General features: G+C 72.0%; 53 protein-coding genes (2 of these 53 cut by a window edge). 23 read left to right on the top strand and 30 right to left on the bottom strand.

What is annotated here, in order from left to right; genetic code table 11:
* A protein-coding gene (locus GA0070621_RS19435; RefSeq protein WP_091197954.1) for a GntR family transcriptional regulator crosses the window boundary here: on the top strand, positions 1-247 show its 3' portion. 164 nt of this gene lie to the left of the window's left edge; 247 of the gene's 411 nt are visible here — the last part of the coding sequence; the start codon falls outside the window, past its left edge; the stop codon is at positions 245-247.
* A 23-nt stretch (positions 248-270) separates the two neighbouring features.
* Here the strand turns inward: GA0070621_RS19435 and GA0070621_RS19440 are convergent, their stop codons facing one another.
* The 6 genes from GA0070621_RS19440 to GA0070621_RS19465 all read right to left on the bottom strand — a co-directional run bounded on the left by GA0070621_RS19440 (position 271) and on the right by GA0070621_RS19465 (position 5003).
* Complete coding sequence (locus tag GA0070621_RS19440; RefSeq protein ID WP_091197956.1) at positions 271-798, bottom strand: GNAT family N-acetyltransferase; 528 nt, start codon at positions 796-798, stop codon at positions 271-273.
* A gap of 68 nt (positions 799-866) precedes the next feature.
* On the bottom strand, positions 867-1913 hold the full coding sequence (locus GA0070621_RS19445; protein ID WP_091197957.1) for a hypothetical protein: 1047 nt from the start codon (positions 1911-1913) through the stop codon (positions 867-869).
* Positions 1910-2407, bottom strand: a complete 498-nt coding sequence (locus GA0070621_RS19450) for a SigE family RNA polymerase sigma factor (RefSeq protein ID WP_091197959.1) — start codon at positions 2405-2407, stop codon at positions 1910-1912. Before GA0070621_RS19450 ends, GA0070621_RS19445 begins: the two co-directional genes overlap by 4 nt.
* A gap of 98 nt (positions 2408-2505) precedes the next feature.
* A complete protein-coding gene (ychF, locus tag GA0070621_RS19455) occupies positions 2506-3591 on the bottom strand; it encodes a redox-regulated ATPase YchF (RefSeq protein WP_091202632.1) in 1086 nt (361 codons plus the stop codon).
* Positions 3592-3677: 86 nt separating this feature from the next.
* On the bottom strand, positions 3678-4424 hold the full coding sequence (locus GA0070621_RS19460) for a Type 1 glutamine amidotransferase-like domain-containing protein (RefSeq protein WP_091197962.1): 747 nt from the start codon (positions 4422-4424) through the stop codon (positions 3678-3680).
* Positions 4425-4547: 123 nt separating this feature from the next.
* Entirely contained in the window at positions 4548-5003 is a 456-nt protein-coding gene (locus GA0070621_RS19465; protein WP_091197965.1) for a hypothetical protein, read from the bottom strand.
* A 175-nt stretch (positions 5004-5178) separates the two neighbouring features.
* Between GA0070621_RS19465 and GA0070621_RS19470 the strand changes: the two genes are divergently transcribed.
* From GA0070621_RS19470 to valS, 7 genes are all read left to right on the top strand, one after another.
* On the top strand, positions 5179-5685 hold the full coding sequence (locus tag GA0070621_RS19470) for a SigE family RNA polymerase sigma factor (protein WP_091197967.1): 507 nt from the start codon (positions 5179-5181) through the stop codon (positions 5683-5685).
* Positions 5682-6206 carry a hypothetical protein gene (locus tag GA0070621_RS29615; protein ID WP_157740021.1) on the top strand — a complete coding sequence of 175 codons (525 nt, stop codon included), beginning with the start codon at positions 5682-5684 and terminating at the stop codon, positions 6204-6206. The genes GA0070621_RS19470 and GA0070621_RS29615 overlap by 4 nt, the downstream gene beginning before the upstream one ends.
* Positions 6207-6435: 229 nt before the next feature.
* Entirely contained in the window at positions 6436-7923 is a 1488-nt protein-coding gene (locus GA0070621_RS19480) for a DNA-3-methyladenine glycosylase 2 family protein (protein WP_091197971.1), read from the top strand.
* On the top strand, positions 7920-8432 hold the full coding sequence (locus tag GA0070621_RS19485) for a methylated-DNA--[protein]-cysteine S-methyltransferase (protein ID WP_091197973.1): 513 nt from the start codon (positions 7920-7922) through the stop codon (positions 8430-8432). Before GA0070621_RS19480 ends, GA0070621_RS19485 begins: the two co-directional genes overlap by 4 nt.
* A gap of 37 nt (positions 8433-8469) precedes the next feature.
* A complete protein-coding gene (locus GA0070621_RS19490; protein WP_091197975.1) occupies positions 8470-10314 on the top strand; it encodes an ABC transporter ATP-binding protein in 1845 nt (614 codons plus the stop codon).
* Positions 10311-12203, top strand: a complete 1893-nt coding sequence (locus GA0070621_RS19495; protein WP_091197977.1) for an ABC transporter ATP-binding protein — start codon at positions 10311-10313, stop codon at positions 12201-12203. Before GA0070621_RS19490 ends, GA0070621_RS19495 begins: the two co-directional genes overlap by 4 nt.
* 59 nt (positions 12204-12262) lie before the next feature.
* The gene (gene valS / locus GA0070621_RS19500; RefSeq protein WP_091197980.1) at positions 12263-14830 is read left to right on the top strand and encodes a valine--tRNA ligase; all 2568 of its coding nucleotides are present in this window, start codon (positions 12263-12265) and stop codon (positions 14828-14830) included.
* A gap of 60 nt (positions 14831-14890) precedes the next feature.
* Here the strand turns inward: valS and GA0070621_RS19505 are convergent, their stop codons facing one another.
* From GA0070621_RS19505 to GA0070621_RS19520, 4 genes are all read right to left on the bottom strand, one after another.
* Positions 14891-15601 (bottom strand): ABC transporter permease subunit, encoded by a 711-nt coding sequence (locus GA0070621_RS19505; RefSeq protein ID WP_091197982.1) that lies wholly within the window; start codon positions 15599-15601, stop codon positions 14891-14893.
* Positions 15602-15668: 67 nt separating this feature from the next.
* The gene (locus GA0070621_RS19510) at positions 15669-16628 is read right to left on the bottom strand and encodes an ABC transporter ATP-binding protein (protein WP_091197984.1); all 960 of its coding nucleotides are present in this window, start codon (positions 16626-16628) and stop codon (positions 15669-15671) included.
* Entirely contained in the window at positions 16625-17506 is an 882-nt protein-coding gene (locus GA0070621_RS19515) for an ABC transporter permease (protein ID WP_091197985.1), read from the bottom strand. Before GA0070621_RS19515 ends, GA0070621_RS19510 begins: the two co-directional genes overlap by 4 nt.
* Positions 17499-18413 carry an ABC transporter ATP-binding protein gene (locus tag GA0070621_RS19520; protein ID WP_091197987.1) on the bottom strand — a complete coding sequence of 305 codons (915 nt, stop codon included), beginning with the start codon at positions 18411-18413 and terminating at the stop codon, positions 17499-17501. The genes GA0070621_RS19515 and GA0070621_RS19520 overlap by 8 nt, the downstream gene beginning before the upstream one ends.
* Positions 18414-18907: 494 nt before the next feature.
* On the opposite strand from GA0070621_RS19520, the gene cysC reads away from it, so the two are divergent.
* From cysC to galT, 3 genes are all read left to right on the top strand, one after another.
* Entirely contained in the window at positions 18908-20437 is a 1530-nt protein-coding gene (cysC, locus tag GA0070621_RS19525; RefSeq protein WP_091197988.1) for an adenylyl-sulfate kinase, read from the top strand.
* A gap of 146 nt (positions 20438-20583) precedes the next feature.
* Positions 20584-21372: a DeoR/GlpR family DNA-binding transcription regulator gene (locus tag GA0070621_RS19530; RefSeq protein ID WP_091197991.1), complete on the top strand. Its 789-nt coding sequence runs from the start codon at positions 20584-20586 to the stop codon at positions 21370-21372.
* Positions 21369-22445, top strand: a complete 1077-nt coding sequence (gene galT / locus GA0070621_RS19535) for a galactose-1-phosphate uridylyltransferase (protein ID WP_091197993.1) — start codon at positions 21369-21371, stop codon at positions 22443-22445. The genes GA0070621_RS19530 and galT overlap by 4 nt, the downstream gene beginning before the upstream one ends.
* Before the next feature lie 271 nt (positions 22446-22716).
* Here the strand turns inward: galT and GA0070621_RS19540 are convergent, their stop codons facing one another.
* Together GA0070621_RS19540 and GA0070621_RS19545 are read right to left on the bottom strand one after the other, a co-directional pair.
* On the bottom strand, positions 22717-23934 hold the full coding sequence (locus tag GA0070621_RS19540; RefSeq protein ID WP_091197996.1) for an NADP-dependent isocitrate dehydrogenase: 1218 nt from the start codon (positions 23932-23934) through the stop codon (positions 22717-22719).
* A gap of 170 nt (positions 23935-24104) precedes the next feature.
* The gene (locus GA0070621_RS19545; protein ID WP_091197999.1) at positions 24105-24503 is read right to left on the bottom strand and encodes a VOC family protein; all 399 of its coding nucleotides are present in this window, start codon (positions 24501-24503) and stop codon (positions 24105-24107) included.
* An 85-nt stretch (positions 24504-24588) separates the two neighbouring features.
* Here GA0070621_RS19545 and GA0070621_RS19550 point away from each other — a divergent pair, with 85 nt between their 5' ends.
* Positions 24589-25374, top strand: coding sequence for a TetR/AcrR family transcriptional regulator (locus GA0070621_RS19550; RefSeq protein ID WP_091198002.1), 786 nt, complete (start codon positions 24589-24591; stop codon positions 25372-25374).
* A 67-nt stretch (positions 25375-25441) separates the two neighbouring features.
* On the opposite strand, the gene mdh is transcribed toward GA0070621_RS19550, so the two are convergent.
* Both mdh and GA0070621_RS19560 read right to left on the bottom strand, forming a co-directional pair.
* Positions 25442-26392 carry a malate dehydrogenase gene (gene mdh, locus GA0070621_RS19555; protein ID WP_091198004.1) on the bottom strand — a complete coding sequence of 317 codons (951 nt, stop codon included), beginning with the start codon at positions 26390-26392 and terminating at the stop codon, positions 25442-25444.
* A gap of 103 nt (positions 26393-26495) precedes the next feature.
* Positions 26496-27359 (bottom strand): bifunctional methylenetetrahydrofolate dehydrogenase/methenyltetrahydrofolate cyclohydrolase, encoded by an 864-nt coding sequence (locus GA0070621_RS19560; protein ID WP_091198007.1) that lies wholly within the window; start codon positions 27357-27359, stop codon positions 26496-26498.
* Between the two features lie 416 nt (positions 27360-27775).
* Here GA0070621_RS19560 and GA0070621_RS19565 point away from each other — a divergent pair, with 416 nt between their 5' ends.
* From GA0070621_RS19565 to GA0070621_RS19585, 5 genes are all read left to right on the top strand, one after another.
* On the top strand, positions 27776-29377 hold the full coding sequence (locus GA0070621_RS19565; protein ID WP_091198010.1) for a peptide ABC transporter substrate-binding protein: 1602 nt from the start codon (positions 27776-27778) through the stop codon (positions 29375-29377).
* Between the two features lie 88 nt (positions 29378-29465).
* Entirely contained in the window at positions 29466-30404 is a 939-nt protein-coding gene (locus GA0070621_RS19570) for an ABC transporter permease (RefSeq protein ID WP_091198013.1), read from the top strand.
* Complete coding sequence (locus GA0070621_RS19575) at positions 30397-31302, top strand: ABC transporter permease (protein ID WP_091198015.1); 906 nt, start codon at positions 30397-30399, stop codon at positions 31300-31302. Before GA0070621_RS19570 ends, GA0070621_RS19575 begins: the two co-directional genes overlap by 8 nt.
* A gap of 5 nt (positions 31303-31307) precedes the next feature.
* The gene (locus GA0070621_RS19580) at positions 31308-32345 is read left to right on the top strand and encodes an ABC transporter ATP-binding protein (RefSeq protein WP_091198018.1); all 1038 of its coding nucleotides are present in this window, start codon (positions 31308-31310) and stop codon (positions 32343-32345) included.
* Complete coding sequence (locus tag GA0070621_RS19585; protein ID WP_091198021.1) at positions 32329-33357, top strand: ABC transporter ATP-binding protein; 1029 nt, start codon at positions 32329-32331, stop codon at positions 33355-33357. The genes GA0070621_RS19580 and GA0070621_RS19585 overlap by 17 nt, the downstream gene beginning before the upstream one ends.
* A gap of 438 nt (positions 33358-33795) precedes the next feature.
* Here the strand turns inward: GA0070621_RS19585 and GA0070621_RS19590 are convergent, their stop codons facing one another.
* From GA0070621_RS19590 to purN, 3 genes are all read right to left on the bottom strand, one after another.
* Complete coding sequence (locus GA0070621_RS19590) at positions 33796-34197, bottom strand: hypothetical protein (RefSeq protein ID WP_091198024.1); 402 nt, start codon at positions 34195-34197, stop codon at positions 33796-33798.
* 257 nt (positions 34198-34454) lie between these two features.
* Positions 34455-36026, bottom strand: coding sequence for a bifunctional phosphoribosylaminoimidazolecarboxamide formyltransferase/IMP cyclohydrolase (gene purH, locus GA0070621_RS19595; RefSeq protein ID WP_091198027.1), 1572 nt, complete (start codon positions 36024-36026; stop codon positions 34455-34457).
* Positions 36023-36643, bottom strand: coding sequence for a phosphoribosylglycinamide formyltransferase (purN, locus tag GA0070621_RS19600; protein ID WP_091198029.1), 621 nt, complete (start codon positions 36641-36643; stop codon positions 36023-36025). Before purN ends, purH begins: the two co-directional genes overlap by 4 nt.
* A 231-nt stretch (positions 36644-36874) precedes the next feature.
* Here purN and GA0070621_RS19605 point away from each other — a divergent pair, with 231 nt between their 5' ends.
* Complete coding sequence (locus tag GA0070621_RS19605) at positions 36875-37372, top strand: DUF4190 domain-containing protein (RefSeq protein WP_091202633.1); 498 nt, start codon at positions 36875-36877, stop codon at positions 37370-37372.
* A gap of 12 nt (positions 37373-37384) precedes the next feature.
* Here the strand turns inward: GA0070621_RS19605 and GA0070621_RS19610 are convergent, their stop codons facing one another.
* The gene (locus tag GA0070621_RS19610; protein ID WP_091198030.1) at positions 37385-38731 is read right to left on the bottom strand and encodes a cell division protein PerM; all 1347 of its coding nucleotides are present in this window, start codon (positions 38729-38731) and stop codon (positions 37385-37387) included.
* A 157-nt stretch (positions 38732-38888) separates the two neighbouring features.
* Between GA0070621_RS19610 and GA0070621_RS19615 the strand changes: the two genes are divergently transcribed.
* Positions 38889-39155: a hypothetical protein gene (locus tag GA0070621_RS19615; RefSeq protein WP_091198032.1), complete on the top strand. Its 267-nt coding sequence runs from the start codon at positions 38889-38891 to the stop codon at positions 39153-39155.
* A gap of 57 nt (positions 39156-39212) precedes the next feature.
* Here GA0070621_RS19615 and sucD read toward each other — a convergent pair whose 3' ends face one another.
* The 4 genes from sucD to GA0070621_RS19635 all read right to left on the bottom strand — a co-directional run bounded on the left by sucD (position 39213) and on the right by GA0070621_RS19635 (position 43239).
* Complete coding sequence (sucD, locus tag GA0070621_RS19620; RefSeq protein ID WP_091198034.1) at positions 39213-40100, bottom strand: succinate--CoA ligase subunit alpha; 888 nt, start codon at positions 40098-40100, stop codon at positions 39213-39215.
* Positions 40101-40102: 2 nt separating this feature from the next.
* Positions 40103-41281, bottom strand: a complete 1179-nt coding sequence (gene sucC / locus GA0070621_RS19625) for an ADP-forming succinate--CoA ligase subunit beta (RefSeq protein ID WP_091198036.1) — start codon at positions 41279-41281, stop codon at positions 40103-40105.
* A 179-nt stretch (positions 41282-41460) separates the two neighbouring features.
* Positions 41461-42306 (bottom strand): hypothetical protein, encoded by an 846-nt coding sequence (locus GA0070621_RS19630; protein ID WP_157740022.1) that lies wholly within the window; start codon positions 42304-42306, stop codon positions 41461-41463.
* Between the two features lie 528 nt (positions 42307-42834).
* Positions 42835-43239 carry a cobalamin B12-binding domain-containing protein gene (locus GA0070621_RS19635; protein WP_091198041.1) on the bottom strand — a complete coding sequence of 135 codons (405 nt, stop codon included), beginning with the start codon at positions 43237-43239 and terminating at the stop codon, positions 42835-42837.
* Between the two features lie 470 nt (positions 43240-43709).
* On the opposite strand from GA0070621_RS19635, the gene GA0070621_RS19640 reads away from it, so the two are divergent.
* On the top strand, positions 43710-44423 hold the full coding sequence (locus GA0070621_RS19640) for a M23 family metallopeptidase (protein ID WP_091198045.1): 714 nt from the start codon (positions 43710-43712) through the stop codon (positions 44421-44423).
* Between the two features lie 248 nt (positions 44424-44671).
* A complete protein-coding gene (locus GA0070621_RS19645; RefSeq protein WP_091198047.1) occupies positions 44672-45490 on the top strand; it encodes a M23 family metallopeptidase in 819 nt (272 codons plus the stop codon).
* A gap of 62 nt (positions 45491-45552) precedes the next feature.
* On the opposite strand, the gene pcrA is transcribed toward GA0070621_RS19645, so the two are convergent.
* Positions 45553-48054: a DNA helicase PcrA gene (gene pcrA, locus GA0070621_RS19650; protein ID WP_091198049.1), complete on the bottom strand. Its 2502-nt coding sequence runs from the start codon at positions 48052-48054 to the stop codon at positions 45553-45555.
* Between the two features lie 301 nt (positions 48055-48355).
* Between pcrA and GA0070621_RS19655 the strand changes: the two genes are divergently transcribed.
* A complete protein-coding gene (locus tag GA0070621_RS19655; protein WP_091198051.1) occupies positions 48356-48709 on the top strand; it encodes a chorismate mutase in 354 nt (117 codons plus the stop codon).
* Between the two features lie 139 nt (positions 48710-48848).
* On the opposite strand, the gene GA0070621_RS19660 is transcribed toward GA0070621_RS19655, so the two are convergent.
* The 5 genes from GA0070621_RS19660 to GA0070621_RS19680 all read right to left on the bottom strand — a co-directional run bounded on the left by GA0070621_RS19660 (position 48849) and on the right by GA0070621_RS19680 (position 54583).
* Positions 48849-49862 (bottom strand): ABC transporter ATP-binding protein, encoded by a 1014-nt coding sequence (locus GA0070621_RS19660; protein WP_091198054.1) that lies wholly within the window; start codon positions 49860-49862, stop codon positions 48849-48851.
* Positions 49855-50877, bottom strand: coding sequence for an ABC transporter ATP-binding protein (locus tag GA0070621_RS19665; RefSeq protein ID WP_091198056.1), 1023 nt, complete (start codon positions 50875-50877; stop codon positions 49855-49857). Before GA0070621_RS19665 ends, GA0070621_RS19660 begins: the two co-directional genes overlap by 8 nt.
* A 25-nt stretch (positions 50878-50902) precedes the next feature.
* Complete coding sequence (locus GA0070621_RS19670; protein WP_091198058.1) at positions 50903-51874, bottom strand: ABC transporter permease; 972 nt, start codon at positions 51872-51874, stop codon at positions 50903-50905.
* Positions 51867-52793, bottom strand: coding sequence for an ABC transporter permease (locus GA0070621_RS19675; protein ID WP_091198061.1), 927 nt, complete (start codon positions 52791-52793; stop codon positions 51867-51869). Before GA0070621_RS19675 ends, GA0070621_RS19670 begins: the two co-directional genes overlap by 8 nt.
* 146 nt (positions 52794-52939) lie before the next feature.
* A complete protein-coding gene (locus GA0070621_RS19680; protein WP_091198064.1) occupies positions 52940-54583 on the bottom strand; it encodes a peptide ABC transporter substrate-binding protein in 1644 nt (547 codons plus the stop codon).
* Between the two features lie 429 nt (positions 54584-55012).
* On the opposite strand from GA0070621_RS19680, the gene GA0070621_RS19685 reads away from it, so the two are divergent.
* Positions 55013-55747, top strand: coding sequence for a PIG-L deacetylase family protein (locus GA0070621_RS19685; protein ID WP_167667075.1), 735 nt, complete (start codon positions 55013-55015; stop codon positions 55745-55747).
* A 51-nt stretch (positions 55748-55798) separates the two neighbouring features.
* Here GA0070621_RS19685 and GA0070621_RS19690 read toward each other — a convergent pair whose 3' ends face one another.
* Together GA0070621_RS19690 and GA0070621_RS19695 are read right to left on the bottom strand one after the other, a co-directional pair.
* Positions 55799-56479 carry a response regulator gene (locus GA0070621_RS19690; RefSeq protein WP_091198066.1) on the bottom strand — a complete coding sequence of 227 codons (681 nt, stop codon included), beginning with the start codon at positions 56477-56479 and terminating at the stop codon, positions 55799-55801.
* 2 nt (positions 56480-56481) lie between these two features.
* On the bottom strand, positions 56482-57671 hold the 3' portion of the coding sequence (locus GA0070621_RS19695; RefSeq protein WP_091198069.1) for an ATP-binding protein. The gene runs 52 nt beyond the window's last position; the window shows 1190 of its 1242 coding nt (coding positions 53-1242); the start codon falls outside the window, past its right edge; it ends in the stop codon at positions 56482-56484.

Here is a 57671-nt window from a genome sequence, read left to right on the forward strand (position 1 = left end):
CGCAATGCTCCGGTCAGAAGGGTTGGTGACCACCAGCCGTGGCCACGGGACCCAAGTCCGCGAAACGCCGCAACGGCGTCAGGTCGAACTCGCCCCTGGCTCGTCAGTCATCGCACGGATGCCGAGCGGCGGTGAACGCCGGGCCTTGCAACTCGACGAGGGCGTACCGGTGCTGGAGGTCCACGATCCGGCGGGCGGGGTCGAGGTGCTGGCGGCCGACGAGGTCGAGCTGACCCGCCCAGCCTGAGGAGACACCTCAGAGCAGGAGGATCAGCCCGCCGACCAGGCGTCGTTCACCACTTGGAACAGGTCCATGTCCTGCCATTCGCCGGCGATGTTGAGGTACGCCGGCGCGAGGCCGATGGGCAGGAACCCGTTGCGCTTCAGCACGCGCCGCGACCTGACGTTGTGCAGCAACGTCTCCGCCTGTACCCGGTGCAGCCCCAACTCCTCGAAGGCCACCCGCACGATCTCCCGGACCGCCCGGGTCGCGAAGCCTCGGCCGTTGTGGCCGGCGCTCACCCAGTAGCCCAGGCTGCACGACTGGAACGGGCCCCGCACGATGCCGTTCAACGTGATGCGGCCGATCACGCTGCCGGAATCCAGAATGACGTGCGGCAACTTCGTTCCCTGGGCGTGCTGCGCAAGATCGGCCTCAAGGACGGCACGCTGGCCGTCCGCAGTGAAGTAGTCCTCGCCCCGGACCGGCTCCCAGGGTGCGAGGAAGTCGCGGTTGCGACGGAGCAACTCCGCCAGGACCGGCGCGTCATCGAGCGCGGCAAGCCGGGTGAGAGTCACGCGCCCATGCTCACACGAAGACGCTTGAGCTGCGGACCCGGGCCGCCGGTGCGGCACCACGCATGGCGCTACCCGCCCCCACCCGCTCGGTCCGGCGAGAAGACGACCTGCCAGGCGCCGGTGATGTGCTCGGGCACGATCTCGATCGCCGCCGAGTCGCCGGGGCGCAGGCCGAGGCCGAAGCGCTTCCAGTCACCGTCCTTGTCGCCGTACATCCCGCTACCGCTCATCGCGTAGTCCCACCACTCGCCTGTCGTGATCTCCACGCCGTTGACGCGCAGATGGAGGAGCCCGGGCGTCTGGGCGACCATGTCGATCCCGCGCATCGTCTGCCAGGTCAGGGTCCGTCGTACTGGGCGGGCCGGGTCGGCGGGGTCGGATCTGATGATGACGGCGTCCGGGCACAGCGCCTCGGTGCAGCCGGCGGGTAGCACCTCGGGCAGTGGATCGAGCGTTCCTGACGGCCGGGGTGGCAGCGGATAGCGGTCGAACGGGATCCGCTCACCGATCGCGAGTCCGAACGTGCCGGTGTCCGGGATCGGGATGTCATCGCCGCCCGTCTCGTCGGGCTGCCGTGCCCCGGTGATCGTCATGACAAAGGTGGCCGGCTTGCCAACCGAGACGTCCATCCCGCCCCAGCCTTGCGACCGGAAGGTACCGGTGGTGCAGCCTCCCGAGACAAAGCCATGGCCGTTGGCGGTCAGCGTTCCCTTGAGCGTGCCCTTCTCCCCCGTGCCGTCGCAGCGGCTGAAGACGACAAGATCGAGAGTGGTCGGCACGATCGTCAACTCGATGCGCCGCTGCGGCAGCGCGGCGGACTTCGCGGCCACGATGCGCGCTCCGTCGGCGTACTCCGGGAAGCCCTCGATCGTGCGTACCGGCGACGGGCTGTCCGCCGGGGTGGGGGTGACGTCGGGGCGCAGCCCGGGCACGACGGCGGCCGCCGCGACGCCGGCCACGGCGACGATCGCGCAGGCGGTCCAGGTCGCGACGCGTCGGCGGCGGCGGGCGACCACCTTGGCGCGTACGCCGTGCAGCCGCAGGTGGTGCACGACGTGCTCGACCGGGTCGCCGGAGCGCTCGTCGAACACCTGCTTGAGGTCTGTCAGGTTCATCGCGGCATCCCTTCCGGCGTCAGCGTCCCGTCGAGGCGGAGCTTGGCCACCGCCCGGCTGGCCTGGCTCTTGACCGTGCCGACCGAGCAGCCGAGGACCCCGGCGATCTCGACCTCGGAAAGGTCTTCGAAATAGCGCAGCACGAGCACGGCACGCTGCCGCCGGGGCAGCCGGCCCAGCGCCCGCCACAGGCGGTCCCGGTCGTCGAGACCGGCGTGCGGGTCGGCCTCGACGACCGTCTCGGGAAGGTCGGCCGTGGGCAGCTCACCCCGCCACCGACGCCGCCACGACGACGCGTACGCGTTGACGATGATCCGCCGCACGTACGGCTCCGGGTCACCGTCGATGCGCCGCCACGCCTCCCAGGCCCGCGCCAGCGCGGTCTGCAACAGGTCCTCGGCCGACACCCAGTCGCGGGTGAGCAGGAACGCGGTACGTAACAGCCGCGGTGATCGGGTGACGACGAAGTCGTCGAAGCCCTCCGGTGTGATCACGTGCCGCCCTCCTACCCAGTCGGTCACCAGGTAGTACCGGCCGTGACCCGGAAAGGTTGCCTCGCAGGCGGTTGGTCAGGCGAGCATCTTCGCCGGAGTCAGACGTTGAAGCGGAACTCCACGACGTCGCCGTCATGCATGACGTACTCCTTGCCCTCGATCCGGACCTTGCCGGCGGCCTTCGCCGCCGCCATCGATCCGGCCTCGACCAGGTCGGCGTAGGAGACCACCTCGGCCTTGATGAAGCCGCGCTGGAAGTCGCTGTGGATGACCCCTGCGGCCTCCGGCGCGGTCGCGCCGACCGGGACGGTCCAGGCCCGCGCCTCCTTGGGGCCCGCCGTCAGGTACGTCTGGAGCCCGAGGGTACGGAAGCCGACCCGGACGAGCTGGTCCAGGCCCGGCTCGGACTGCCCGATCGACTCCAGCAGCTCGCGGGCCTCCTCCTCGGGCAGGTCCACCAGCTCGGACTCGATCTTGGCGTCCATGAAGACCGCCTCGGCCGGGGCGACCAGGGCGCGCAGCTCGTCGAGGAACTCGGCGTTGCCCAGCTCGGCCTCGTCGACATTGAAGACGTAGAGGAACGGCTTGGTGGTGAGCAGGTGCAGCTCGCGCAGGTGCTCCAGCTCGATCTTGGCGGCGGCCGCGCCCGCGTACAGGGTGGTGCCGCTGTCCAGGACGTCGACGGCCTTCTTGGCGGCCTCGACGGCGGCGGCCCGGTCCTTGCGGAGCTTGGCCTCCTTCTCCAGCCGGGGCAGCGCCTTCTCCAGGGTCTGGAGGTCCGCCAGGATCAGCTCGGTGTTGATCGTCTCGATGTCGTCGGCCGGGGAGACCTTGCCGTCGACGTGCACCACGTTCGGGTCGGAGAAGGCGCGCACCACCTGGCAGATCGCCGTGGCGTCGCGGATGTTCGCCAGGAACGCGTTGCCCCGGCCCTGCCCCTTGGAGGCGCCCCGGACCAGGCCGGCGATGTCGACGAACGAGACCGGCGCCGGCAGCACCTTCTGCGAGGAGAAGATCTCGGCGAGCTTGTCCAGCCGCTCGTCGGGCAGCCCGACCACGCCGACGTTCGGCTCGATGGTGGCGAACGGGTAGTTCGCCGCGAGCACGTCGTTCTTGGTCAGCGCGTTGAACAGGGTGCTCTTGCCGACGTTGGGCAGGCCCACGATGCCGATGGTGAGACTCACGACGAGCCAGCTTACGCGGTTCACCGCGCGCCTTGGACAGGCAGCCCCGTCGCCGGCACCGAAAAGGGACCGCGGTCACCACCGGGTCAGCGGGACTGAGCGGTCAGCAGCCGGGGTTCGATCCGGGTCTCCCGCACGCTGCCGTCCGCCTCCCGGGTCACCTGGTACGCGGCGACGCCCTCCCGGTCGGCCACCGCCTCGGCCAGCGCGGTGCCCCGGTAGACCAGCCCCACCCCGTCGTCCGTGCAGTAGCTGGTCGGCAGCGTGCCGTCGCCGACCAGCCTGTGCATCAGCGGTCGGCGCTGCGCCTCGCCGTCGTAGTGCACGCCGTTGCCGTACGGGAGCCAGCCCAGCCCCTCGGTGAACGGCCGCAGGGTCGGGCCGTAGCTGTCGGTGGCGCCGCCCAGGTGCCAGCAGATCGACCCGGCCGAGACCCCGCCCAGCACCACGCCGGCCTGCCAGCACTCGTGCAGGATGTCCTGGAGGCCGTGCACCCGCCAGACCGCGCAGAGGTTGGCGACGCTGCCGCCGCCGACCCAGATGATGTCCTGGGCGAGCAGGTGGGCACGGACGTCCTCGACGTTGGGCATCGGGAACAGGGCCAGGTGGGACGGGCGGAACCGGGTGCCGGCGAACGCGCCGTAGAACACGGTGTACGAGGTGGGCTGGTCACCGACGGCCTGGTTCAGGTAGCAGATCCTCGGCGCGTCGCCGGCCTCCGCCAGCTCGGCCATCAGGTCGAAGACCGGCCCGGGTTGCGCGTCGTACGGGCCGCGGTGCCGGCTGGCGAAGCCGGTGCTGGCGGCGACGATGGTCGGTTCGCTGGCGGGCATGCTCGTCCTTCCGATGGGTGCTGGTCGAGATCATCCGGCGCTGCCGGGCGTCGGGCAGGATCATCCCGCACTGCCGAGCGTCGAGCGCGCCAAGCCTCATCAGCGAGAGAAAACGTGCACCGGTCAGCCGGCCAGCAGGCGCGGCCACTCCGGCGTCTCGTCGCGCCACTCGGGCAGCGTGCCCGGTGGCAACTCCGCCGCGGCGGCGAGCGGGAGGGTGAGCCGGTGCGCGGCGGCGGAGCCGGCCGCGTGGGACTGGTCGAGCAGCCAGCGCACCTCGTCGGCCGTCCAGCCCAGCCCGCCCCGGCCGGCGATCTCCCGTACCAGCCGCAGGCCGACCCGGGTGTCGTCGTCGTAGAAGCGCATGCACCAGTGGTGTGCCCACATGCCGAGCGCCCGCAACCCGGCCGCGTCGAGCGAACCCGCGAGCCGGCCGCAGGCGGTCTCGGCGAAGGCCCGCCCCGGGTCGTCGGCCCGGTCCCGCTCGATCGCGCCGTACGCGGCCGGCGCCACCACCCGCATCCGGTCGTAGAAGCCCTGCACCACCGCGCGGTCCAGCCGCACCTGCCCCGACCGCATCAGCGGGCACCTCGCCCGGCCACGCTCGCCATTCCCCCGCACCTTCTCCTGTGTTGGTGGCCGGACGGTACCGGCCACTACCGACACTTTCCGCGCCGGAATCCGTTGCCGCCCAAGGGATAGCGGGCCTGAGCTGGGGCGTCTGTATCGGTGGAAGAAAAACGCGGGAGGGTGCGTGGACGAGGACGACCGGGCCCGGCTGGCCGAGTTCGTGGCCGGCCGTACGCCGGCGCTGATGCGGGTCGCGTACCTGCTCACCGGCGACCGGCACGCCGCCGAGGACCTGTTCCAGTCGGCGCTGGCCAAAACCATCCCGAAGTGGCGGACGCTGCGGCACACCGACCCGGAGGGCTACCTGCGCACGGTGATGTACCGGGAGCAGGTGAGCTGGTGGCGTCGGCTGCGCCGGCGGCGGGAGACGGCGCTCACCGGCGACGGGCCGATCCAGCCGGATCCGAGCGGCGGCACCGACGTACGCCTGGCGATGCGGGCGGCGTTGCGGCGGCTGCCGCCGGCCCAGCGCACGGTGCTGGTGCTGCGTTACTACGAGGACCTGCCCGAGGCCCGGGTGGCCGAGGTCCTCGGTTGCACGATCGGCACCGTACGCAGCCGGACCCACCGGGCGGTGACCCGATTGCGCCAGCTCCTGCCGGACGTCGAACTTCTGGAGGTACGGCGGTGACCACCCCGTTCGAGAACCTCATCCGCGCCACCCTCTCCGACCTTGCCGAGGAGGCACCACCAGTGCAGGACCAGTTGACCCCGGCGGAACGCCGGGTCCGGAACCGACGGCGCACCACGATGGCGCTGAGCGCGGCGGGGACGATCGCCGCCGTCCTCGTGGCCACGCCGTTCGCGATCGCGTCGACCCGCTCGGACGCCCCGCGCCCGGCCGCGCCCAGCGCCCGGCCCACGCCGTCGCCCAGCGTGTCGTTCGACCCCAGCGCTCGGCCCAGCCCCCGGGAGAGTTACCGCTCTCCGGTCCCGATCGCCTCATCCACCGTCCCCGGCCGCCTGCCGGACGGGCGCCTGCCCATGCCGGCGGCTTCCCCCAGCCCGTCCCCGGAGACGGCCTCACCCAGCCCGCGCATGCCGGGGGCCTCACCCAGCCCGCGCATGCCGGGGGCCTCACCCAGCCCGTCCTCGCCGCCGGTCTCACCCAGCCCCGCCGTGCCGTCGCCCCAGCCCAGCCCGCAGCGCTGACGCCCACACCTGTCGGGGCCGGGCGCAGCCAACGGGGCCTGCGCCCGGCCCGGCCGGTCACCATTCGCCCGTGCCGGTGGGGCCGCTTCACGCGAGGACGGCCCACCGGGCGTGAAATGGCCGCTCTTTCCGCGAATCCGCAGCGATCTCGGCGAGGACGGAAGCAGGCGTACGGCCAGGTCCGAATCCCGCCAGCCGAGGGCTGGACCTGCGAGGCAGTATCGATGGCGTGGAGTTGGACTTCGAGCGGTGCTACCGCGCTGTCGACAGCCGTGACCAGCGTTTCGACGGCTGGTTCTACACCGGCGTGACGTCGACCGGGATCTACTGCCGGCCGTCCTGCCCGGCGATGACGCCGAAGCGGCAGAACGTCCGGTTCTTCCCGTCCGCCGCCGCCGCGCAGGGCGCCGGCCTACGGGCCTGTCGCCGCTGCCGCCCCGACGCCGCCCCGGGCTCGCCCCAGTGGGACGTCCGGGCGGACGTGGTCGGGCGGGCGATGCGGCTGATCGCCGACGGGGTCGTCGACCGGGACGGCGTACCGGGGTTGGCGGCCCGGCTCGGCTACACCGAGCGGCACCTGCACCGGATGCTCCGCGCCGAACTGGGCGCCGGGCCGCTCGCGCTGGCCCGGGCCCAGCGCGCCCAGTCCGCCCGGATCCTCATCGAGACCACCGGGCTCGGCCTGGCCGAGGTCGCGTTCGCCGCCGGCTTCGGCAGCGTCCGGCAGTTCAACGACACGGTCCGCGAGGTGTACGGGGCGACGCCGTCCGAGCTGCGGGTCACCCGGGGCCGGCAGCCCGTGGCCGGCGGGGCGGGCACCATCACGTTGCGGCTGGCGTACCGGCCGCCGTTGCACGCGGTGGCGCTGCTGGACTTCCTCGCCCTGCGGGCCCTGCCCGGCGTCGAGGAGGTACGCGACGGGACGTACCGCCGGGGGTTGCGGCTGCCGCACGGCCCCGGCACGGTCGCGCTGACGCCGGCCGACGGGCACGTGGTCGCCACGCTGCGCCTGGCCGACATGCGCGACCTGGCGCCCGCGGTGGCCCGCTGCCGGCGCCTGCTCGACCTGGACGCCGACCCGCTCGCGGTCGACGCCGCCCTGGCCCAGGACCCCGCCCTCGCCCCGGCGGTCCGGGCCGAACCGGGCGTCCGCCTCCCGCACGCCGTCGACGGCTTCGAAATGGCCGTCCGCGCCATCACCACCCAGCAGATCTCCCTCCGATCCGCCCGCACCACCCTCACCCACCTGTTGTCGGCCGTCCAGCAGCTCCGCTTTGATCAAGAAGGTCCCGTCGAGGAGACGGCCCCCGCCGGAGGCGAACTTCTTGATCAACACGAACTGGGGGCGTTTCCGGGGGCGGAGGAGGTGGCCTCGGTTCCGGATGACGGGTTTCGGATGCCGGGGGCGCGGCGGGAGACGATCCGGGCGGTGGCGCGGGCCGTCGCGGACGGCTCGCTCGACCTCGAACCGGGTGGGGATCGGGAGGAGGCGGTACGGCGGCTGACCGCGCTGCCCGGGATCGGGCCGTGGACCGCCGGCTACGTGGCCATGCGGGCCCTCGGCGACCCCGACGTCTTCCTCCCCACCGACCTGGGCGTACGCCGGGGCGCCGCCGCGCTCGGCCGGCCCGACGACCCGAAGACCCTTGACGCGTACGCGGACCGCTGGCGCCCCTGGCGGTCGTACGCGGTGATCAGACTCTGGAGAGCGGCATGACCACCCTGGACAGCACCCTCATCGACACCCCCGCCGGCCCGCTGAGCGTGCTCGCCGGACCGGACGGGACGGTACGCGCGGCCGGCTTCACCGCCGAGCCGGCCGACCTGGTTCCGCTGATGCACCCGAGCCTGCGCGGTGCGCTGCGGGACCGGGCCGACCTCGGCCCGGTGACCACCGCCGTCCGCGCCTACCTGGCCGGCGACCTGACCGCGATCGACCCGGTCCCGGTCGAGCAGCACACCGGGGGCGTCTTCATGGCGCACGCCTGGCGGGTGCTGCGGGAGGTGAAGCCGGGCGAGCCGGTGACGTACACCGGTTACGCCGAGTTGGCCGGGCGGCCGGCCGCGGTACGCGCCGCCGCCGCGGCCTGCGCCCGCAACGCCGCCGCCCTCTTCGTCCCGTGCCACCGGGTGCTGCGCACCGACGGCACGCTCGGCGGCTACCGCTGGGGCCTGGACGTGAAGAGGTGGCTGCTCGGTCATGAGGGACGGCTGACGGCAAGTTGACAGAAACGCCGTTCGCAATTCCCGCTACCGTCGGGTAGTGCCCGCGCAGTGCGACGGCAACCCCCCGGCGCGTCACGACGCCCGTCCCCACCCGCTGCGCAACCTCTGGCGGCTGCGCTCCTACCTGCGCCCGTACGCGACCGAGTTCGCCTGGCTGCTGCTGGCCGCCCTGGCCGCCACGGCGGCGAGCCTGGCCGTACCCCTCGTGGTGCAGCGGGTGGTGGACGGGCCGGTGGCCCGGCACGACGTGGCCGGGCTGGTCCGGCTCGGCGGCCTCGCCCTCCTGCTCGGCCTGGCCGAGGCGGTGCTGATCTTCATCCGCCGGTGGACGCAGTCCTCGTCCTCGGTCGGCATGGAGGCGGCGATCCGCGCCGACCTCTACGCCCACCTGCAACGCCTCCCGGCCGGCTGCCACGACCGCTGGCAGTCCGGCCAGCTCCTCTCCCGGATCACCAGCGACCTGTCGGTGATCCGCCGGTTCCTCTCCTTCGGCCTGCTCTTCCTCGTGCTCAACCTGGTCACCTACGCCGCCGTGGTGGTGCTGCTGATCCGGCTGCACCCGTGGCTCGGGCTGCTGGTGGCGGCCAGCGCGGTGCCGCTGTTCCTGATCAGCCGCCGCTTCGCCCGCCACTACCACGCCGCGTCCCGGCGGATGCAGGACCAGCAGGGGGACGTGGCCACGCTGGTCGAGGAGACCGCGCAGGGGCTGCGCACCATGCGGGCGTACGGGCGGGGGCCGGAACTGGCCGCCCGGTTCGCCGACGGCGCCCGCCGGCTGCACGACACCGGGGTCGGCAAGGCACGGCTGCTGGCGCGTACCTCGGCGATGTTCGACCTGGTCCCCAACCTGACCCTCGGGGTGGTGCTGGTGGCGGGGGTGGCATCCGCCGCCCGGGGCGGGCTCACCATCGGCGGGCTGGTCGCCTTCGTCAGTCTGCAACTCATGCTGATCTGGCCGGTGCAGTCGCTCGGCTGGATCATCGCGAACGGGCAGGAGGCGGCGACCGCCGCCGACCGGATCCAGGAGGTGCTGGACACCCCGCCGACCATCGTGGACGCCCCGCACGCCCGGCCGCTGAACCGCGCCGACGTACGCGGCCGGCTGCGCTTCGAACGGGTGACGTTCCGCTACCCCGGGACGGCCGCGCCGGTGCTGCGCGAGATCGAGCTGACCGTCGAACCGGGCGAGACGCTGGCCCTGGTGGGTGCCACCGGCTGCGGCAAGAGCACGCTACTCTCGCTGGTCCCCCGGCTGCACGAGGTGACCGGCGGCCGGATCAGCCTGGACGGGCACGACCTGCGGGACCTGCGGCTCGGCTCGCTGCGCCGGCTGGTCGGGATGGCCTTCGAGGAGCCGACCCTGTTCTCCATGTCGGTGTGGGAGAACCTCACCCTGGGTCGCCCGGACGCCGACGAGGACGAGGTACGGGCGGCGCTCGCGCTCGCCCGGGCCGAGTTCGCGTACGACCTGCCGTGGGGACTGGCCACCCGGGTCGGCGAGCAGGGACTCTCCCTCTCCGGCGGGCAGCGGCAACGGCTGGCGCTGGCCCGCGCGGTGCTCGGCCGGCCCGCCCTGCTCGTGCTCGACGACCCGCTCTCCGCCTTGGACGTGCACACCGAGGCGCTGGTCGAGGCGGCGCTGCGCCGGGTGCTGCGGGACACCACGGCCCTGCTGGTGGTGCACCGCCCGTCGACCGTGGCGCTGGCCGACCGGGTGGCCCTGCTCGACGGCGGTCGGATCGTCGCCGTCGGCACCCACCGCGAACTGCTGGCCGAGGTGCCGGCGTACCGGGCGGTGCTGTCGGCGGAGCCGGAGCGGTGTGGCGAGCCCGGCTCCGCGACCGGGCAGTGGCCGGACAGCGTCGGCCTGGTGCGTTCGTGAGCCGGGCGGGCGGCCCGCGCCGCGTGCCCCGACCGCGCCGCGGCGACGAGGTCGACCTCGTCCGGTGGCGCGGACGGGCCAGCGACCCGGACGCCGACCGCAGCCGGGCCGAGGACGCCGCGCCGGAGGCGATCGCCCGGCTCCGGGCCCGCAGCCGCGTACTGCTCGGCGAACTGCTGCGCCCGCACCGGGCCCGGCTCGCGCTCGCCGTGGCGCTGCTGCTGGCCCAGAACGCCGCCGCGATGGCCGGGCCGTACCTGGTGATGCTCGGCATCGACCGGGGCATCGCGCCGCTGCGGGCCGGCGACCCCGGCCCGCTGGTCGCCGTCGCCGCCGCCTTCGTCGTCGCCACCGGCACCGAGTACGCGGCCCGACGTGCCTTCCTCACCCTCGCCGCCCGGATCGGCCAGGCCGTCCTGCTCGACCTCCGCCGACGGGTGTACGGCCACTTCCTCCGCCTCGACGTCGCCTTCCACCAGCGCTACACCTCGGGGCGGATGGTGTCCCGGCTGACCAGCGACCTGGACTCGATCGCCGAACTGGTCGACGGCGGGATCGACAAGCTGGTGCTGGCCGCGCTGTCGGTGCTGTCGGTGGCCGGCATCCTGCTCTGGCTGGACCTGCCGCTCGCCGCGGCCACCCTGCTCGCCTTCCCGTTCCTGTTCTGGCTGTCCCGGTGGTTCGCCCGCGCGTCCGCCGGGGCGTACCGGCGCACCCGGGAGGCGGTGGCGCTGGTCATCGTCCACTTCGTCGAGTCGCTGCGCGGCATCCGCGCGGTCCAGGCGTACCGGCGGGAGCCGCGCAACCAGCGCATCTTCGCCGCGGTGAACGACGACTACCGGCAGGCCAGCCTGGACGCGTTCCGGTTGATCGCGGTCTACTCGCCGGGCATCCGGATGATCGGCAACCTGACCGCCGCCCTGGTGCTCGGCTACGGGGGCTGGCGGGTGCTGGGCGGCCGGACCGAGGTCGGGGTGCTCGCCGCCTTCCTGCTCTACCTGCGCCGGTTCTTCGAGCCGATGGAGGAGTTCAGCCAGTTCTACAACGCGTTGCAGTCGGCGACCGCCGCGCTGGAGAAGCTGGCCGGGGTGCTCGACGAGCGGCCGGCGGTGGCCGAGCCGGAGCGGCCGGTGCCGCTGCCCACCGGCCGGGGGCGGGGCAGCGTCGCCTTCCGGTCGGTCGGCTTCGGCTACCGGCCGGAGACCCCGATCCTGGTGGACCTGGAGCTGGCCGTCCCGGCCGGGCAGACCGTGGCGCTGATCGGGCCGACCGGCGCGGGCAAGTCCACCATCGCCAAGCTGCTCGCCCGGTTCCACGACCCGGACGGCGGCACGATCAGCCTGGACGGGGTCGACCTGCGGGACCTCGCCGACGCCGAGCTGCGCCGGGCGGTCGTACTGGTGACCCAGGAGAACCACCTGTTCAGCGGCTCGGTGGCGGAGAACATCCGGTTCGGCCGCCCGGACGCCGACGACGCGACCGTGGAGGCCGCCGCCCGGGCCATCGGCGCGCACGAGTTCATCGCCGCGCTCCCCGACGGGTACGCCACCGACGTACGCCGGCGCGGCGGCCGGCTCTCCGCCGGGCAGCGGCAGCTCGTCGCGTTCGCGCGGGCGTTCCTGGCCGACCCGCGGGTGCTCATCCTGGACGAGGCGACCTCGTCGCTGGACGTGCCGACCGAGCGCCTGGTGCAGCGGGCGCTCGGCAGCGTCCTGCGGGACCGCACCGCGCTGGTGATCGCGCACCGGCTCTCCACCGTGGAGATCGCCGACCGGGTGCTGGTGCTCGACGGCGGGCGGATCGTGGAGGACGGCCCGCCGGCCGAGCTGGCCGCCGCCGGGGGCCGGTACGCCGCCCTGCACCGCCAGTGGCGCGACTCGCTGATCTGACCGCCGGCACGGCACCGAAATTCGTGGAGTCGCCCAGGCCGGCTGCCTACGATCGCCTGATGACGGATACGGCGAGAACGGCCCGTGCCGGCGTCCCCGAGCGTCCGACCCTGGACGGCATCGAGGAGACCTGGGCGCGCCGCTGGCAGGAGGAGGGCACGTACACGTTCGACCGCGCGAAGCAGCAGCGCTCGGACGTGTACGCGATCGACACCCCGCCGCCGACCGTATCCGGCGAGCTGCACATGGGGCATGTCTTCTCGTACACGCACACCGACACGGTGGCCCGCTTCCAGCGGATGCGCGGCCGGACGGTGTTCTACCCGATGGGCTGGGACGACAACGGCCTGCCCACCGAGCGGCGGGTGCAGAACGTCTACGGGGTGCGCCCCGACCCGGCCCTGCCGTACGACCCGGAATGGCAGCCACCGGCCACGCCGGTGAGCGAGGCGGCCCGGAAGGACCCGGTCCGGATCTCGCGGCTCAACTTCATCGAGTTGTGCGAGCGGCTGACGGCAGAGGACGAGCAGGTCTTCGAGACGCTGTGGCGGCGGCTCGGGCTGTCGGTGGACTGGTCGCTGACGTACACCACGATCGGGCGGACGGCCCGGGCGACCAGCCAGCGGGCGTTCCTGCGCAACCTGGCCCGGGGCGAGGCGTACCAGGCGGAGGCGCCGACCCTCTGGGACGTCGGGTTCGCCACCGCCGTGGCGCAGGCCGAGCTGGAGGACCGGGAACGGCCCGGCGCGTACCACCGGCTGCGGTTCCACGGGCCGGGCGGGCGGGAGGTGCTGATCGACACCACCCGGCCGGAGTTGCTGCCGGCCTGCGTGGCGCTGGTCTGCCACCCGGACGACGAGCGGTACGCGGACCTGGTCGGCGCGTCGGCGCGTACCCCGGTCTTCGGGGTCGAGGTGCCGGTGCGCGCACACCCGCTGGCGGACCCGGCCAAGGGCACGGGCATCGCGATGGTCTGCACGTTCGGTGACCTGACCGACGTGACCTGGTGGCGGGAGCTGCGGCTCGACACCCGCGTGGTGATCGGCCGGGACGGGCGGCTGCTGCCCGAGCCGCCCGCCGGGGTGCCGGCGGAGCCCTACGCCGCGCTGGCCGGGCAGACCGTGAACGGCGCCCGGCGGACGATGGTCGAGCTGCTGGCCGACGCGGGCGACCTGGTCGGCGAGCCGCGCCCGATCACCCACCCGGTGAAGTTCTACGAACGCGGCGACCGCCCGCTGGAGATCGTCTCGACCCGGCAGTGGTACCTGCGCAACGGTGGCCGGGACGCCGACCTGCGCGAGGAGCTGCTGGCCCGGGGCCGGGAGCTGCGCTGGGTGCCGGGGCACATGCGACACCGCTACGAGCACTGGGTGGGCGGCCTGACCGGGGACTGGCTGGTCAGCCGGCAGCGCTTCTTCGGCGTGCCGGTGCCGGTGTGGTACCGGCTCGACGACGCTGGCGAGCCGGACTGGTCCCACCCTCTCACACCCGACGAGTCGATACTCCCGGTCGACCCGTCCGCCGAGCCGCCGCCCGGTTACCAGGAGGCGCAGCGCGGGCTGCCGGGCGGCTTCGTCGGCGACCCGGACGTGCTGGACACCTGGGCCACCTCGTCGCTGACCCCACAGATCGTCGGCGGTTGGGAGACCGACCCGGAGCTGTTCCGCCTGGTGTTCCCGATGGACCTGCGCCCGCAGGGGCAGGAGATCATCCGTACCTGGCTGTTCGCCACGGTGGTCCGGTCCCACCTTGAGCACGGGGTGCTGCCCTGGCGGGACACGGTGCTCTCCGGCTGGATCCTCGACCCGGACCGGAAGAAGATGTCCAAGTCCAAGGGGAACGTGGTCACCCCGTTGGACCTGCTGGTGCAGCACGGCTCGGACGCGGTCCGCTACTGGGCCGCGAGCGGCAAGCCCGGGATGGACCTGGCGTTCGACCCGGCGCAGATCAAGGTGGGGCGGCGGCTCGCCACCAAGCTGCTCAACGCCTCGAAGTTCGCGCTCGGGCTGGGCGCCGCCGACGCGTTGCGCGCCCCGGCGACCGAGCCGCTGGACACCGCCATGCTCGCCGAACTCTCCGGCGTGGTCGGGGCGGCGACGGCCGCGTTCGACGGGTACGACCACACCGCCGCGCTGATGGCGGCCGAGGCGTTCTTCTGGCGGTTCTGCGACGACTACATCGAGCTGGTGAAGGAGCGCGCGTACGGCTCCGGGCCGGGTGCCGACTCGGCCCGGGCGGCCCTGGCCACGGCGCTCTCGGTGCAGTTGCGGCTCTTCGCCCCGGTGCTGCCCTTCGTCACCGAGGAGGTCTGGTCCTGGTGGCGGTTCGGCTCGGTGCACCGCGCGCCGTGGCCCACCACGTACGAGGTGGGCCGGGCGGTGCAGGGTCCCGGTGACCCGGAGCTGCTGCGGCTGGCCGCCGACGCCCTGGGTCAGGTGCGCCGGGCCAAGTCGGAGCGAAAGCTGTCGATGAAGGCGGACGTGCCGCTGGCCGAGGCGCTCGGCCCGGCGGCCCTGCTCGACCAGCTCACCCTGGTCGCCGGCGATGTCCGGGCGGCGGGCCGGATCGCCAAACTGGACCTGCTCCCCGACCGCACCACCGAACTCGTCATCGCCTGCGCCTTCTGACCCCGGACGCCCACCCGAGGTCCGCCGCCGCCCCGGGGAGGGTGGGGCGGCGGCGGAGGATCAGCTGGTCTCGCCGGCCACCGAGAAGGAGCGGAGACGGTCGATGGCGAGGATGGTGGAGCCGACCGCCACCAGGGCGGTCAGGACCACCGCCACCGGCACCGAGACGGTGGTGCCGAGCAGGTCGGTGGGGGCCATCCGGTCGGCGAAGGCGATCACCCACTGCTGGATGGAGAGCACCCTGGTGCCGTCCACGAACCGGCCGAGCAGGCCCTCCCAGATCAGCACGTAGACCAGGCCGAGCAGCACGGGCCGCCGGGTCAGCAGGCTGAGCGCCAGGAAGAACGCCGAGTACGCCAGCGCGCCCAGCGCCGACGCGGCGGCGAGCGCCAGTCCGAGGCGTACCGAGTCGGCGAGCACGCCCGCGACGTAGAGCGGGACGGCGACGGTGGCGGCGCTGACCCCGGTCGCCACCGCCAGCTTCGGCAGCACGATCTGCCAACGCGGCAGCGGCTTGGTGAGGATGTGCACCACCGTGCCGTCGTCGATCTCGGCGCCGAGCACGCCGGTGCCGACGATCAGCGCGACCACCGGCAGCACCACGGCCAGCCCGAGCCCGACCAGCACCGGCGGCCCCCACTCGCTCGGGTGGACGCCCAGGCTGCGGGAGACGATCGCGAGCACCAACAGCAGCGCGGGCAGCGGAAGCAGCAGCAGGAACCGGCGCCGGCCGAAGAGTCCGCGGGCGGTGATCCAGGTAACGGTCGACATCTCAGCCTCTTTCGTTCGTGACTGCGGGGCTCACTCGCTGCGCTCGTTCACTCCTCGCACTCACCGGTCAGCTCCCGACCAGGTAGGAGAAGACGCTCTCCAGGGATTCGTCCTCGGGCGTCAGCGACCGGACCCGGACGCCCCGGGCCAACGCGATCTTGGGCAGCGCCCGGGTGAAGGCGCCGTAGTCGCCGGCCCGGACGGTGAGCCCGTCACGGCCCAGCTCCACCCCGGTCACCGACTGCTCGGCGATCAGCGCGACCGCGAGCGCCCGGTCGTCGGTGGAGCGCACCGCGAAGACGTGCGGCCGGTTGGTCATCAGCCGGCGGATGGTCCGGTAGTCGCCGGAGGCGGCGAGCCGGCCGGCGACCATCACCTGCACGGTGCCGGAGACCTGCTCGACCTCCTCCAGGATGTGCGAGCTGAACAGGATGGTCCGGCCAGCGTCGCCGAGGCGGTGCAGCAGATCCATCATGTGCAGCCGCTGCCGCGGGTCCATGCCGTTGAACGGCTCGTCGAGCAGCAGCACCTGCGGGTCGTGGACCAGCGCGGCGGCCACCCGGGTGCGCTGCCGCATGCCCTTGGAGTACGTGCCGATCCGCCGGTCCTGCGCGTCCGCCATCTCGACCAGGTCGATGGCCCGGCGGGCCGCCGCCTCCGGGTCGGGCAGCCGGTGCAGCTTCGCGCTGGCCAGCACGAACTCGTACGCGGAGAGGAAGGCGTGCACCGCCTCCCGCTCGCTGACCAGGCCGAGGTGACGGTAGACGCCCGGGTTGCGCCAGGTCGGCTCCCCGTCGAGGGTGACCGCGCCCCGGGACGGGGCGAGGAAACCGGCCATCATGTGCAGCAGGGTGGTCTTCCCCGCGCCGTTCGGCCCGAGCAGGCCGGTCACCCCGGGCCCGAGCCGCATGGTGACGTCGTTGACCGCCACCACGTTGCCGTACCAGCGGGAGACCCCGGCGAGGTCGAGGGTGGACGCGGGCGTGGTCGGGGCCGCCGCCTGCGGGCCGACGCTGATCGTGGTCATCGGGCGGCCACCTTCCGGTATCGCAGCAACAGCAGGGCGACGCAGCCGGCCACCAGCAGGACGGCCACGGCCAGGTAGACCGGGCCGAAACCGCCGATCATCTGTTCCGCTCGTGCGCCGGGAACCAGCCGGTCGCCCAGGGTGTAGACGCCGACGGCCTGGACCAGGGTGGACGGCGAGCCGAGCATGGCCAGCTCGTTGACCGCCCGGGACGGCATGATCGACAGGGTGCCGACGATCGGGGTGGTCATCAGGAACGCCGCCACGATGCCGCCGGCCGCGAACGCCCGCTTGCCGGTGAGCGAGGCGATGAGCAGCCCGACCGAGGCGAAGACCACCGCCCACAGGGCCGCGTAGAGCAGGCCGGGCAGCAGGTCGAGCAGCTCGTCCCAGACCCCGCGCATCCCGGTCTTGGTGGTGAACGCCGCGCCGAGGAACATCACCAGCTGCGGCGCGCCGAGCAGCAGCCAGAGCGCGGAGGCCAGCGCGCCGAGCTTGGCCAGCGCGTAGTCGCCGCGGGGCAGCGGCCGGGAGAAGTAGAGCGGCAGCACCCCGCTGCGCAGGTCGCGGGAGACCAGCTCCGGCCCGACCACCGCGACGAAGAAGATGACCAGCCAGCTCATCGCGTCGGCGAACTGGGCGTACGTCATGACGACCTGGCCGGTCTGGGTGCGTACCGCGGTCAGCCCGGCGGCGACCACCACCACGATGCCGACCACCAGCCAGGGGAAGATCTTCGCCTTGGCGGACCGGCCGAGGCCGAACGCGGTCCGCAGCCCGTGCAGGTAGAGCGCGCCGAAGACGTGCCGGCGGCCCAGCCGGGGGCCGGTGTAACGCTGGTATCCGATGTCGTGGATGACGCCGGTCGGCTCAGACATGGCTGGGCTCCCTCGTGGCGAAGAGTTCGGCCACCCGGTGCCGCCGCTGGTCGAGCCGGTGCAGCGGCAGGTCCAGCTCGGCGACCGCGCCGAGGATCAGGTCGTACGTGGCGTCGTCGGCGAGCGGGACGAGCAGCAGCCGGCCCTCCCGGGACACCGGCAGGTTCAGCGCGGCGAGCCGGGCGGCCAGATCCTCCGTACCCTCGCTGACCTCGACGGCGAGCACGTCGGTGGCGGAGGTCATCGCGGCGACCCGGTCGGCGCGCAGCAGCCGGCCGCCGTCGATGGCGACCAGGGTGTCGCAGATCCGTTCCACCTCGCCGAGCAGGTGCGAGCAGACCACCACGGAGATGCCGAACTCAGTGCCGATCCGGTGGATCAGGGCGAGCATGGCGTCCCGGCCGGCCGGGTCGAGGCCGTTGGTGGGCTCGTCGAGCAGCAGCAGGTCGGGGTCGTGCACCAGTGCCTGGGCCAGCTTCACCCGCTGCTTCATGCCGGTGGAGTAGCCACCGACGGCCCGGTGCCGCTCCTCGTGCAGGCCGACGTGGCGCAGCGCCTCGGAGGCCCGCTCCCGCGCGGCCGTCCGCGGCAGGCCGCTGATCCGACCCAGGTGGGTGACCAGTTCGGCGGCGGAGAGGTCGGGCGGGAGGGCATCGTGTTCGGGCATGTAGCCGACCCGGGCGCGGACCGCCGCCGGGTCGGTGGTGGGGTCGAGGCCGAGCACGGAGACCCGGCCACTGGTCGGGGCGAGCAGGCCCAGCAGGATCTTGATCAGGGTCGACTTGCCGGCGCCGTTGGCACCGACCAGCCCGATGATCCCCGGCTCGACCGACACCGTGAGGTCGGCCAACGCGGTGACCCGGCCTCCGTACGTCTTGGTCAGCGACTCGGTCGCGAGCAGTGTCACGACGCTCAGCGTAGGAAGTGGAGGCCGGCCTGGGTATCAGGAAACGCTCGGGGATGCCCCTGATTCCGCCCGGACGGGTCGGCACGCGCCGGTCGGGGGCGGTCGACGCGGGCCGGCACACGCCGACCGGTCGGGGCGGACCGCGGCTGGTCCGGATCTTCAGGTCGGGCTGACCGACCAGCCGGTTCCAACCAGCCGTCCGGGTGGCTCGGCCACGACGGCGGTCGCCCCGGCGCCCTCGACGCGCTCCCGAGGGACCGGGGCGATTGGCCGCGGCAGATCCCGGCCGGGACCGATCGGAACGGGCTGACCAGCGCCTCCACCGGGTGCGTACGCTGGACGGGGTCGTTCGGCGCCGCCTCGCCGTCCGCCGCCCGGCGACCGGGACCGGCGACGGCCGCGCCAACGGGTGGTGGCCGCGAGGTGGAGTGGCGCTCTCGACCGGAGCCCGGCCGGCTGCGAAACTGTGTGCCGGCCGGTGAGTTGGGGGATTGATGAGCAACGGGTGGGTGCTGCCCGAGGACGTGCTGCGGGACGCGCCGGCGTACGCGCCTCGCACCGGTGAGCTGGCCGATCTGGAGTTACTGCTGACCGGGGCGTACACCCCGCTGACCGGTTTCATGACCCGGGCCGACCTGGCCGCGCTGAACCGGCGCGGCCGGCTGGCCGACGGCACGTTGTGGCCGGTGCCGGTGACCCTCCAGGTGCCAACGGCGATCGTTCACGCGCTGGAGCTGGACGAGCCGCTGCGCCGGGCGCTGGTGCTCACCGACGGCGAGGGCGCCCCGGTGGCCGCGATGGACGTGACCGACGTCTGGCCGGTCCGCGAGGGAATGGTGGGCGTCGGCGGCGCGGTACGCCGGCTCGGCGACGGCGGCCACGGGCCGTTCCAGCGGCTGCGGCGCAGCCCCGAGGAGGTCAAGGCGCTGCTGCCGCCGGGTCGGGTGCTCGGCGTCTTCGCCGACCGGCCGCTGCACCGGCCACAGCTCGCGCAGATCGCGCACGCCGCTCGCACGTTGGGCGCACACCTGCTGGTGATGATCCCGGTGGGCGACGAGGGCGCCGGCGGGCTGCCGTCCGAGGCGCTGGTCCGCACCGTGTTCGCCGCCCGCGACCGGATGCCCCCGGCGACCCTGGTGGCGGTGCCGCTGGCCAGGCGGCCCGACGAGATCAGCGACGCCCTGCTCCGGGCCCGGGTCGCCGCCGCGTACGGGGTGACCCACCTGCTCTCCACCGAGGGGATGCTCTCCGGGGCCGGGCTGCGGGTGCTGGTGCCCCGGGAGCTGGCGTACGACAACCGGGACGGGCAGTGGCGCTGGCGGGAGGACATTCCGCCGCGCAACCGACGGCTGGCGCTCAGCCAGGACGAGGTCGACGACCTGCTCGACCGGGGCTTCCCGCTGCCCGAGTGGCACACCCCGCCGGCGGTGGCCAAGGAGCTGGCCCGGGCCCGTCCGCCGCGCCGGCACCGGGGCCTGGTGGTCTTCCTGACCGGCCTTTCCGGCTCCGGCAAGTCGACCATCGCCCGGGGCCTGGCCGACCTGCTGCGCGAGGGCGGCGACCGAAGCATCACCCTGCTCGACGGCGACGTGGTGCGCCGGGAACTCTCCGCCGGGCTGGGCTTCAGCAAGGCCGACCGGGACGCCAACGTACGCCGGATCGGTTGGGTGGCCGCCGAGATCGCCCGGCACCGGGGAGTCGGCATCTGCTGCCCGATCGCCCCGTACGCGGCGGCCCGGGCCATCGCCCGGGAGATGGCGCACGCCGCCGGGGCGGGCTTCCTGCTGGTCCACGTCGCGACCCCGCTGGAGGTGTGCGAGCAGCGCGACCGCAAGGGCCTGTACGCGCGGGCCCGCGCCGGCCTGCTCACCGGGATGACCGGCATCGACGACCCGTACGAGGAGCCGACCGACGCCGACCTGGTGGTGGACACCACCGACATGTCCGTCGAGGAGGCGGTCCAGCGGGTGATGGAGCACCTGACCGAGAGCGGCTGGGTGGAGCCCCGCCTCCAGTCCGCCTGATCGTCCCCCGCCCTTCGGTCCGGACCGCGGGGACCTGCCCCGCACCCCCTTCCTTCCGTCGCGTCTGCCTGGGCGCTAGTGTTCGCCTTTGTTGGAACACGTTCGACCGCGTGGAGACGTGGTCGTGGTAGCGGAGGTGACGGCGGATGCTGGCGCGGCAGCGGCAGGCGGCCATCCTGGAACGGGTCCGTGCCGCCGGGGGCGTACGGGTCACCGAACTGGCCGCCGAGTTCGGCGTCTCCGACATGACCATCCGGCGTGACCTGGAGACGCTGCACGAGCGGGGCGTGCTGGCCAAGGTGCACGGCGGGGCGACCGTCGCCGGCCCCGGCTCGACCGACGAGCCCGGGTTCCGCGCCAAGTCGGTCCGGCAGTCCGCTGAGAAGGCGGCGATCGCCGACCGCGCCGCGCGGCTCGTCCGCCCCGGCGCCGCGATCGCCCTCTCCGCCGGCACGACCACCGCCGAGCTGGCCCGCCGGCTGGTCGACGTGCCGGGGCTGACCGTGGTGACGAACTCACTGCCGGTGGCCGAGATCCTGCACGTCGGCGGCCGGCCGGACCAGACCGTGGTGCTCACCGGTGGTGTGCGTACCCCCTCGGACGCGCTGGTCGGCCCGCTGGCCGTGGCCGCGCTCGGGGCGCTCCACCTCGACCTGCTCTTCCTCGGCGTGCACGGGATCAGCGAACGCGCCGGGTTCACCACCCCGAACCTCATGGAGGCCGACACGAACCGGGCCCTGGTGGCCGCGGCCGACCGGCTGGTGGTGCTCGCCGACCACACCAAGTGGGGCACGGTCGGCATCTCCTCGATCGTCGGACTGGACGCCGCGGACGTGCTGGTCACCGACGACCGGCTGGCGCCGGACGCGCGCCGGGCGCTGGCGGAGCGGGTGGGCGAGCTGGTGGTCGTGCCGGGCACCGAGGGGGCGCAGTGAGGCGTACGCGGATCGAGCTGGCCGACGGCCGCGAGTTGATCTACTTCGACGAGCGGGACGACGCGGTCCGTGACCAGCCGGACCGCCGCGAGCTGCCCCCGCCGCCGCAGGCGTCCCAGCTCCGGTACGACCCGCTCACCGACGAGTGGGTGGCGGTGGCGGTGCACCGGCAGACCCGCACCTTCCTGCCTCCGGCCGACCAGTGCCCGCTCTGCCCGTCCCGGGACGGGCGGCTCAGCGAGATCCCCGCCCCCGACTACGACGTGGCCGTCTTCGAGAACCGCTTCCCGTCGCTGAGCCAACGGGTCGCCGCGGAGCCGGCCGAGATCACCCCGTTCACCCCGGCACGCCCGGGGCACGGCCGGTGCGAGGTGGTCTGCTTCACCGACGACCACCACGCCTCGTTCGCCGGCCTCTCGCCACGGCGGGTGCGGACCGTGCTGGACGCGCTCGCCGACCGGACCAGCACCCTCAACCGGCTGCCCGGGGTGGAGCAGGTCTTCCCGTTCGAGAACCGGGGCGTGGAGATCGGCGTGACGCTGCACCACCCGCACGGCCAGATCTACGCGTACCCGTTCGTGACGCCCCGGACCCGCGTGATGCTCGCCGCCGCCCGCCGGCACGCCGAGCGCACGGGCGGCAACCTGTACGCGGACGTGCTCGCCGCCGAGCGTGCCGCCGGGGACCGGGTGGTGGCGAGCAACGGGCACTGGACGGCGTACGTGCCGGCGGCGGCCCGGTGGCCGTTCGAGGTGCACGTGGCCCCGCACCGGCCGGTGCCGGACATCCCGGCGCTGGACGACGCCGAGCGGGACGCCTTCGGGCCGCTCTACCTGGACGTGCTGCGCCGCTTCGACGGGCTGTTCGACCTGCCGATGCCGTACGTCGCGGCCTGGTACCAGGCGCCGGTGCGGATCGACCGCGAGTTGGGGCACCTGCACCTGCGGCTGTTCAGCGTCCGGCGGGCCCGGGACAAGCTGAAGTACCTGGCCGGATCCGAGTCGGCCATGGGCGCGTTCATCAACGACATCGCCCCCGAACGCGCCGCCGAACTGCTCCGCGCCGCCTCGTAGGCCCGGTGCCTCAAAACGCCCGGGAACAGGGCGCGGGGGGCCCGGGACAGGGCCCCCCGCAAGGGAAGGGACGGCTGGCTGTGCGCGACAGCCGGGAAGGCTGGCTGGTCGGCACTCATGCCGCGAGGCGACGCGGTCAACCTTCCTGGGCGGGACTTGCGCCCCGTCCACCCTGTTCAACGAGGCGTTCCACCTGCGGTGACGCGGCCGACGGAGACGACGGAGCCCGCCGACACCGGCCGACGGGCTCCGTGCGTACGCGTGGGCGGGATCAGGCCGCGAGCTTGCGGGCCAGGTTCTCGTCGAGCGCGTTCATGAACTCGTCGGTGGTCAGCCACGGGGCGTCGCGCGAGATGAGCAGCGCGAGGTCCTTGGTCATCTGGCCACCCTCGACGGTGGAGATGATGACCTGCTCCAGCGTGTTGGCGAACTCGGTGACCGCCGGGGTGCCGTCCAGCTTGCCCCGGTGGGCCAGGCCCCGGGTCCAGGCGTAGATCGACGCGATCGGGTTGGTCGAGGTCTTCTCGCCCTTCTGGTACTGCCGGTAGTGCCGGGTGACCGTGCCGTGCGCGGCCTCGGCCTCGACGGTACGGCCGTCCGGGGTCATCAGCACGGAGGTCATCAGGCCGAGCGAGCCGAAGCCCTGGGCGACGGTGTCGGACTGCACGTCACCGTCGTAGTTCTTGCAGGCCCAGACGAAGCCACCCTCCCACTTGAGCGCGGCGGCGACCATGTCGTCGATCAGCCGGTGCTCGTAGGTGATGCCGGCGGCCTCGAACTCTGACTTGAACTCGTTCTCGAACACCTCGGCGAAGATGTCCTTGAACCGGCCGTCGTACGCCTTGAGGATGGTGTTCTTGGTCGACAGGTAGACCGGGTAGCCGCGGTCCAGGCCGTAGCGCATCGAGGCGCGGGCGAAGTCCCGGATCGACTCGTCGAAGTTGTACATGCCCATGGCGACGCCGCCGCCCGGGAAGTTGGCGACCTCCATCTCCATCGGGGCGCCGCCGTCGGCCGGGGTGTAGGTGATGGTCACCGTGCCCGGGCCGGGGACGACGAAGTCGGTGGCCTTGTACTGGTCGCCGTGCGCGTGCCGGCCGATGATGATCGGCTTGGTCCAGCCGGGAACGAGCCGTGGCACGTTCGACATGATGATCGGCTCGCGGAAGACGACGCCGCCGAGGATGTTGCGGATGGTGCCGTTCGGCGACCGCCACATCTTCTTCAGGCCGAACTCCTCCACCCGGGCCTCGTCCGGGGTGATGGTGGCGCACTTGACGCCGACGCCGTGCTCCTTGATGGCGTTGGCGGCGTCGATGGTGACCTGGTCGTCGGTCTCGTCGCGGTACTGGATCGACAGGTCGTAGTAGTGCAGGTCGACGTCGAGGTACGGCAGGATCAGCTGCTCCCGGATCTGCTTCCAGATGATCCGGGTCATCTCGTCGCCGTCGAGTTCCACGACCGGGTTGTTTACCTTGATCTTCGCCATCGGCCGGCGCTCCTCTCGGGGGACACGTGCTCAAGCAGTACGAGCGTACTGGAAACTGACCGGCGCTCCCCAGCCACCCTCACCCTTCCCGGATGCCGGCGACGCACACGGTCGGGTCTATCACGGTCACCGCCCGGTCGCCGGCACCACGGGAAACGGCGCGGGCCGGATCAGCCGGCCTCGGCCGGGGCGTGCACCCACTGGACCAGCTGGAAGATCACCCCGTTCGGGTCGGTCACCTGGAAGAACCGCTCCCCCCAGGGCTCGGTCTGGAGCGGGGTCGTGATCGCCACGCCGGCGGCCTGGAGCCGGGCGCACTCGGCGTCGACGTCGTCCACCACGAAGGCGACGATCAGGCCCTCGGCCCGCTGCCCGCGCAGGTCCTCGGGCTGGAGGAGGGCCAACCCGGTACGCAGGAAGACCAGGTTGAAGCCGACGCCCTCGCGGGCCAGCGAGACGAACCCGTCGGCCTCCATCTCCTGCCGGAAACCGAAGTGCCGCTGGACGAACGCGGCCGAGGCCGCCACGTCGGCGACGTTGAGCGAGACGGCGGAGGCGGTGATCTGCACGTGGGACTCCCTGGAGTCGGGGGCGAATACTCCGTACATTGTACATCGTACTGCGTACGGCATTTTCGCCTGAGAGGATCGGCGGGTGCCCAACCACCGCAGCGGAGCCGGCGATCCGGCCCGCACCCTGCGACTGCTCTGGCGGCAGCCCGACGAGGGCCCCCGGCGGGGTCCGCGCCCGGGCCGCTCGCTGGACGACATCGTCCTGGCCGCGATCGACCTGGCGGACACCGACGGGCTGGACGCGCTGACCATGCGGGCGGTCGCCCAGGCGGTCGGCGTGGCGCCGATGAGCCTCTACACGTACGTTCCGGGCAAGGCCGAGTTACTCGACCTGATGCTGGACGCCAGCTACGCCCGGATGCCCCGGCCCGACCGGTCCGGCGAGCCCTGGCGGGTACGGGTGGCGGCGCTCGCCGGGGACAACCGGGAGCTGTTCACCGCCCACCCCTGGGCCGCCGAGGTCGCCACCGGCCGGCCGCCGCTAGGCCCGGGCATGATGGCCAAGTACGAGTACGAGCTGCGCGCCTTCGACGGCACCGGCCTCGATGACGTCGGACGGGACGCGGCGTTGACCTACGTCCTCGACTTCGTCCGGGCCGCGGCCCGCGCGGCGGCCGAGGCACGACTCACGCGCCGGGAGACCGCGTGGAGCGACGAGGAGTGGTGGGCGGCGAACGCCCCGCTGCTCGGCCGGGTCCTCGACGAGCAGCGGTACCCCACCGCCGTCCGGGTGGGCGCCGCGGCGGGAGCCGCCCAGAACGCCGCCTACAGCCCGGATCGCGCGTACGAGTTCGGACTGGCCCGGGTCCTCGACGGCCTGGGCGTCCTGATCGACGGCGCCCGAAGCCGCGCCGGCGAGGCCGATTGACCATGGGGGCCGGACGCGAAAGCGCCCCGCGACGAGTGGTCGCGGGGCGCTTCGGGCGGAGCGGAGATCACATGTTGGCGATGTCGGACTGCTTGGCGCGGACCGCCTCGGCGGCCTCCTTCAGGCTGGCCAGCTCGTCGGCGTCCAGGTCGGTCTCGACGACCCGCTTGACGCCCTCGGCGCCGATCGCGGCCTCGACGCCCAGGTAGACGCCGGAGATGCCGTACTCGCCGTCGACCCAGGCGCAGACCGGCATGACCTCGCCGGAGTCCTCGGCCACGGCCCTGGCCATCCGGGCGGCGGCGGCCGACGGGGCGTAGTACGCGGAGCCGGTCTTGAGCAGCGCGACGACCTCGGCGCCCCCGTTGCGGGTCTTGACGACCAGCTCCTCGATCTGCTCGGCCGGCATGACCTCACGCAGCGGCTTGCCGTCCACGGTGCTCTTCGACGGGACCGGGACCATGGTGTCGCCGTGCGAGCCCAGGGTCAGCGTCTTCACCGACTTCACCGGCACGCTCAGCGCCTCGGCGACGAAGTTGGTGAACCGGGCCGTGTCCAGCATGCCGGCCTGGCCGAGCACCCGGTTGCGCGGGAACTGGGTGGCGATCTGGGCCAGCGCGGTCATCTCGTCCAGCGGGTTGGACACCACGATGACGACGGCGTTCGGGGCGTACTTGGCGACGTTCTCGGAGACCTGACGGACGATCTTGGCGTTGGTCTCCAGCAGGTCCATCCGGCTCATCCCCGGCTTACGCGGCAGGCCGGCGGTGATGACCACGACGTCCGAGCCCTCGATGGCCTCGTAGCCCTCGCCGTTCGCGCCGGTGGTGACGCCGACGACCTTGGTCTCGAAGCCCTCGACCGGGCGCGACTGGTTGAGGTCCAGCGCGAGACCCGCCGGCTTGCCCTCGACGATGTCGGTGATCACGACGGTGTCGAAGACGTCGTACTCGGCCAGGCGCTGCGCGGTGGTGGAGCCGTAGAAGCCGGCCCCGACGACAGTGACCTTCTTACCCATGGTCGTCCCACTCCCTGCTACCAGTCGGTTTTCCGGACCGTATCAGCCATCCTGGCACCGATCGGGCCAGGGGCGGACGGTTATGACGCGGTTGGGTGGTCGGTCACATCTGCCGCTCGGCGCGCTCCACCACATTGGTCAGGAGCATGGCCCGGGTCATCGGCCCGACGCCGCCCGGCATCGGCACCAGCTTGCCGGCCACCTCGGCCACCTCGGGGTCGACGTCGCCGGTGTAGCGGCCCTTGCCGTCCGCGCCGATCACCCGGGTGATGCCGACATCGACGACCGTCGCGCCAGGCGTGATCATGTCGGCGGTGAGCAGGCCCGGCACGCCGGCCGCGACGATGACGATGTCGGCGGCCCGGGTCTGCTCGGCCAGGTCCAGCGTGCCGGTGTGGCACAGCGTCACGGTGGCGTTCTCGCTGCGCCGGGTGAGCAGCAGGCCGAGCGGCCGGCCGACGGTGTTGCCCCGGCCGATCAGGGCCACCTTGGCGCCGCGCAGCGCGACGTCGTGCCGGCGGAGCAGTTCGACGATGCCGCGCGGGGTGCAGGGCAGCGGGGCGTCGTAGCCGAGCACCAGGCGGCCCAGGTTGACCGGGTGCAGGCCGTCGGCGTCCTTCTCGGGGTCGATCATCTCCAGCGCCCGCTGGGTGTCCAGGTGGGCCGGCAGCGGCAGCTGGACGATGTAGCCGTGGCAGGCCGGGTCGGCGTTCAGCTCGGCGAGGACGGCGTCCAACTGCTCCTGGGTGGCGTCGGCGGGCAGCTCGCGACGGATCGAGGCGATGCCCACCTCGGCGCAGTCGCGGTGCTTGCCGTTGACGTACGCCTGGGAGCCGGGGTCGGCGCCGACCAGGACCGTGCCCAGCCCCGGGATGGTCCCGCGCTCCGCCAGCGCCTTGACCCGCGTCCGCAGCTCGTCCTTGATCTCCGCCGCCGTCGCCTTGCCGTCCAGGATGATCGCCGTCACGCCTGGATCGTCTCACGTCGCACGGCCGCCCGAACGACGACAGCAAACGGTGACCCTCTGTGACGTGTTGTTCGTCACTCACTGTCACAGAAGTGTGTATCGCGCCACATGGTGAGACGGACACCAGATGATCAACCGGGGCGCAGCGGACGGCCGGCCGGCAAGCGCGCGAAGGCGTCGAGGGCGGCCCTCGGGCGCGTCCCGCCAATCCCCAAAAGCGGCAATGAGCAGCTCTTTCACCTACACCCCTATAACAGAGGTCCGCCTCTGGGCCAAGACCGGGGGGCGCACTCCGTTACCACATCGCAACGGTCTCGTTGCCGAAACGGCCCGCGACGACCTACCGTTGCCGATCGTTGCGCAGCGTTACCCAACGCCGGGCCTGACTGCGCAGCGTGAGGAGATGAGGAGACTCAATGCGTGTTCGTAGGCTCGCCGCCTGGACCGCTCTCCCGCTCGCGGTGACCCTGGGCCTGGTGGCCTGCGGCTCGGGCGGCGGCAGCGGCGGCAAGAGCGACCCCAACGCGGCCGTCCGGATCGAGATCGCCGAGCCGCAGCACCTGGTGCCGACCAACACCAACGAGACGAGCGGCTCGCAGGTGCTGGCCGCGCTGTTCAGCCCGCTCGTCGACTACGACGAGGCGAACAAGCCGTACGAGGTGGCGGCCGACTCGGTGACGTCGTCGGACAACAAGGTCTGGACGATCAAGCTGAAGCCCGGCTACACCTTCCACAACGGCGAGGCGGTCACCGCCGACAACTACATCGACGCCTGGAACTACGGCGCGTACGGCCCCAACGGCCAGAACTCCAGCTACTTCTTCGAGAAGATCGCCGGCTACGACGACCTCCAGGGCGAGACTCCGAAGGCCAAGACGCTGAGCGGGCTGAAGAAGGTCGACGACCTGACCTTCACCGTGACGCTCTCCGAGCCGTACGTCGACTTCAAGGCCATGCTCGGCTACACGGCCTTCTACCCGCTGCCCAAGGCGGCCTTCTCCGCCCCTGGCGTGCTCGCCGAGGGCTACGAGCAGGCGCCGATCGGCCAGGGCCCGTTCAAGATGAAGGGCACCTGGCAGCACGACGCCAAGGTCGAGGTCGAGAAGTACGACGCCTTCCCCGGCCAGCAGCCGAAGGTGGCCGGCGTCGAGTTCCGGATCTACCAGCAGCCGACCGCCGCGTACGCGGACGTGCTGTCGGACAACCTCGACGTGATCAAGAGCATCCCGACCGAGAACCTGTCGACCGCCGCCGCCGACCTCGGCGACCGGTTCCAGCAGAGCCCGGCCTCCTCGCTCCAGGTGCTGGCCTTCCCGACCTTCCAGAAGGAGTTCAGCAACCCCGACGTGCGCAAGGCCATCTCGATGGCGATCGACCGGGACGAGATCACCAAGTCGATCTTCAAGGGCTCGCAGCAGCCGGCCCGCTCGTTCGTCTCGCCGGTGGTCGCCGGCTACCGGGAGAACACCATCGGCGCGTCCGGTGAGTTCGACCCGGCCAAGGCCAAGGCCCTGTACGACGCCGCGGGCGGCCCGAAGAAGATCGAGCTGTCGTACAACGGCGACGGTGGCCACAAGGACTGGATCGACGCCACCTGCAACCAGCTCAAGGCCAACCTGGGCGTGGAGTGCGTCGGCACCGCCGAGCCGAAGTTCGCGGACCTGCTGACCAAGCTCAAGCAGAAGCAGCCGGTCGGCCTGTTCCGGATGGGCTGGGTCATGGACTACCCGTCCATGGAGAACTACCTCGGCCCGCTGTACAGCACCAACGGCTCGTCGAACTACTACGGCTACAGCAACCCGAAGTTCGACAAGCTGCTCGCCGAGGGCGCCAGCGCCCCGACCGAGGACGAGGCGATCAAGAAGTACCAGGCGGCGGAGGACCTCCTGGCCAAGGACATGCCGGTGATCCCGCTCCGGTTCGGCCAGAACAACTACGGCCACTCCACCAAGGTCAAGAACGTCGAGGTGGACCTGTTCGACCGGGTCAACCTGCTGAAGATCGAGGCCGTCAAGTAACACCCGTACGCCGGGTCGGGCCACCCACGCCGGGTGGCCCGACCCGCGCGAGCGGCGTACCTTCCGCCCCCTCCAGAGAGACTTCAGGATGTTCCGCTTCATTCTGCGGCGACTGCTCCAGATGGTTCTCGCGTTCTTCGGGACCACGCTGATCGTCTACGCGCTGATGTTCGCCGGCCAGGGCGACCCCATCCAGGCGCTCGCGGGGGAACGACCCGTCACCGCGGCCCAGCGGGCATATCTGACCGAGAAGTACCACCTCGACGCCACCGGCGTGGGTGGCTTCTTCTACCGCTACTTCGACTACCTCAAGAACCTGCTCCAGGGCGACCTCGGGCAGTCGCTGACCGGCCGGCAGATCGGCGACATCCTCGCCACCGCCTGGCCGGTCACCATCCGGCTCGCGCTGATCGCCATGGTCGTCACGGTCGTCATCGGCGTCACCGCGGGCGTGATCGCCGGCATCCGGCGGGCCAGCATCTTCGACAACTCGACGCTGGTGCTCACCCTGCTGGTGCTCGGCATCCCCACCATCGTGCTCGCCCCGCTGGCCCAGTTCCTGCTCGGCGTGAAGTGGCAGCTCTTCCCGCCGACCGCCGGCGCCGAACCGAGCCTGTACGCGCTGCTGCTGCCCGGCATCGTGCTCGGCTCGCTCTCGCTGGCCACCGCGCTGCGACTTACCCGGACCTCGGTGGCGGAGAACCTGCGCGCCGACTATGTGCGTACCGCCCGGTCGAAGGGCCTGGTCAAGCGCCGGATCGTCAGCGTGCACGTGCTGCGCAACTCGCTCATCCCGGTGATCACCTTTCTCGGTGTCGAGCTGGGCAACCTGATGAGCGGCGCGATCATCACCGAGGGCGTGTTCAACATCCCCGGTGTCGGCTTCAACCTCTTCCGCGGCATCCGCACCGAGGACGGCCCCCTGGTGGTGGGCATCGTCAGCGTGCTGGTCGTGGTCTACCTCGTCTCCAACCTGGTGGTGGACGTCCTGTACGCCGTACTCGACCCGAGGATCCGCTATGAGTGACATCCAGACAGTGGCCGAGAAGCAGGCCGACGCGCCACAGAAGGCGCGGAGCCTGGCCGGGGACGCCTGGCGCGACCTGCGTCGCAATCCGATCTTCTGGATCAGCCTGACCCTGGTCGTGCTGGTCGCCGCGATGGCCGCCTTCCCATCGCTGTTCACCAGCAACGACCCGCGCGACTGCGTGCTCTCCCGGCAGCACACCGGACCGTCCGGCGGGGCCATCTTCGGGTACGACTTCCAGGGCTGCGACACGTACTCCCGGGCGGTCTACGGGGCCCGCGCCTCGCTGCTCGTCGGCGCGCTCTCCGCGCTCTTCACCGGCCTGATCGCGCTGACCGTCGGGATGTTCGCCGGCTACTTCGGCGGCTGGGTCGACGCGGCGCTCTCCCGCGTGATCGACATCGTGCTCGGCATCCCGCTGCTGCTCGCCGCGATCGTGCTGCTCAAGCGGGTGCACAGCGACAGCTCCACGGTCCGGATCGCCGCGGTGATCTTCGTACTGGCGGCGCTGGGCTGGACCACCGCGGCCCGGGTGGTCCGCGCCTCGGTGATCACGGCCAAGGAGCAGGACTACGTCGCCGCGGCCCGGATGCTCGGCGCCGGCAACGGTCGGATCATGTTCCGGCACATCCTGCCGAACGCGCTCGCGCCGGCGATCGTGGTGCTCACCATCGCGCTCGGCTCGTTCATCGCCGCCGAGGCGACGCTGAGCTTCCTCGGCATCGGTCTCAAGGCCCCGACCATCTCGTGGGGCATCGACATCGACGCCGGCCGGGTGCACATGCGCGAGGCGGCGACCCCGCTGGTCGTACCCTCCGCCTTCCTCGCGCTGACCGTCCTCGCCTTCATCATGCTCGGCGACGCGATCCGCGACGCCTTCGACCCGAAGCTGCGGTGAGACCCATGACCCAGTCCGCTGTCCGGCCGGTGCCGGCCACGCCCACCCCGCCGGGTGGTCACCTGCTCGAGGTACGGGACCTGCACATCGAGTTCCGCACCCACGAGGGCGTGGCCAAGGTGATCAACGGGGTGTCCTACCACCTCGACCCGGGCGAGACCCTGGCCGTGCTCGGCGAGTCCGGCTCCGGGAAGTCCGTGACCGCCCAGGCGATCATGGGCATCCTCGACACCCCGCCGGCGCACATCCGCTCCGGCCAGATCCTCTACCAGGGCCAGGACCTGCTGACCCGGTCGGAGGAGCAGCGCCGACAGGTGCGCGGCAAGGAGATCGCGATGATCTTCCAGGACGCCCTCTCCGCGCTGAACCCGGTCTTCCCGGTCGGCTGGCAGATCGGTGAGACGCTCCGCCAGCGCGAGGGGATGTCCCGCGCCGACGCCCGCCGCCGCGCCGTCGAGCTGATGGACCTGGTCAAGATCCCGGCCGCGGCGAGGCGGCTCGGCGACTACCCGCACCAGTTCTCCGGCGGCATGCGGCAGCGCGTCATGATCGCCATGGCGCTCGCCCTGAACCCGAAGGTGCTCATCGCCGACGAGCCGACCACCGCGCTGGACGTCACCGTGCAGGCCCAGATCATGGACCTGCTGGCCGACCTGCGTCGCGACCTGAACATGGCGATGATCCTGATCACCCACGACCTCGGCGTGGTCGCCGGGGTCGCGGACCGGATCGCCGTCATGTACGCCGGCCGGATCGTCGAGCACGCCGACGTGCGCTCGCTGTACCGGACGCCGGCCCACCCGTACACCAAGGGACTGCTGGCGTCGATCCCACGGCTCGACGTACGCGGCCAGGCGTTGTCGACGATCAAGGGACTGCCGCCGAACCTGATGCGCATCCCCTCCGGCTGCCCGTTCCACCCCCGGTGCCCGTACGCGCAGCAGGTCTGCGTGGACGAGGTGCCACCCGAGCTGGCCCTCGGCGCGGGCCGGACCAGCGCGTGCCACTTCGCCCAGGAGGTCCGTGATGACACCGATCGCTAGCCCGACCAAGGTCCGCGGCGAGACGATCCTCTCCGTCGACAACCTGGTCAAGCATTTCCCGATCACCCAGGGCGTGCTGTTCAAGAAGCAGGTCGGCGCGGTCAAGGCGGTCGACGGGGTCAGCTTCGAGCTGCGCCGCGGCGAGACGCTCGGCGTGGTCGGCGAGTCCGGCTGCGGCAAGTCCACCCTGGCCCGGCTGCTGATGCGACTGGAGAAGCCGACCGCCGGGCGGGCCTCGCTGGAGGGGAAGGACCTGTTCAGGTCCTCCGGCGCGGAGCTGCGCCGGATGCGCCGCAACATGCAGATGGTGATGCAGGACCCGTACACCTCGCTCAACCCCCGGATGACGGTCGGCGACATCATCGGCGAGCCCTTCGACATCCACCCCGAGGCGGCGCCGAAGGGCAGCAAGCGGCGACGGGTGCAGGAGCTGCTGGACGTGGTGGGGCTCAACCCCGAGCACGTCAACCGCTACCCGCACCAGTTCTCCGGCGGCCAGCGGCAGCGCATCGGCATCGCCCGGGCGCTCGCCCTGCGGCCCGAGATCATCGTCTGCGACGAGCCGGTGTCCGCCCTGGACGTGTCGATCCAGGCCCAGGTGATCAACCTGCTGGAGCAGCTCCAGGACGAGTTCGGGCTGTCGTACATCTTCATCGCGCACGACCTGTCGGTGGTCCGGCACATCTCCGACCGGGTCGCGGTGATGTACCTGGGCAAGGTCGTGGAGATCGGCACCGAGGACGAGATCTACGAACGGGCGACGCACCCGTACACCCAGGCGCTGCTCTCGGCGGTGCCGGTGCCCGACCCGGACGCCCGGGCCGATCGGAAGATCATCCGACTGACCGGCGACGTGCCGAGCCCGGCCGACCCGCCGACGGGCTGCCGGTTCCGCACCCGCTGCTGGAAGGCGCAGGACATCTGCGCCACCCGGGAGCCGTTCGCGGTGCTGCGCGCGGCGGACCCGCACCCCTCGGCCTGCCACTTCGCCGAGGTGCGCCCCACCGCCTGACCTGGCACCCGCAGCGGTCGTCCCGTCCGGGTCGGCCGCTGCGGCGGTCCCTGCTGCTCTCGTCGCAGCGCGGAGGACAGATTCCTCGTCGCCTTTCGAGCTGATGTCGCAGACGCATCACAAGCGCCGCGATTCGTTTGTGATGCCAGCTCGACAGGGGACGGTGAGGTAGCCCGCCCCCGGCCGACGGCCGCCCGACGGTGCGGGGTAGACGCGAGACGGGCCCCGCCCCCGGAGGAATGGGGGCGGGGCCCGTGGTCGCGGCCGAGGGCCGGCCGGCCTTCGGCGATCAGAGCTGGGACAGGTCGAACGCCACGGTCAGCGGTAGGCCGGAGCCCAGCCGCTGCCGGTTGGTGGCGCGGGCGTGCGTCAGAAGGCGGCCGGGTCGGTGGCCGAGGCCGCCGCGGGCGGCACGCGCGGCAGGCCGCGCGGAAAGGATCAGCCGGCGGGCGGCGGGGCCCGGGTGGGCAGGGTGCCGCGCGGCGGCAGCGGCACGGCCGGCGACCGGTAGCGGGGCGGGGCCACGGCCTGGTCGGGCGGGCCACCGACACGCACGGGCACGGCCGGGAGGAGATCGTCCGGTCCGTCGGTGAGTACGACGCCGGCGCGGTGGTCACCACGGTTTACGCCGGAAAGTTCCGTCCGCGCGTCCGACGGAGCGTCGAGGTGCGCGAGGCACGCCACGACGACTCGGGGGTCGCCGGGGGGAGGGGCGGGACGGACCGGCGTGGCGGTGACCACCGCGCCGGGCCCAGGGGTCTCCGCGCGGGTGGGCGCACCCAGACCGACCAGGACGAGCGCCAGCGCGACGACGGCGGTCAACCGTTCGAGCACGCGCATGGGGCGGACCTGTCGGTAGGAGGGAGCCGCTCCGGCGCGCGGCGCGAGGGCCACGGGCGGGAGCCGACCGCGAGGAGAACGGGAAGGGTCGATCGCTTTGCTGCCGAGGCCACGCTAGCAACAACATTCCGGGACGAGCAATGGCAGCGCGTCGTCCCTACGGCTGGTCAGCGCCCCCGACGTGACAGCGCCCCGGCTGGGGGCGACAGCACGTGCGACGGGGGCGCGGCCGTCGGCCGCGCCCCCGTCGGGACCGCTCAGTGGAAGAAGTGCCGGGTGCCGGTGAGGTACATCGTCACGCCGGCCTCCTTGCAGGCGGCGATGGTCTCGTCGTCGCGGATCGACCCGCCCGGCTGGACGATCGCCCGGACCCCGGCCTCGATGAGGATCTTCGGGCCGTCGGCGAACGGGAAGAAGGCGTCCGAGGCGCAGACCGACCCACGGGCCCGGTCGGCGCCCGCCCGGCTGACCGCGAGCCGCGCCGAGTCGACCCGGTTCACCTGGCCCATCCCGACGCCGACGGTGGCACCGTCCTTCGCCAGCAGAATCGCGTTGCTCTTCACCGCACGGACCGCGCGCCAGGCGAACCCGAGGTCACGCAGGGTCGCCTCGTCGGCGGCCTCGCCGGCGGCCAGCCGCCAGTTGGCCGGGTCGTCGCCCTCGGCGTCGACCCGGTCCCGCAGCTGCACCAGCACGCCACCGGTGACCTGCCGCCACTCCGCCGGCAGCGGGTCGAACTCCGGGGCGTGCAGCAGCCGGATGTTCTTCTTCGCCTGAAGGATCTCGACAGCGCCGGGCTCGAAGCCCGGAGCCACCAGCACCTCGGTGAAGATCTCCGCGACCTGCCGGGCCAGCTCGACCGAGACCGGCCGGTTGACCGCGATCACCCCGCCGTACGCGGAGACCGGGTCACAGGCGTGCGCCCGGCGGTGCGCCTCGGCCACATCCGCCCCGACCGCGATGCCGCACGGGTTGGCGTGCTTGATGATCGCCACCGCCGGCTGCCCGGGGAAGTCGTTCGCGGCCCGCCACGCGGCGTCCGCGTCGACGTAGTTGTTGTACGACATCTCCTTGCCGTGCAGCTGCTCCGCCTGGGCCAGGCCGGCCGGGCTGGCCGGGTCGGCGTAGAGGGCGGCGGCCTGGTGCGGATTCTCGCCGTAGCGCAGCACGGCCTGCCGGCGCAGCGCCAGGCCCGCGAACTCCGGCCACCCGTCCGCCGCCTCCGCCAGGCCGGCCGCGAACCACTCGGCGACGGCCACGTCGTACTCGGCGATGTCGGCGAACGCCCGGGCGGCGAGCGCCCGGCGCTGGGCCAGGGTGAAGCCGCCCTCGGTGAGCGCGGCCAGCAGGGCCGGATACGCCGCCGGATCGGTCACCACGGCGACCGAGGCGTGGTTCTTGGCCGCGGCCCGGACCATCGCCGGACCGCCGATGTCGATCTGCTCGACGCACTCGTCCTGGCTCGCGCCGGAGGCGACCGTGGCCTGGAACGGGTAGAGGTTGGAGACCAGCAGGTCGATGCCGGCGATGCCGTGCTCGGCGAGTTGGGCGACGTGTGCGTCCTTGCGCAGGTCGGCGAGGAGGCCACCATGGATCTTCGGGTGCAGGGTCTTCACCCGCCCGTCGAGGATCTCCGGGAAGCCGGTCACCTGCTCGACCGGGGTCACCGGCACGCCCGCGCCGGAGATCGTCGCCGCTGTGCTGCCGGTCGAGACGATCTCCACCCCGGCCTCGTGCAGGGCCCGGGCCAGTTCGACCAGGCCGGTCTTGTCGTAGACGCTGACCAGCGCCCGCCGGATCGGGCGGCGCGCGTCCTCAATGGTGCTCACGGAACCGTGACCTTTCTGCCGGTGATCGTCCAACCTTCACGGACCAGCCGACCGACCTGCTCCACGAGCTGGCGCCGCTCGGCCTCCTTGATGCGCTCGGTAAGCGTCTCCTCGTCGTCGTCGTCGAGCACCGGAACGGCGACCTGGGCGACGATCGGGCCGGTGTCCATCCCGGCGTCGACGAAGAACAGGGTGGCACCGGTGACCTTCACGCCGTAGGCGAGGGCGTCCCGGGGGCCGTGGATGCCGGGGAACGCCGGCAGCAGGGTGTTGTGGGTGTTCAGGTAGCGGTCGTCGAACGCGGCCAGGAAGCGCGGGCCGACCAGCTTCAGGAAACCGGCGCTGATCACCAGGTCGGGCCGGTGCTCCGCGACGCGGGCGGTGAGCGCGGCGTCCCAGTCCTCGCGGGACGGATGGTCCTTCAGCCGCTCGACGAAGGTCGGCACCCCGGCCGCGACGGCCCGGTCCAGGCCGGCGATCCCGTCGCGGTCGGCGCCCACGGCCACCACCCGCGCGCCGTATCCCGGGTCGGCGGTGGCGTCCAGCAGCTCCTGGAGGTTGCTGCCGGAGCCGGAGACGAGGACGACGAGGCGGGCGACGGACGCGGGCTCGGTCACCCGGCCACCCTATCGGGCAGGTCGGAGCGTCCAATTGCCGGGCGGCGGCGTCCGCGGGTGATCTCGGGGTGGCGCCGGCACGATACGCTGCCGTCTCCCGGTGCCAGGCGTACGCCCGGCCCGGCGTCGGCATCGTGACCTTGGTTCCGGGCCCGTGACGTCCCGGTGCTGGGCGGCATGATGATCGGCAGAACCGACCAGACCGTCGACCCCAGTTTGGAGCACCCCGCAATGCAGCCCGGTTACCCCGGTCAGGATCCGTACGGCCAGCAGCCGCAGGACCCGACCGCCCCGCAGCAGCCCCACGATCCGTACGCCCAGCCGCCGGCGGCTCCCCAGTACGGGCAGCAGCCCACCTCCGGCCAGCCGTACGGACAGCAGCCCTACCAGGACCCGTACGCGCAGCAGCAGCCGTACGGTGCCGCGCCGTCGTACCCGAACGCCGGCTACCCGCAGCCGCAGGGCCAGCAGAACACGCTGGGCCTGGTGTCGATGATCCTCGGTATCGCGTCGATCCCGCTGGTCTGCTGCCTGTACATCGGTGTCCCGGTCGGCATCGCCGGCGCGGTCACCGGCTACCTCGGCCGGCAGAAGGCCGCGCAGGGGCTGGCCAACAACGACGGTCAGGCGAAGACCGGTCTGATCTGCGGCAGCATCGGCGCCGGTCTGGGCATCCTGCTGTTCATCCTGGGGATGGTTGCCAACTTCAGCCTGCCGACCGGCCCCTGATCCATGCGGTCCTCAGGGGCGCCCCGGAGCATCCGGGGCGCCCCTCGCCGTCTCCGCCCCCGTCCGTCTCCGCCGGGGAGTGGCCTCGCGGGTGAGAATCCTGGTGGCGGCGGCACCGAGCAGCGCGCCGGCGGCGACGACCGCCGTGGCCACCCCGGCCACCTGCCACCACACCGGGCCGATCTCGGCCAACCGGCCGCCGCCGAGCGGCCCGCCGGAGAGCGCGGCTGCCACGCCGAGCAGCACCCCGGCGACCGGGCCGGCGAGCGCCGCCGGGACCAGCAGCGCCCGCCAGTCGACCCTGGCCCGTTCCTCGGCCGCGACCCGCGCCAGCCGCCGGGCCAGCAGCCAGCCGGCGGCCATCCCGGCCAGCACCGGCACCGCGAGCAGTCCCCCGCCGAGCCCGCCGACCGGCCCCCGCGGCAGTCCGGCCAGCAGCGGTACGGCCGGCAGCGCGCCGAGGGAGACCTCGCTGGTGCGTACGGCCGTGCCGGTGCCGACGGCGAACCCGGGACCGAGCAGGTAACTGGTCGACCAGATGGTGGCGTTCGGCGCGTAGGCGAGGCTGACCAGGGTGATCCCCGCCTGACCGGCCACCCCGGTCCGGTACGCCCCGATCATGTCGGCCGCGTCGCCGCCACCGGTCGCCACGGCGAGCCCGGACGCCCCGGCACCCGCGCCCAGCAACAGCAGCCCGGCGACCAGGCCGGTGCGCACCCCGTCCCGCAGTGGCGGCGCCGACCGCCGGGCCAGCAGCACCGAAACGCCGGTGGTACGCACCGCGCCGACCAGTGCGGCGAGCGTGCCCAGCAGCGCGAAGGCCAGCCCGGCCCGGACCGGGGACACGCGCGGGCCACCGGCGCTGACCGCGACCGCGGCGAGGGCGCCGAGCAGCGCGTACCCGATGCCGACGGCGACCGCGACGGTGAGCGCCTGCCGGGGTGAGCGACCGCCGCGGGCGCCGATGGCCCGGGTGGCGTGCACGCCGGCCCGGGTGAGCCGCCAGACGGCGAGCGCGGTCAGGGCGAGCGGCGCCAGGCCGAGCGGCCCGGCGGAGGTCTCCAGCGGCACTCCGTGACCGAGCAGCCAGCCGGCGAGGCCGGCGCGGAGCGCGCCGGGCAGCGAGCCGGCGTCCGCGCTGAGCTGGGCCAGACCGAGCACCAGGGTCACCGGCAGCCACGACGTCACGGCGGCCCAGCCGGCCGCCACCCCGGCGGCGACCGGCAGCGGGGCCCGGCCGCGCGGCGCCTCCCCCGACCGGGGTGCGGGCACCCGGGGCCGGACACGGCCGGTCGGCCGGGCGTCGGCGGCGACACCGGCGACGGTACGGCGAGGCTGGTCAGGGGTGACGGATGACATTGGCTCTACTCTGGCATGCCGCGCGGGCGACGGCAGTCCGATACCGCCCCGTGCCGCGGCGAGTTCCGTGATCCACCCGGTTGGCGGCGCCGATCCGGTTTAGCCTCGGCGCAGGACGCGACCTTCTCGTCGCGGCACCGAGCGCTCGGAGGAAACCGTGAACGCTCCGTATCCGCCGCCACGGCGGTCGGCCGCCGGCCGGGACCGGACCACCCTCTGGGGCGTGCTGGGGATCGTCCTCGGCCTGCTGTGCTGCGGCATCCTCGGCATCGTCTTCGGCTACCTGTCGCTCCGGGACGCGCGCCGTTTCGGGCGGTCCCAGCTGCTCGGCTGGCTGGCGATCGCGCTCGGGGTCATCAACATCATCGTCAGCGCGATCCTCCGGGCCCGGGGCGGCTACTACTACCCGTACTGGTACCGCTGAGACAGCGAGGGGGCCGACCGGATCCCGGTCGACCCCCTCGACACGTCACACGGCCGCTCAGCGGCCGGACATGATCTCCCGCATCAGCTTGGCGGTCTCGGTCGGGGTCTTGCCGACCTTGACGCCGACCGCCTCCAGCGCCGTCTTCTTCGCCTCGGCGGTGCCCGCCGAGCCGGAGATGATCGCGCCGGCGTGGCCCATGGTCTTGCCGGGCGGGGCGGTGAAGCCGGCGATGTAGCCGACCACCGGCTTGGTGACGTTGGCCTTGATGAACTCGGCCGCCCGCTCCTCGGCGTCGCCGCCGATCTCACCGATCATCACGATGGCGTCGGTGTCCGGGTCCGCCTCGAACGCGGCCAGGGCGTCGATGTGGGTGGTGCCGATGATCGGGTCACCGCCGATGCCGACGCAGGTCGAGAAGCCGATGTCGCGCAGCTCGTACATCATCTGGTAGGTCAGCGTGCCGCTCTTGCTGACCAGGCCGATCCGGCCGCTGTCGGTGATGTCGGCCGGGATGATGCCGGCGTTGGAGGCGCCCGGGGACGCGATACCCGGGCAGTTCGGGCCGATGATCCGGGTCCGCTCGCCCTTGGCAACGTTGTACGCCCAGAACGCGGCGGTGTCGTGCACCGGCACGCCCTCGGTGATCACCACGGCCAGCTCGATGCCGGCGTCGATCGCCTCGATCACCGCGGCCTTGGTGAACTGCGGCGGCACGAAGATGACCGTGACGTCGGCCCCGGTCTCCTTCATGGCGTCCGCGACGGTGGCGAAGACCGGCAGCGCCGTGCCGTCGAAGTCGACGGTCTGGCCCGCCTTACGCGGGTTGGTGCCGCCGACGACGTTGGTGCCGGCGGCCAGCATCCGCCGGGTGTGCTTGGAACCCTCGGAACCGGTCATCCCCTGCACGATGACCTTGGAGTCCTTGGTCAGCCAGATAGCCATGATCAGACCCCCGCAGCCGCCAGCTCGGCGGCCCGCTCGGCCGCGCCGTCCATGGTGTCGACCCGCTGGACCAGCGGGTTGTTCGCGCCGTCGAGGATCGCCCGACCGGCCTCGGCGTTGTTGCCGTCGAGGCGGACGACGAGCGGCTTGGTGACCTGCTCGCCCCGCTGCTCCAGCAGCGCCAACGCCTGCACGATGCCGTTGGCGACCTCGTCGCAGGCGGTGATGCCGCCGAAGACGTTGACGAAGACGCTCCTGACCGAGGGGTCGGAGAGGACGATCTCCAGACCGTTCGCCATCACCGCGGCGCTCGCGCCACCGCCGATGTCGAGGAAGTTGGCCGGCTTGACGCCGCCGTGCCGCTCGCCCGCGTACGCCACCACGTCGAGGGTGGACATGACCAGACCCGCGCCGTTGCCGATGATGCCGACCTCGCCGTCGAGCTTGACGTAGTTGAGGTCCTTCTCCTTGGCGGCCTGCTCCAGCGGGTCGACCGACGCCTGGTCGACCAGGGCCTCGTGGTCCGGGTGCCGGAACGCGGCGTTCTCGTCGAGGCTGACCTTGGCGTCCAGCAGCAGCAGCTTGCCGTCCCTGGTCTTGGCCAGCGGGTTCACCTCGACCAGCGTGGCGTCCTCGGCGACGAACGCCTGCCACAGCTTCACCGCGACGTCGACGACCTGGTCGGCCACCTCGGCCGGGAAGGCGGCGGCGGTCACGATCTCACGCGCCTTCGCCTCGTCCACGCCGACGTTGGCGTCGATCGGGGCCTTGACCACCTTCTCCGGGGTCTCGGCGGCAACCTGCTCGATGTCCATACCACCGGCAACGCTGGCGATGCAGAGGAAGGTGCGGTTCGCCCGGTCGAGCAGATACGAGAAGTAGTACTCCTCGGCCACGTCCGCGGTCACGGTGATCATGACCTTGTGGACCGTGTGACCCTTGATGTCCATGCCGAGGATGTCGGTGGCGCGGGCCACCGTCTCCTCCGCGCCCTCGGCCAGCTTGACGCCGCCGGCCTTGCCACGGCCACCGACCTTCACCTGCGCCTTGACGACCACCCGGCCGCCGAGGCGTTCGGCGATCGCGCGGGCCTCCTCCGGGGTAGTGGCGACGCCGCCGGCGAGCACGGGCAACCCGTGCCGCTCGAACAGGTCCCGCCCCTGGTACTCGTACAGGTCCACGATTGCGCGTCCCGTCCCGTCTCCGCGGCGCGCCGTCGCGCCGCCACCAGCGTTGGAAAATCAGTTTGACGCCTGTCGTCAGATGAGACAGGCCATTTGCCGCAGCCTAACGAGGTGCGAACCGGCGGCAACCGAGCGGGTGCACGGTGTGTGGTAATGCACAGCACCCGTACGCCGGGTCAGCCCACCCGGCAACGGCCGGCCGCGTACCCGACGACGGCCCGCATGATCTCGTCCTCCGAACGGTCGGCGAAGTTGGCCGTGGCGGTGAAGCCGGTGCCGAAGAACGCCTGCTGCATCCCGGAGTCCAGCGCGGTGAAGGCGCCCAGCCCGGAGGCGGCACGCGGATCACGCGGCTTGACGCAGAGCATCTTCTCCAGCGCCCAGCGCCGCAGATAGATCCGGTCGATCGCCGCCCAGGGCAGCCAGATCGCCTGCCCCCGGGTCGGCCGGGTCTTGATCCACAGACCGTCCGGACCGACCGCCAGCACCGGGCCGCCGGAGGAGATGAGCCAGAGTTGCAGGCCCATCAGCAACGCGAAGAACAGCATGATCACCGGGATGACGAGCAACACGGCGGCATCGCCGTCGGCCGACAGGGCCAGTCCCAACGGACAGGCCATCACCAGGCCGACGAACAGGGTGATGACGCCGAGGAGCAGCGCCCGCTTGCGCAGGCTCGGCCGGACCACGAACGGCAGGTCCGCCGGGATCCGCTTCGTCGTCGGCGTCGGCGGCAGCGGGGCCGGGGCACCCGGGTGCACCGGCCAGCCCGCCCCCGGCTGCGGTTGCCCCGACCAGCCGGGACCCGGCTGCTGCGGCGGCACCGGCCAGCCCGCCCCGGGCTGCGGTTGCGCGGGCCAACCCGGGCCCGGCTGCTGCGCCGGCCAACCCGCCATGCCGGGCTGCGGTTGCCCCGACCAGCCGGGCGCGGGCTGCTGCGGTGGCGTGGGCCAGGTGGGCTGGCCCGGCGGCGGCGTCCATCCGTCGGCGGGGTTCGGCTGCGGGTGGGGCGGCTGGGTCACGGCGGGCTCCGGCGGGGTCGTCGACCGCGGGACGCGGTACTGGGCAGGCACACGATACGACCTCGATTCCGGCCGCACGGTCCCGCGAACCGGCCGCCCCGGGCCCCGCGAACCCCGCCCGCGGGCACCCGGTCCGCGCCTGCTGGGGGACGCGACCGGCGGCACCGCGGCGGGTGGCGACACGTCCCGCGAGACTGCGCGAACCCTGCTCCGGCCGAGACTTCCGGATGCCGTACGTCAGCCGTCCGGGGGATGTTGGGAGACGGGCGTAACCCCCTGCTTGGGGCGTCGTTGAGTCTGATGTCGGAGCGCTGGTCAGGCGCGACGGCGGGAGACGGCCGATGCCCTGTCGGTCGAGGGGTGGCGGCGGGGCATCGTGCATAGAGGGGCCGGGCGTGTGAGGGGTGCGTCCGGCCCCTCCCCCTGTCCGCATTCTGCTGCGCCCCGGATACGAGAAGTGGCGGCGTCCCGAAACGGGGACACCGCCACTCGCGCTGTTCGGCGTCGATCAGAGCGCGGGCGCGCCGGTCAGCCGACCGGCTGGGCGACGTTCCCCCGAACCCACTCGACGATGGACTGGGTGGTGGCGCCCGGGGTGAAGACCTTCGCGACGCCGAGCCGCTCCAGCTCGGGGATGTCGGCGTCCGGGATGATGCCGCCGCCGAAGACGACGATGTCGGCCGCGTCGCGCTCGGCGAGCAGTTCGAGCACCCGCTTGAAGAGGGTCATGTGCGCGCCGGACAGCACGGAGAGGCCGACCGCGTCGGCGTCCTCCTGGATCGCGGTCTCCACGATCTGCTCCGGCGTCTGGTGCAGGCCCGTGTAGATGACCTCCATGCCGGCGTCGCGCAGCGCACGCGCGACGACCTTCGCGCCGCGGTCGTGGCCGTCCAGGCCGGGCTTCGCGACGACGACCCGGATACGAGAGCTCATCAGCGCACACCTTTCACCGGCTCCGGCACTGTCACCTGAACGAACGGTAACCCGGCCGGCCGGGGGCCGGAAACCCGGGCCGCACCCCTAGGGCGTATCTCTCGGATCCTGCCCGCCCGCGGCGGACCCGGACGACGCCCGACGGCTCGACGAGATCCAGGAGACACGCCCTAGCGTTCACCCTCGCACGCCGGAAGTCGGACACCTCCGCCGAACGGTCACTGTGCGCTACGAACGGCTGGTTGCCAGGCCATCCGACCGGCGGCACGAGCTATGACAAGAACGGATGTAAACGGACATAACAAAACACCAATTCGGCGCTTCAGCTTGTGACAGGAGTGGCGGTTGGCTAACGTGTCCACGGTTGTCATCAGGTCCACGGACGGGTGACGACGCGCTCGCCGGACGTTCGACGGAGGTTCACCGAACGGTTGGCGGTCGCATCGGATCCCCGACAACGGAGGGTGTGCGTGCGCCAGCGCCTGTCGTCTGAGCCCGATCGATATCGCGGTCGTCGCCGCGTACCCACCCCCCCGCGTAGCCGCTACGCCGCGGTGGTCACCACCGCTTTCGTGGGAGCCGGCATCGTCGCCCTCGGCGCGAACGCCCTCCCCGACGCCAAGAGCGTCAACCCGTCGGTCCTCGACGAGCTCAAGCAGGCATCGGTCACCAGCCAGGACGCGGCGGCCCGGGGCGACAACGCCGACCGCGCCTCCCGGTCCGGCCGGGCGGACAGTCAAACGGCCGGCGAGCAGGACCCCTGGCTGCTCCCCCTGCACGGATACGACTTCAACTCGCCCTACGGGATGCGCTGGGGCAAGCTGCACAGCGGCGTCGACCTGGTCGCCCCGGAGGGCACCCCGTACGTCGCGATCCACGCCGGCACGGTCACCAAGGCCGGCTGGTTCGGCGGCTACGGCTACGCGGTGATCGTCCAGCACGCCGACGGCAGCGAGGCCATCTACGGCCACTCCTCCGAGGTCAACGTCCAGGAGGGCCAGCAGGTCAAGGCGGGCGACCAGCTCGGCCTGGTCGGGAACACCGGCCACTCCTACGGCTCGCACCTGCACCTGGAGATCCATGTCAACGGGCAGCCGTTGGACCCGGTGCCGTGGCTAGGGGAACGCGGAGTGGACATTCAGCTCGAGACTGAGGCGTTATACAGCGAGGTAGCCGCGTCCTGACGCTGCGTATCGCCCATTGACCGCCCGGATCAGCCGATCCGGGCGGTTTTCGTTGCGGCAAAGTCTGCTGGATCACACCAGCAACTGTGACTGTCGTCACGGCCCGTCATGATCCTTTTTGCTCCCAAACGGCTCGTGATGGCACGAGCCGGGCAGCCTGCCCCGCCGGCCTCGCCAGTCACCCGGAGTCGGCACCGGTCACGGACCGCGCCGACACCAGTATTTCGAGGTCACTTGCCCCTCGACTGATGAAGGTCCCCGTGCAGGAAGACAGCTTCAGCCAGAACGAGAACGCCCCGGACACCCCCGGCCGGCACCGCCTGCGCACGCGTACGGGCCGGCGTGGCACCTACCTCGTCATCGGCGCGGTCGCGCTGGTCGGCCTCGGCCTCGGCGGCGTCTCCGTCGCCACCGCCGACCACCGCGCCCCGGCACCGACCCCGGCCGCCGTCGACTTCGACGCCCAGGCCCGGGCCGAGGCCGCCGCCCGGGCCGACCGCTCCGTCCGTGAGTCGACCGCCCCGGTCACCCCGTCCGCCGTTCCGGCCAGCCCGTCCGCCACCCCGGCCAGCCCGTCGCCGAGCCCGACCACGGCGAGCCCCAAGCCGAGGCCGACGAAGACCGCCACCGCCCAGCCGAAGCCCAAGAAGACCGCCGCGCCGAAGCCCGCGTGGGTCATCCCGATGGCCGGTGCCGAGATCACCTCCTGCTACGGGCCGCGATGGGGCACCCTGCACGCCGGCATCGACTTCGCGATGCCGAACGGCACGCCGATCCACGCCGCCGCGGCGGGCACCGTGGTCAAGGCTGGCGACGCCGGCGACGGGTACGGCAACTCGGTCTTCATCGACCACAACAACGGCTACCTGACCCACTACGCGCACCAGAGCCGCCTGATCGTCAGCGTCGGCGACAAGGTGACCGCCGGCCAGGTCATCGGATACGAGGGCGCCACCGGCGACGCCACCGGTCCACACCTGCACTTCGAGGTGCACCAGGGCGCGATGTGGAACCAGATCGACCCGGCACCGTTCCTGCGTGCCCGGGGCATCGACGTGGCCTGCTGACGGCCACGGCACGAGGCGAGGCCCGGCCCGGCACCACGCCGGGCCTCGCCGGCCGGGGCCGTTCAGAGTTTGTCGATCGGGGCGTGCCGGAGCACCAGCCACAGGGTCTGGTCGCCGAAGTCGATCTGCGCCCGGGCACCGGGGCCGTGCCCCTCCACCGCCAGCACCCGGCCGAGCCCGTAGCGCTGGTGGTTCACCCGGTCCCCCACCGACACCTTCGGCGTCTGCTTCAGCTCACTGGCGGTGGACAGCCGGCTGGCGTCCACCCCGAGCCGCTTCGCCAACTGGGTCGCCTTGGGCGTACCCCCGGTGAAGCCGCCGGGCGCGCGGTCCGCGCGGCCGCCGACACCCCCACCCCCGCCGGCCCACGAGGTGTACGAGCCCTCGGTGCGCTCCCAGCGGACCAGCGCCGGCGGCAGCTCCTCCAGGAACCGCGACGGTGGGTTGTACGCCGGCTGCCCCCAGGCCGATCGGGTGACCGCCCGGGACAGGTAGAGGCGCTGCCGGGCCCGGGTGATCCCCACGTACGCCAGCCGCCGCTCCTCCTCCAGCTCGCGGTTGTCGCCGAGCGAGCGCAGGTGCGGGAAGACGCCGTCCTCCAGGCCGCTCAGGAAGACCACCGGGAACTCCAGGCCCTTGGCCGTGTGCAGCGTCATCAGGGTGACCACGCCCTGGTGGTCGGGGTCGTCGGCGGGGATCTGGTCGGCGTCGGCGACCAGCGCCACCTGCTCCAGGAAACCGGCCACGGTGGCCCGCTCCCCCTCCTCGCCCAGCGCCTCGATCCGCTCGGTGTATTCGCGGGCGACGCTGACCAGTTCCTGGAGGTTGTCCACCCGGCCGGCGTCCTGCGGGTCGAGGCTCTCCTCCAGCTCGGTGAGGTAGCCCGAGCGGGTCAGCAGGGCCTCCAGCACGTCCTCCGGGGTGCCGGTCTCGGCCAGCTCGCGGGCCGAGTCGAGGAGGGCGACGAACTCGGCGATGCCGTTGGCGGCGCGGGAGGAGATCCCGGGCGCGTCCTTGGCCCGGCGCAGCGCCGCACCGAAGGAGACCCGGTCGCGGCTGGACAGCGCCTCGACGCACGCCTCGGCCCGCTCGCCGATGCCCCGGCGCGGGGTGTTGAGGATCCGGCGCAGGCTGACCGTGTCGTCGTCGTTGACCACCGCGCGCAGGTAGGCCAGCGCGTCGCGGACCTCCTTGCGCTCGTAGAAGCGCACCCCGCCGACCACCTTGTACGGCAGGCCGACCCGGATGAACACCTCCTCGAAGACGCGGGACATGGCGTTGGTGCGGTAGAAGACGGCCACGTCGCCCGGGCGGGTGTCACCGGCGTCCACCAGCCGGTCGATCTCCCGGGCCACCCAGTCCGCCTCGGCGTGCTCGGTGTCGGCCACGTAGCCGACGATCTGCTCGCCGGCCCCGGCGTCGCTCCAGAGCCGCTTGGGCTTGCGGGAGGTGTTCCGGTCGATCACCGCGTTGGCGGCGTTGAGGATGGTCTGGGTGGAGCGGTAGTTCTGCTCCAGCAGGATCGTCCGGGCGTCGGTGAAGTCGCGCTCGAACTCCAGGATGTTGCGGATGGTCGCGCCCCGGAACGCGTAGATCGACTGATCGGCGTCGCCGACCACGCACAGCTCCGCCGGCTCGACCCCGTCGGTGCCGGAGACCAACTCCTTGATCAGCACGTACTGGGCGTGGTTGGTGTCCTGGTACTCGTCGACGAGGACGTGCCGGAACCGACGCCGGTAGCTCTCCGCGACGTGCGGGTGCGACTGGAGCAGGTGCACCGTTGCCATGATCAGGTCGTCGAAGTCCAGTGCGTGTGCCTCGCGCAGCCGCCGCTGGTAGAGCGTGTACGCCTCCGACAGTGCCCGCTCGTTGGGCCCCTTGGCCCGGGTCGCGAACTCCTCCGGGTCGACCAGCTCGTTCTTCAGGTTGGAGACCTGGGCCGCCAGCCCCCGCGCCGGGTAGCGCTTGGGATCGAGGTCCAGCTCCCGGGCGACCAGTTGCATCAGCCGCCGGGAGTCGTCCGCGTCGTAGATCGAGAAGGTGGACTTCAGACCGGCGTGCTCGTGCTCGGCGCGCAGGATGCGGACGCAGGCCGAGTGGAAGGTCGACACCCACATCAGCCGGGCACGCGGGCCGACCAGCGCGGCCACCCGGTCCTTCATCTCACCGGCGGCCTTGTTGGTGAACGTGATCGCGATGATCTCGCCCGGGTGCACGCCCCGCGCGCCGAGCAGGTACGCGATCCGGTTGGTCAGCACGCGGGTCTTGCCGGAGCCGGCGCCGGCCACGATCAGCAGGGGGGACCCGGCGTGGGTGACCGCGTCCCGCTGCGGGCCGTTCAGCCCGGCGAGGAGGGCCTGCGGATCCGACCGGGCCGCCGATGGTGCCCCACCGGCGCGTGGCGACGCACCAGCCCTCATCCGGTCCGGAGCGCCGCCCGGCGACGCGGAGGCCGGATCATGACCACCCGCCGAACCGGAACTGTCGCCACCGGGCCGGTGCGGCGGGGTGGGCCGGGACTCCGGCGCGGACGGGGACGCGGGAATGTCGAAGAGAGGATGCATCGCACGGCGAGTCTATGCCGCCGGCCGGACACTTCCCGTCCGCGCCGGGCGGGACGAGACGAAGCCGTCACCGAGGCGCCGCGTCCCACCAGTTGGCGGGATCTGTTGCGCGCCCCGCCCGCCGGTCGGCATACTCGATGGCGTGTTCGGTCAGCGCTTCTACTTTTACTACGGCACCGGGAGTCCGGCAGCCGTAGGTCGCGCCTGATCACAAGACCTGCGAAAGCCCCGGGCTCCTGGAGCCCGGGGCTTTTTCGTCCCGGGATCCGGGCACCGGGCCCGAGACCCGAAGGGTACGACGATGATGACTGACGTGGTGGAGTCCAGCGGTGGCCTGGCGCGGCCCGACCAGCCGAACGAGACGAACCCGACCGAAGCCGCGGCGGCCCGGACCGGCACCGACGACTCGGCCGCGGCCGAGCGGATCGTGGCCATCCGGGAACGGATCGACGAGATCGACAGCACCATCGTCGCGCTCTGGCAGGAACGCGCCGCGCTGTCCCAGGAGGTCGGCGCCACCCGGATGGCGTCCGGCGGGACCCGGCTCGTGCTCTCCCGGGAGCGGGAGATCCTGGAGCGGTTCCGCCAGGCGCTCGGCGCGGACGGCACCCAGCTCGCGCTGCTGCTGCTGCGCGCCGGCCGCGGACCCCTGTGAGGCCGAACCGCCGGGGTGTCCGCCCCGCCGGCGGGCGGGCGTACGGCGATGAGCGGCGGACGGCCACCGCGCGGCCGTGCCCGGATACGACGAACCGCCTGCCGGCAGTCGGGCGACTCCGGCAGGCGGTTCGAACGGCTCACGCCTCGTGGGTGGCCACGATCTCCCGCTGCTCGGCGAAGTGGCAGGCGCTCGGGTGGTCCGAGCCCCGCCGGATCTGGAGCAGCGGCAGCTCCTGGGCGCACGCCGCCTGTGCCTTCCAGCACCGGGTGCGGAACCGGCAGCCCGAGGGCGGGCTCACCGGGGAGGGGACGTCACCGGTGAGCCGGATGATCGCCTTGCTCTCCCGCACCGTCGGGTCCGGCACCGGCACCGCCGACAGCAGCGCCTGGGTGTACGGGTGCGTCGGCCGCTCGTAGATCTCGTCCTCGGTGCCGATCTCCACGACCTTGCCCAGGTACATCACCGCGACCCGGTCGGAGAGGTGGCGCACCACCGACAGGTCGTGCGCGATGAAGATGTACGACAGCCCGAACTCGGCCTGGAGCTTCTCCAGCAGGTTCATCACCTGGGCCTGGATCGACACGTCCAGGGCCGACACCGGCTCGTCGCAGACGATGACCTCGGGCCGCAGGGCGAGCGCCCGGGCGATGCCGATGCGCTGCCGCTGGCCGCCGGAGAACTGGTGCGGGTACCGGTTGATGTGCTCCGGGTTCAGGCCGACCAGGTCGAGCAGTTCCTTGACCTTGGTCCGGCGGGAGCCCTTCGGAGCCACCTCGGGGTGGATCTCGAACGGCTCGCCGACCAGGTCACCGACCGTCATCCGGGGGTTGAGCGAGGTGTACGGGTCCTGCATCACCAGCTGGATCTGCCGGCGCAGGCGCCGCAGCGCCGCCCCGGAGAGCTTGGAGATGTCCTGCCCCTTGTAGAGCACCTGGCCGGCGGTCGGCCGCTCCAGGTTCATCAGGACCCGGGCCAGCGTCGACTTGCCGCAGCCCGATTCGCCCACCACGCCCAGGGTCTCGCCGGCCTTCAGCTCGAAGGAGACGCCGTCGACCGCCTTGACGTGACCGATGGTCTTCTTGAACACGATGCCCCGGGTGACCGGGTAGTGCTTGACCAGGTCACGGACCTCGATGATGTTCTCAGTCACGGTTCACGAGCTCCTCCGCGAAGTGGCAGGCGCTGGCCCGGCCGCGGCCGAGCTGCAGCAGCCGGGGCTGCTTCTCCCGGCACACCGGCTGCGCCATCGGGCAGCGGGGGTTGAACGCGCAGCCCGACGGGATGTTCATCAGGTTTGGCGGAAGGCCCTTGATGGTACGGAGCTCCTGCCCCTTCTCGTCCATCCGCGGGATCGAGTTGAGCAGGCCGAGGGTGTACGGGTGCGCCGGCTTGGCGTACAGGTCGTACACGTCGGCTTCCTCGACGATCCGGCCGGCGTACATGACCGCGATCCGGTCCGCGACGTCGGCGACCACGCCGAGGTCGTGGGTGATCAGGATCATGCCCATCCGCCGCTCCCGCTGGAGTTCGCCGAGCAGGTCCATGATCTGGGCCTGCACCGTCACGTCCAGCGCGGTGGTCGGTTCGTCGGCGATCAGCACCTCGGGGTCCAGCGCCAGCGACATCGCGATCATGGCGCGCTGCCGCATACCGCCCGAGAACTGGTGCGGGTAGTTGCTGTACCGGCCCTTGGCGTTCGGGATCTTCACCTGGTCGAGCATCTCGATCGCGCGCTTCTTGGCGTCCGCGCGGCTCATGCCGCGCCGGATGCGGAACTGCTCGGCGATCTGGAAACCGACGGTGAAAACCGGGTTGAGGGCGGAGAGCGAGTCCTGGAAGATCATCGCAATGCCTTCGCCCCGGATCCGCCGCCGCTGCTCGGGGGACATCGTGAGCATGTCCTTGCCGTGGAAGCGGACCTGGCCACCGGTGACGAAGCCGGGCGGGGTGTCGAGGATGCCCATGATGGTCTGCGCGGTGACGCTCTTGCCGGAGCCGGACTCGCCGAGCACGGCGAGGGTCTCCCCCGCGTCGACGTGGTACGTCACCCCGTTGATGACCTTGGCGACGCCGTCCCGGGTACGGAACTCCACCCGCAGGTCGTCGACTTCGAGCAGCCGGCCCGTGGGGCGGCCGGCGGCGCCCGGCGCGGACTGCTCGGACACGAGAATGTCGGACAACTCAGTTCCCCTATCGGAGCTTCGGGTCGAGGGCCTCGCGCACCGTCTCGCCGAGCATGACGAAGCTCAGCACGGCGGCGACGAGGAACGCGGCGGGGAAGAACAGCAGATAGGGCGAGACTCGGATCAAGTTCTGCGCCTCACTGATCATGATGCCCCAGGACACGACGGGGGTCTTCAGGCCGATGCCCAGGAAGGACAGCGTGGCCTCGGCGCCGATGAAGGAGCCGACCATGATCGTGCCGTAGACCAGCAGCGGTGCGAGGCAGTTGGGCAGCAGGTGCTTGAAGATGATCCGACCGGTGCCGGCGCCCAGCGCCCGGGCCGCGACGATGTAGTCGGCCTCCTTGGTGGCCAGCACCGAGGAGCGCATCAGCCGCATCACGACCGGCCAGCTCAGCACGGTCAGCGACATGATCACCAGGGCCATGATCGTCCACTCGCTGTTGTCCGTGCCCGAGCCGTTGAAGGTGGTCAGGATGACGATCGAGCCGAGCACGAAGGGCAGGCCGAAGAAGATGTCCGCGATCCGGGAGAGCAGCGCGTCCACCCAGCCGCCGCGGTAACCGGCGATCATGCCCATCGCGCCGCCGATCAGCAGCGTGCCGATGGTGGAGAGCAGCGCCACCACGATCGAGGCGCGGGCACCGTAGATCGTCCGGGCGAACACGTCCCGACCCTGCTGGTCGTAGCCGAACCAGGCGTCCGACGACGGCTTCACCAGGCTGTGGGACAGCTCGCCGTTCACCGCGTCGCCGGAGGTGAACAGCGACGGGAACGCGGCCATCACCACGAACAGCACGATGAACGAGGCGGAGATCCAGAACAGCGGCTTCCGGCGCAGGTCGAGCCAGGCGTCGCCGAGCAGGCCGCGCGGCTGCTGCTGCTTCTGCGCGCTCTCGGGGTTGGTGGGGGATCCGCTCTCGGTCGGCGCCTCGATGCGGGGGGTGCTGACAAGCGAAGCGGCACTCGGGTCACTCATAGCGAATCCTCGGGTCCAGGGCGGCGTAGAGCAGGTCCACCAGCAGGTTCATCAGGAGATAGACGACCACCAGCACCACCACGATGCCGACAACGGTAGCGCTCTCCTTGGTGACGATCGACCGGAGGACCTGGCGACCGATGCCGTTGATGCCGAAGATGCCCTCGGTCACGATCGCGCCACCCATCAGGGCGCCGAGGTCGGTGCCGAGCAGGGTGACGACCGGAATGAGCGAGTTGCGCAGCAGGTGCACGCCCACCACCCGGCGCATGGGCAGACCCTTGGCGATGGCGGTGCGGACGTAGTCGGCGCGGCGGTTCTCCGCGATGCTGGTGCGCGCCACCCGGGCGATGTACGCCATCGAGGCGCTGCCCAGCACGAAGCCCGGCAGGATCAGCTCGGTGAATCGCATCTCCGAGGAGACGGTGGGGGTGACGATGCCCCACTTGACGCCGAAGAACCACTGAAGCACGAAGCCGATGACGAAGACGGGCAGCGCGATCAGGAAGAGGGTGGAGACCAGGACCAGGTTGTCCAGGAAGCCGTTGCGCCGGAGACCGGTCAGTACGCCCGCGCCGAGACCGATGACGGCCTCGATGGCGAGCGCGACCACCGCCAGCTTCAGGGTGTTCGGGTACGACGTCGCGATGATGTCGCTGATCGGCCGGCCACTGAACGTGGAGCCGAAGTCACCCTGGAAAAGGTTCTTCATGTAGCTGGCGTACTGCACCCAAATCGACTGGTCGAGATGGTACTTCTCGGTCATCATCGCCCGGTAGTTGTCGGGGCAACCGCGGTCGCCACACTTGCCGGCGAAGGGGTCGCCGGGCACCGACCAGACGAGCCAGTAGATCAGGAACGTCGTGCCGATGAACACCGGCACAAGTTGCAGCAGCCGTCTCAAGAGATAACGGCCCATGGGGTGGTCCTCCAGACAGGGGGCGCGTCGGACGGCCGACACGGTGGTGACAAACGTGCGAGGGGTTTGTTGTACACCCCCTCGCGGAACGGCCCCGGGTCGGGCTCACCGGTAGGCGAGCCCGACCCGGGGTCAGACCGTTCGGATCAGAGCTCGACCGAGGTGATGTCGAGCTCGCCGACGTTGGTCAGCTCCATCTTCTTGATCTTCTCCGAGTGGCCGGACTGCTGGCCACCGAAGTAGATCGGCATCGACGGGACGTCCTGGTCGATGAGCTTGACAGCCTCAGCGAACTTCTTGTGCGACTCCTCGAGGCTGGGGGCCGCGAGGGCCTCCTTGGCGAGGGCGTCGACCTCCTTGTTGCTGTACAGACCGTCGTTCGAGGAACCACCGGTCACGTAGAGCGGCATGATCCAGTTCTCGACGTCCGGGTAGTCCTGCTGCCAGCCGGCACGGTAGGCGCCGGTCATCTTGTGGGCGTTGATGTTGGCCCGGAAGACCGCGAAGGTCGGCACGCCGACGGCGACGGCGTCGATGCCCAGGTTGGTCTTGATCTGCTGGGCGACGGCCTCCATCCACGCCTTGTGGCTGGCGTCCGCGTTGTACGACAGGGTCAGCTTGCCCTGGAAGCCACCGGACTCGGCGTAGAGCTGCTTGGCCAGGTCCACGTCGAACTTGCAGGCGGTGCAGTTGCCCGGCACGGCGCCCGGGGTCAGCGGGTTGGCCCAGCTGTCGGCCGGCTTCCGGTTACCGAAGAAGATCTTGTCGGTGATCGCCTGCCGGTCGATGGCGTGCGAGATCGCCGCGCGCAGCTTCGGGTTCTGGAAGCGCTTGTCGTAGATCGGGAAGGCGATGATGCCCGTCGACGGGGTGGTGGAGGGGATGGCCCGGTCGCCCAGGTCGGCCTTCCACTTGTCGCCGGCCAGCGAGGAGACCGGGACCTGCTGCATGAAGTCGATGTTGTTGGAGACCAGGTCGTTGTACTCGGCCGTGTCGTCCTGGTAGATCTTGACGGTGACGTCCTTGATCTTCATCTTGTCGCGCAGGTTGTAGTCGTCGAAGCGGGTGAGCTTGATCTCGACGTCGTCCTGCCACGAGACGAACTTGACCGGGCCGTTACCGATCGGCTTCTTGCCGAAGGCGTCCGCTTCCTGGGTGAAGAAGGCGTCCGGCAGCGGCACGAAGGCGCTGTAGCCGAGCTTGGTCGGGAAGACCGCGGTCGGCGCGTTGAGGGTGACCTCGAAGGTCCAGTCGTCGACGACCTTGAGGCCGGACATCTCCTTGGCCTTGGGCTCCGGGGCCTTCTGCGGGCCGTCCGGGCCGTCCGGGTCCTCGGTGAAGACGTCGTCGAAGCCCTGGATGTCCGCGAAGAAGCTGGCGTTCTGCGCGCCGTTCGGGCCGTACGCAGCCCAGTTCCAGGCCTTGACGAAGCTCTCGGCCTTGACGGTGCTGCCGTCGTGGAACTTGGTGTTCTGCTTGATCTTGATCGTGAAGACCTTGGAGTCCTTGGTCTCGATCGACTCGGCAAGGGCGTTCTGGGGAGCGCCACCGTTGTTCGGGTACTCGACCAGACCGGTCCACAGGTAGTCGATGATCCTGCCGCCACCGGTCTCGGTGGTGTTCGCCGGAACCAGGGGGTTCTCCGGCTGGGTGCCGCCGATGATGATCGCGCCATCGTTGCTGGCGCTGGCGTCGCCACCGTCGCCGTTGCCGCTGGAGCAGCCGGACGCGACGAGCGCGAACGCCGCACCCACGGCGAGCGCGCCGCTCGCCCGCTTCGAGACTCTCATTCCGAGGGGCCTCCTCTTTCTAACCTGGTTCCGTCGTGAACTTCACGCACGTCTTGGGGGGTGACACCAACCGCCGACCCGAACCACAGGTCGCCGGCTTACCGCAGAGGAAATCGGGACACCCCAGGGGTACCGATCCGCCGGGCACCACACCCAGGCGAGGACATCACGCAGGGGCCGACGCCACCCAACGTCAAAGATGATCGACGTCGCGTGATCGGCGGGCCCGACGAGTTGCCCACACCGGGGGTGAGGTGCTGCCACTGTGACACCCACCGGCCCGTTCCGTGAAGGTGCCGTTATCAAGCCGTTAGTTGGCCGCCACGTTGCCGATACTTGAGAAAAGATCATGAAACGTGCCGGTCATACCACTCTGAACAGGAAAGACACAGTCACACCGCGCCAGACCCCCGCGTAGGCTCGGTGGCTGTGACCTTCCCCGCCTCCTCTCCGGCGCTCCCCGACATCCGCCGGACGCTGGCCGTATTTGCCCATCCGGATGATGTCGACTTCGGCTGTGCGGGCACCATCGCTGGCTGGGTGGACGAGGGTATCGAGGTGGCGTATCTGGTCGTGACCCGGGGGGACTCCGGCGGGTTCGACGACACTCCTCGCGAGGAGATGCCCGCCCGGCGCGAGGCGGAGCAGCGGGCGGCGGCCGCCGCCGTCGGCGTACACCGGATCGACTTCCTCGACGGATACCCCGACGGCCTGCTCGCCTCCGGCCCGGAGCTACGCCGCGACATCACCGCCGCGATCCGCCGGTTCCGGCCGGACCGGGTGCTCACCAGTTCCCCACTGCGCCGCTGGGAGCTCCTCACCGGCCCGAGCCACCCCGACCACCTGGCCGTCGGCGAGGCCGCCACCTGCGCGGTCTACCCCGACTCGCGCAACCGCTTCGCCTTCCCCGAGCTGCTCGCCGAAGGACTCGAACCCTGGGTGGTCCGGGAGATCTGGTACGCGGGCGGCCCCGCGCCGGACCACGCCGTCGACGTGACCGACCGGGTCGACCGGAAGATCGCCGCGATGCGGGCGCACCGCTCGCAGACCGCGCAGATGGACGTGACGGCGTGGGTGCACGACCTGCTCGGCATGATCGCCGGCAACGCCGGGCTACCCGCCGGCCGGCTGGCCGAGGCGTTCACCGTGCTGCGCACCGAGTGATCGGAACCGGTCGGCAGGTACCGGGTGGTACGGCAAAGCGGGGCCGGGCGGTCAGACCAGCCGGCGGTCGGCCGCCCAGCGGGACAGCTCGTACCGGTTGGACATCTGGAGCTTGCGCAGCACGTTGGAGACGTGCGTCTCGACCGTCTTGATCGAGATGTACAGCTCCTTGGCGATCTCCTTGTACGCGTACCCCCGGGCCAGCAGCCGGAGCACCTCGCGCTCGCGGTTGGTGAGCTGGTCCAACTCCGGGTCGGCGACCGGCGCGTCCGGCCGGGCCGCGAACGCGTCCAGCACGAACCCGGCCAGCCGGGGACTGAACACCGCGTCCCCCTCGGCCACCCGGCGGATGGCGTCGGTCAGCTCGTCCGGCGAGATGGTCTTGGTGACGTAACCCCGGGCGCCGGCCCGGATCAGCCCGATCACGTCCTCGGCCGCGTCGGAGACGCTCAACGCCAGGAACCGCACCTGCGGGTGGGTACGCCGCATCGCCTCCAGCACCGCCCGGCCGCCGCCGTCCGGCATGTGCACGTCGAGCAGCACCACGTCGGGCTGGGTCGCCGCGATCCGGCTGACCGCCTCGGCCACCGTGCTGGCCTCGCCGACCACCTCGACATGCCCGCCCAGCTCGGCGCGTACGCCGGCCCGGAACATGGCGTGGTCGTCGACGAGGAACACCCGCAGCCGCCCGTCCCGGGGTGCCGCTCCCTCGACCGGTCCCTGCTCGGCCATGGTCATCTGTCCCTTTCCGCCGTGGAGCCGGAGCCGCTGATCGGCAGGATCAGCCGGACCTCGGTCCCCTCCCCCGGCCCGGACCGGATCTCCGCCCGGCCGCCGTGCCGCTTCATCCGCCCGATGATCGAGCCCCGGACGCCGTGCCGGTGATCCTCCACCGTATCCGGGTCGAAGCCCTTGCCCCGGTCCCGTACGAAGACGCTGACCTGCTCCGGCTCCACCTCGGCGTAGAGCGACACCGTGCTGACCCCGGCGTGCCGGGCCGCGTTGACCAACGCCTCCCGGGCGGCGGCGACGAGCGCGCCCACCCGCTCGTCGGTCTCCCGGTCGCCCACCACCACCGCCTCGACGGTGATGGCGAAGGTGTCCTCCACCTCGGCGGCGGCCTGCTCCAGCGCGGCGGCGAAGCGCTCCGTCGGCGAGGCGGTCGGCTTGTAGAGCCAGTTCCGCAGCGACCGTTCCTGGCCGCGGGCCAGCCGCTGCACGGTCTTGACGTCGCTGGCGTTGCGCTGGATCAGGGCGAGGGTGTGCAGCACCTGGTCGTGCACCATCGCGGCCAACTCGGCGCGTTCCTGCTCGCGGATCCGCCCCTCGCGCTCCGAGCGCAGCTGGTTCCAGGTACGCCAGAGCATCGGCCCCGTCACGACGCCGACGCCGGCCAGCCCGACCAGCGCGAAGATCACACCGTTGAGCACGGCGTCGAAGTTCTGCGCCGGCGAGTAGACCGCGGCCACGCCGATGATGCCGACGGCGACGAGCACGCCGCCGCCGACGAAGCGGAGCACGAACGCCCGCCGGTCGCTCTCCTCCACCACCGCGCCCAGCCAGGGCACCGCCATCGACCCGCTCCACTGCTGGCGACGCTCGGGCGCGGACTGGTGCCAGATCACGCCGGCGCCGACCGCGATGATCGCGACCAGCCAGCCGGCGGTGCCGGCGGCGCCGACGGAGTGGAAGGCCATCATCTGGACCAGCAGCACGCCCAGCCCGATCGCCACGAAGGGCAGGAGCTGGGCGAGGTCGCGGCGGGGCGGGACGGCGGTGTCGCCCGGGCGGGGCGGGACGACCGCCCAGAAGGCGGCGTACAGCAGCAGCCCGAGACCGTTCAGCCCGAGCAGCACCATGAAGGCGATCCGGACGCGGAGCACCGAGATGCCGAGGTGCTCGGCGATGCCGGCGGCCACCCCGG

It is taken from the genome of Micromonospora narathiwatensis (assembly GCF_900089605.1).
GTDB lineage: Bacteria > Actinomycetota > Actinomycetes > Mycobacteriales > Micromonosporaceae > Micromonospora > Micromonospora narathiwatensis.

Coding starts and splice junctions, on each gene's coding strand:
- GA0070621_RS19635 (WP_091198041.1), bottom strand. CDS start 43,239: ATGAGCTCTCGTATCCGGGTCGTCGTCGCGAAGCCCGGCCTGGACGGC.
- mdh (WP_091198004.1), bottom strand. CDS start 26,392: ATGGGTAAGAAGGTCACTGTCGTCGGGGCCGGCTTCTACGGCTCCACC.
- GA0070621_RS19445 (WP_091197957.1), bottom strand. CDS start 1,913: ATGAACCTGACAGACCTCAAGCAGGTGTTCGACGAGCGCTCCGGCGAC.
- GA0070621_RS19670 (WP_091198058.1), bottom strand. CDS start 51,874: ATGAGTGACCCGAGTGCCGCTTCGCTTGTCAGCACCCCCCGCATCGAG.
- GA0070621_RS19675 (WP_091198061.1), bottom strand. CDS start 52,793: ATGGGCCGTTATCTCTTGAGACGGCTGCTGCAACTTGTGCCGGTGTTC.
- GA0070621_RS19505 (WP_091197982.1), bottom strand. CDS start 15,601: ATGTCGACCGTTACCTGGATCACCGCCCGCGGACTCTTCGGCCGGCGC.
- GA0070621_RS19515 (WP_091197985.1), bottom strand. CDS start 17,506: ATGTCTGAGCCGACCGGCGTCATCCACGACATCGGATACCAGCGTTAC.
- GA0070621_RS19655 (WP_091198051.1), top strand. CDS start 48,356: ATGATGACTGACGTGGTGGAGTCCAGCGGTGGCCTGGCGCGGCCCGAC.
- valS (WP_091197980.1), top strand. CDS start 12,263: ATGACGGATACGGCGAGAACGGCCCGTGCCGGCGTCCCCGAGCGTCCG.
- GA0070621_RS19530 (WP_091197991.1), top strand. CDS start 20,584: ATGCTGGCGCGGCAGCGGCAGGCGGCCATCCTGGAACGGGTCCGTGCC.
- GA0070621_RS19690 (WP_091198066.1), bottom strand. CDS start 56,479: ATGGCCGAGCAGGGACCGGTCGAGGGAGCGGCACCCCGGGACGGGCGG.
- cysC (WP_091197988.1), top strand. CDS start 18,908: ATGAGCAACGGGTGGGTGCTGCCCGAGGACGTGCTGCGGGACGCGCCG.
- GA0070621_RS19485 (WP_091197973.1), top strand. CDS start 7,920: ATGACCACCCTGGACAGCACCCTCATCGACACCCCCGCCGGCCCGCTG.
- sucD (WP_091198034.1), bottom strand. CDS start 40,100: ATGGCTATCTGGCTGACCAAGGACTCCAAGGTCATCGTGCAGGGGATG.
- GA0070621_RS19645 (WP_091198047.1), top strand. CDS start 44,672: ATGAAGGTCCCCGTGCAGGAAGACAGCTTCAGCCAGAACGAGAACGCC.
- GA0070621_RS19575 (WP_091198015.1), top strand. CDS start 30,397: ATGAGTGACATCCAGACAGTGGCCGAGAAGCAGGCCGACGCGCCACAG.
- GA0070621_RS19460 (WP_091197962.1), bottom strand. CDS start 4,424: ATGCCCGCCAGCGAACCGACCATCGTCGCCGCCAGCACCGGCTTCGCC.
- GA0070621_RS19465 (WP_091197965.1), bottom strand. CDS start 5,003: ATGCGGTCGGGGCAGGTGCGGCTGGACCGCGCGGTGGTGCAGGGCTTC.
- pcrA (WP_091198049.1), bottom strand. CDS start 48,054: ATGCATCCTCTCTTCGACATTCCCGCGTCCCCGTCCGCGCCGGAGTCC.
- GA0070621_RS19580 (WP_091198018.1), top strand. CDS start 31,308: ATGACCCAGTCCGCTGTCCGGCCGGTGCCGGCCACGCCCACCCCGCCG.
- GA0070621_RS19605 (WP_091202633.1), top strand. CDS start 36,875: ATGCAGCCCGGTTACCCCGGTCAGGATCCGTACGGCCAGCAGCCGCAG.
- GA0070621_RS19680 (WP_091198064.1), bottom strand. CDS start 54,583: ATGAGAGTCTCGAAGCGGGCGAGCGGCGCGCTCGCCGTGGGTGCGGCG.
- GA0070621_RS19565 (WP_091198010.1), top strand. CDS start 27,776: ATGCGTGTTCGTAGGCTCGCCGCCTGGACCGCTCTCCCGCTCGCGGTG.
- GA0070621_RS19540 (WP_091197996.1), bottom strand. CDS start 23,934: ATGGCGAAGATCAAGGTAAACAACCCGGTCGTGGAACTCGACGGCGAC.
- GA0070621_RS19510 (WP_091197984.1), bottom strand. CDS start 16,628: ATGACCACGATCAGCGTCGGCCCGCAGGCGGCGGCCCCGACCACGCCC.
- GA0070621_RS19585 (WP_091198021.1), top strand. CDS start 32,329: ATGACACCGATCGCTAGCCCGACCAAGGTCCGCGGCGAGACGATCCTC.
- GA0070621_RS19590 (WP_091198024.1), bottom strand. CDS start 34,197: ATGCGCGTGCTCGAACGGTTGACCGCCGTCGTCGCGCTGGCGCTCGTC.
- GA0070621_RS19570 (WP_091198013.1), top strand. CDS start 29,466: ATGTTCCGCTTCATTCTGCGGCGACTGCTCCAGATGGTTCTCGCGTTC.
- GA0070621_RS19610 (WP_091198030.1), bottom strand. CDS start 38,731: ATGTCATCCGTCACCCCTGACCAGCCTCGCCGTACCGTCGCCGGTGTC.